Annotated in this window: 55 protein-coding genes and 12 tRNA genes (2 of these 67 cut by a window edge); 30 read left to right on the top strand and 37 right to left on the bottom strand. The window is 34.1% G+C overall.

The window, feature by feature from the left end; all coding sequences use genetic code 11:
- Together KO527_RS00960 and KO527_RS00965 are read right to left on the bottom strand one after the other, a co-directional pair.
- Positions 1-1,507: the 5' portion of an FtsX-like permease family protein gene (locus tag KO527_RS00960; RefSeq protein WP_216038540.1), read on the bottom strand. It extends 1,031 nt beyond the left edge of the window; only the first 1,507 of its 2,538 coding nucleotides appear in the window; its start codon is at positions 1,505-1,507; the stop codon falls past the left edge of the window.
- Positions 1,497-2,210 carry an ATP-binding cassette domain-containing protein gene (locus tag KO527_RS00965; protein WP_216038541.1) on the bottom strand — a complete coding sequence of 238 codons (714 nt, stop codon included), beginning with the start codon at positions 2,208-2,210 and terminating at the stop codon, positions 1,497-1,499. The genes KO527_RS00960 and KO527_RS00965 overlap by 11 nt, the downstream gene beginning before the upstream one ends.
- Here KO527_RS00965 and KO527_RS00970 point away from each other — a divergent pair, their 5' ends adjacent.
- From KO527_RS00970 to KO527_RS00985, 4 genes are all read left to right on the top strand, one after another.
- On the top strand, positions 2,211-2,867 hold the full coding sequence (locus tag KO527_RS00970) for an arylesterase (RefSeq protein ID WP_216038542.1): 657 nt from the start codon (positions 2,211-2,213) through the stop codon (positions 2,865-2,867). It begins immediately after the preceding gene.
- A 210-nt stretch (positions 2,868-3,077) separates the two neighbouring features.
- Positions 3,078-3,154 (top strand) — tRNA-Pro (locus KO527_RS00975).
- Positions 3,155-3,369: 215 nt separating this feature from the next.
- Positions 3,370-3,846 carry an FKBP-type peptidyl-prolyl cis-trans isomerase gene (locus tag KO527_RS00980; protein ID WP_216038543.1) on the top strand — a complete coding sequence of 159 codons (477 nt, stop codon included), beginning with the start codon at positions 3,370-3,372 and terminating at the stop codon, positions 3,844-3,846.
- Positions 3,847-4,003: 157 nt separating this feature from the next.
- Positions 4,004-5,326 carry a Na+/H+ antiporter family protein gene (locus KO527_RS00985; RefSeq protein WP_216038544.1) on the top strand — a complete coding sequence of 441 codons (1,323 nt, stop codon included), beginning with the start codon at positions 4,004-4,006 and terminating at the stop codon, positions 5,324-5,326.
- Positions 5,327-5,372: 46 nt separating this feature from the next.
- Here KO527_RS00985 and KO527_RS00990 read toward each other — a convergent pair whose 3' ends face one another.
- Together KO527_RS00990 and KO527_RS00995 are read right to left on the bottom strand one after the other, a co-directional pair.
- Entirely contained in the window at positions 5,373-6,842 is a 1,470-nt protein-coding gene (locus KO527_RS00990; protein WP_216038545.1) for an LruC domain-containing protein, read from the bottom strand.
- Complete coding sequence (locus KO527_RS00995) at positions 6,839-7,234, bottom strand: hypothetical protein (RefSeq protein WP_216038546.1); 396 nt, start codon at positions 7,232-7,234, stop codon at positions 6,839-6,841. The genes KO527_RS00990 and KO527_RS00995 overlap by 4 nt, the downstream gene beginning before the upstream one ends.
- A 249-nt stretch (positions 7,235-7,483) precedes the next feature.
- On the opposite strand from KO527_RS00995, the gene KO527_RS01000 reads away from it, so the two are divergent.
- Complete coding sequence (locus tag KO527_RS01000; protein ID WP_216038547.1) at positions 7,484-8,260, top strand: transporter substrate-binding domain-containing protein; 777 nt, start codon at positions 7,484-7,486, stop codon at positions 8,258-8,260.
- A gap of 36 nt (positions 8,261-8,296) precedes the next feature.
- Here the strand turns inward: KO527_RS01000 and KO527_RS01005 are convergent, their stop codons facing one another.
- Complete coding sequence (locus KO527_RS01005; RefSeq protein ID WP_216038548.1) at positions 8,297-8,875, bottom strand: GNAT family protein; 579 nt, start codon at positions 8,873-8,875, stop codon at positions 8,297-8,299.
- A 152-nt stretch (positions 8,876-9,027) separates the two neighbouring features.
- On the opposite strand from KO527_RS01005, the gene KO527_RS01010 reads away from it, so the two are divergent.
- From KO527_RS01010 to KO527_RS01020, 3 genes are all read left to right on the top strand, one after another.
- Positions 9,028-9,357, top strand: coding sequence for a hypothetical protein (locus KO527_RS01010; RefSeq protein ID WP_216038549.1), 330 nt, complete (start codon positions 9,028-9,030; stop codon positions 9,355-9,357).
- Between the two features lie 29 nt (positions 9,358-9,386).
- Positions 9,387-10,100, top strand: a complete 714-nt coding sequence (locus KO527_RS26350; protein WP_216038550.1) for a YafY family protein — start codon at positions 9,387-9,389, stop codon at positions 10,098-10,100.
- Between the two features lie 104 nt (positions 10,101-10,204).
- On the top strand, positions 10,205-11,044 hold the full coding sequence (locus tag KO527_RS01020) for a hypothetical protein (protein ID WP_216038551.1): 840 nt from the start codon (positions 10,205-10,207) through the stop codon (positions 11,042-11,044).
- Positions 11,045-11,128: 84 nt separating this feature from the next.
- Here KO527_RS01020 and KO527_RS01025 read toward each other — a convergent pair whose 3' ends face one another.
- The gene (locus KO527_RS01025) at positions 11,129-12,166 is read right to left on the bottom strand and encodes an alkene reductase (RefSeq protein WP_216038552.1); all 1,038 of its coding nucleotides are present in this window, start codon (positions 12,164-12,166) and stop codon (positions 11,129-11,131) included.
- Between the two features lie 121 nt (positions 12,167-12,287).
- Here KO527_RS01025 and KO527_RS01030 point away from each other — a divergent pair, with 121 nt between their 5' ends.
- Positions 12,288-13,196: a LysR family transcriptional regulator gene (locus KO527_RS01030; RefSeq protein ID WP_216038553.1), complete on the top strand. Its 909-nt coding sequence runs from the start codon at positions 12,288-12,290 to the stop codon at positions 13,194-13,196.
- A 46-nt stretch (positions 13,197-13,242) separates the two neighbouring features.
- Here the strand turns inward: KO527_RS01030 and KO527_RS01035 are convergent, their stop codons facing one another.
- The 3 genes from KO527_RS01035 to KO527_RS01045 all read right to left on the bottom strand — a co-directional run bounded on the left by KO527_RS01035 (position 13,243) and on the right by KO527_RS01045 (position 15,436).
- Positions 13,243-14,475 carry an MFS transporter gene (locus tag KO527_RS01035; RefSeq protein ID WP_216038554.1) on the bottom strand — a complete coding sequence of 411 codons (1,233 nt, stop codon included), beginning with the start codon at positions 14,473-14,475 and terminating at the stop codon, positions 13,243-13,245.
- An 87-nt stretch (positions 14,476-14,562) separates the two neighbouring features.
- Complete coding sequence (locus KO527_RS01040; protein ID WP_216038555.1) at positions 14,563-15,177, bottom strand: HAD family hydrolase; 615 nt, start codon at positions 15,175-15,177, stop codon at positions 14,563-14,565.
- Between the two features lies 1 nt (position 15,178).
- On the bottom strand, positions 15,179-15,436 hold the full coding sequence (locus KO527_RS01045) for a DUF3081 family protein (RefSeq protein ID WP_216038556.1): 258 nt from the start codon (positions 15,434-15,436) through the stop codon (positions 15,179-15,181).
- A 122-nt stretch (positions 15,437-15,558) separates the two neighbouring features.
- On the opposite strand from KO527_RS01045, the gene KO527_RS01050 reads away from it, so the two are divergent.
- The 14 genes from KO527_RS01050 (at position 15,559) to KO527_RS01115 (ending at position 27,256) form a co-directional block, all read left to right on the top strand.
- Entirely contained in the window at positions 15,559-16,113 is a 555-nt protein-coding gene (locus KO527_RS01050; protein WP_216038557.1) for an LON peptidase substrate-binding domain-containing protein, read from the top strand.
- Between the two features lie 79 nt (positions 16,114-16,192).
- The gene (locus KO527_RS01055; protein ID WP_216038558.1) at positions 16,193-16,816 is read left to right on the top strand and encodes a sigma-70 family RNA polymerase sigma factor; all 624 of its coding nucleotides are present in this window, start codon (positions 16,193-16,195) and stop codon (positions 16,814-16,816) included.
- On the top strand, positions 16,813-17,472 hold the full coding sequence (locus KO527_RS01060; RefSeq protein ID WP_216038559.1) for a ChrR family anti-sigma-E factor: 660 nt from the start codon (positions 16,813-16,815) through the stop codon (positions 17,470-17,472). Before KO527_RS01055 ends, KO527_RS01060 begins: the two co-directional genes overlap by 4 nt.
- A 17-nt stretch (positions 17,473-17,489) precedes the next feature.
- On the top strand, positions 17,490-18,443 hold the full coding sequence (locus KO527_RS01065) for a DUF523 and DUF1722 domain-containing protein (protein WP_216038560.1): 954 nt from the start codon (positions 17,490-17,492) through the stop codon (positions 18,441-18,443).
- Positions 18,443-19,825 carry a deoxyribodipyrimidine photo-lyase gene (gene phrB, locus KO527_RS01070; protein WP_216038561.1) on the top strand — a complete coding sequence of 461 codons (1,383 nt, stop codon included), beginning with the start codon at positions 18,443-18,445 and terminating at the stop codon, positions 19,823-19,825. Before KO527_RS01065 ends, phrB begins: the two co-directional genes overlap by 1 nt.
- Before the next feature lie 21 nt (positions 19,826-19,846).
- Positions 19,847-20,323, top strand: coding sequence for a nuclear transport factor 2 family protein (locus KO527_RS01075; RefSeq protein WP_216038562.1), 477 nt, complete (start codon positions 19,847-19,849; stop codon positions 20,321-20,323).
- Positions 20,320-21,045 carry an SDR family NAD(P)-dependent oxidoreductase gene (locus KO527_RS01080; RefSeq protein ID WP_216038563.1) on the top strand — a complete coding sequence of 242 codons (726 nt, stop codon included), beginning with the start codon at positions 20,320-20,322 and terminating at the stop codon, positions 21,043-21,045. The genes KO527_RS01075 and KO527_RS01080 overlap by 4 nt, the downstream gene beginning before the upstream one ends.
- Entirely contained in the window at positions 21,042-22,304 is a 1,263-nt protein-coding gene (locus KO527_RS01085) for an FAD-dependent oxidoreductase (protein WP_216038564.1), read from the top strand. Before KO527_RS01080 ends, KO527_RS01085 begins: the two co-directional genes overlap by 4 nt.
- On the top strand, positions 22,301-23,035 hold the full coding sequence (locus tag KO527_RS01090; RefSeq protein WP_216038565.1) for a DUF1365 domain-containing protein: 735 nt from the start codon (positions 22,301-22,303) through the stop codon (positions 23,033-23,035). The genes KO527_RS01085 and KO527_RS01090 overlap by 4 nt, the downstream gene beginning before the upstream one ends.
- A 7-nt stretch (positions 23,036-23,042) precedes the next feature.
- The gene (locus KO527_RS01095) at positions 23,043-24,308 is read left to right on the top strand and encodes a cyclopropane-fatty-acyl-phospholipid synthase family protein (RefSeq protein WP_216038566.1); all 1,266 of its coding nucleotides are present in this window, start codon (positions 23,043-23,045) and stop codon (positions 24,306-24,308) included.
- Between the two features lie 57 nt (positions 24,309-24,365).
- A complete protein-coding gene (locus KO527_RS01100) occupies positions 24,366-24,884 on the top strand; it encodes a DUF2878 domain-containing protein (RefSeq protein WP_216038567.1) in 519 nt (172 codons plus the stop codon).
- Complete coding sequence (locus KO527_RS01105) at positions 24,881-25,393, top strand: chalcone isomerase family protein (protein ID WP_216038568.1); 513 nt, start codon at positions 24,881-24,883, stop codon at positions 25,391-25,393. The genes KO527_RS01100 and KO527_RS01105 overlap by 4 nt, the downstream gene beginning before the upstream one ends.
- 1 nt (position 25,394) lies before the next feature.
- Positions 25,395-25,916 (top strand): DUF3833 domain-containing protein, encoded by a 522-nt coding sequence (locus KO527_RS01110; RefSeq protein WP_216038569.1) that lies wholly within the window; start codon positions 25,395-25,397, stop codon positions 25,914-25,916.
- 98 nt (positions 25,917-26,014) lie between these two features.
- Positions 26,015-27,256: a DEAD/DEAH box helicase gene (locus KO527_RS01115; RefSeq protein ID WP_216038570.1), complete on the top strand. Its 1,242-nt coding sequence runs from the start codon at positions 26,015-26,017 to the stop codon at positions 27,254-27,256.
- Between the two features lie 111 nt (positions 27,257-27,367).
- Here the strand turns inward: KO527_RS01115 and KO527_RS01120 are convergent, their stop codons facing one another.
- The 7 genes from KO527_RS01120 to KO527_RS01150 all read right to left on the bottom strand — a co-directional run bounded on the left by KO527_RS01120 (position 27,368) and on the right by KO527_RS01150 (position 35,934).
- Positions 27,368-28,009 carry a LiaF domain-containing protein gene (locus KO527_RS01120; protein WP_216038571.1) on the bottom strand — a complete coding sequence of 214 codons (642 nt, stop codon included), beginning with the start codon at positions 28,007-28,009 and terminating at the stop codon, positions 27,368-27,370.
- A 164-nt stretch (positions 28,010-28,173) separates the two neighbouring features.
- Positions 28,174-30,063, bottom strand: coding sequence for a methyl-accepting chemotaxis protein (locus tag KO527_RS01125; RefSeq protein WP_216038572.1), 1,890 nt, complete (start codon positions 30,061-30,063; stop codon positions 28,174-28,176).
- A 211-nt stretch (positions 30,064-30,274) separates the two neighbouring features.
- Entirely contained in the window at positions 30,275-31,570 is a 1,296-nt protein-coding gene (locus tag KO527_RS01130; protein WP_216038573.1) for an NAD(P)/FAD-dependent oxidoreductase, read from the bottom strand.
- Positions 31,571-31,849: 279 nt separating this feature from the next.
- The gene (locus tag KO527_RS01135) at positions 31,850-33,064 is read right to left on the bottom strand and encodes an HDOD domain-containing protein (protein WP_216038574.1); all 1,215 of its coding nucleotides are present in this window, start codon (positions 33,062-33,064) and stop codon (positions 31,850-31,852) included.
- A gap of 129 nt (positions 33,065-33,193) precedes the next feature.
- Complete coding sequence (locus tag KO527_RS01140; protein ID WP_216038575.1) at positions 33,194-34,486, bottom strand: Ig-like domain-containing protein; 1,293 nt, start codon at positions 34,484-34,486, stop codon at positions 33,194-33,196.
- A gap of 20 nt (positions 34,487-34,506) precedes the next feature.
- The gene (locus KO527_RS01145; protein WP_216038576.1) at positions 34,507-35,022 is read right to left on the bottom strand and encodes an outer membrane beta-barrel protein; all 516 of its coding nucleotides are present in this window, start codon (positions 35,020-35,022) and stop codon (positions 34,507-34,509) included.
- Positions 35,023-35,100: 78 nt separating this feature from the next.
- Positions 35,101-35,934 carry an arylamine N-acetyltransferase gene (locus tag KO527_RS01150; protein WP_216038577.1) on the bottom strand — a complete coding sequence of 278 codons (834 nt, stop codon included), beginning with the start codon at positions 35,932-35,934 and terminating at the stop codon, positions 35,101-35,103.
- 207 nt (positions 35,935-36,141) lie between these two features.
- Between KO527_RS01150 and KO527_RS01155 the strand changes: the two genes are divergently transcribed.
- Positions 36,142-37,062: a M14 family metallocarboxypeptidase gene (locus KO527_RS01155; RefSeq protein WP_216038578.1), complete on the top strand. Its 921-nt coding sequence runs from the start codon at positions 36,142-36,144 to the stop codon at positions 37,060-37,062.
- 187 nt (positions 37,063-37,249) lie between these two features.
- A complete protein-coding gene (locus KO527_RS01160; RefSeq protein ID WP_216038579.1) occupies positions 37,250-37,699 on the top strand; it encodes a hypothetical protein in 450 nt (149 codons plus the stop codon).
- Here KO527_RS01160 and KO527_RS01165 read toward each other — a convergent pair.
- The 6 genes from KO527_RS01165 to norR form a co-directional block, all read right to left on the bottom strand.
- Entirely contained in the window at positions 37,696-38,007 is a 312-nt protein-coding gene (locus KO527_RS01165; RefSeq protein ID WP_216038580.1) for a hypothetical protein, read from the bottom strand. The two genes, KO527_RS01160 and KO527_RS01165, sit on opposite strands and share 4 nt — an antisense overlap.
- A gap of 19 nt (positions 38,008-38,026) precedes the next feature.
- Positions 38,027-38,746, bottom strand: a complete 720-nt coding sequence (locus KO527_RS01170) for a transporter substrate-binding domain-containing protein (protein WP_216038581.1) — start codon at positions 38,744-38,746, stop codon at positions 38,027-38,029.
- A 333-nt stretch (positions 38,747-39,079) separates the two neighbouring features.
- Positions 39,080-39,250 (bottom strand): hemerythrin family protein, encoded by a 171-nt coding sequence (locus KO527_RS26355; RefSeq protein WP_354668595.1) that lies wholly within the window; start codon positions 39,248-39,250, stop codon positions 39,080-39,082.
- 339 nt (positions 39,251-39,589) lie between these two features.
- A complete protein-coding gene (locus tag KO527_RS01175) occupies positions 39,590-41,365 on the bottom strand; it encodes a M56 family metallopeptidase (protein ID WP_216038582.1) in 1,776 nt (591 codons plus the stop codon).
- Between the two features lie 13 nt (positions 41,366-41,378).
- Positions 41,379-41,762 (bottom strand): BlaI/MecI/CopY family transcriptional regulator, encoded by a 384-nt coding sequence (locus tag KO527_RS01180; RefSeq protein WP_216038583.1) that lies wholly within the window; start codon positions 41,760-41,762, stop codon positions 41,379-41,381.
- 132 nt (positions 41,763-41,894) lie between these two features.
- Positions 41,895-43,475 carry a nitric oxide reductase transcriptional regulator NorR gene (norR, locus tag KO527_RS01185; RefSeq protein ID WP_216038584.1) on the bottom strand — a complete coding sequence of 527 codons (1,581 nt, stop codon included), beginning with the start codon at positions 43,473-43,475 and terminating at the stop codon, positions 41,895-41,897.
- Between the two features lie 246 nt (positions 43,476-43,721).
- Between norR and KO527_RS01190 the strand changes: the two genes are divergently transcribed.
- Complete coding sequence (locus KO527_RS01190) at positions 43,722-44,198, top strand: YcxB family protein (protein ID WP_216038585.1); 477 nt, start codon at positions 43,722-43,724, stop codon at positions 44,196-44,198.
- A gap of 180 nt (positions 44,199-44,378) precedes the next feature.
- On the opposite strand, the gene KO527_RS01195 is transcribed toward KO527_RS01190, so the two are convergent.
- The 14 genes from KO527_RS01195 to uvrY all read right to left on the bottom strand — a co-directional run bounded on the left by KO527_RS01195 (position 44,379) and on the right by uvrY (position 49,313).
- Positions 44,379-44,464, bottom strand: a tRNA-Leu gene (locus KO527_RS01195).
- Between the two features lie 58 nt (positions 44,465-44,522).
- Positions 44,523-44,608, bottom strand: a tRNA-Leu gene (locus KO527_RS01200).
- Positions 44,609-44,669: 61 nt separating this feature from the next.
- Positions 44,670-44,743: transfer RNA gene (locus KO527_RS01205), tRNA-Cys, on the bottom strand.
- 46 nt (positions 44,744-44,789) lie between these two features.
- Positions 44,790-44,865 (bottom strand) — tRNA-Gly (locus KO527_RS01210).
- A gap of 67 nt (positions 44,866-44,932) precedes the next feature.
- Positions 44,933-45,018, bottom strand: a tRNA-Leu gene (locus KO527_RS01215).
- Positions 45,019-45,079: 61 nt separating this feature from the next.
- Positions 45,080-45,153, bottom strand: a tRNA-Cys gene (locus tag KO527_RS01220).
- Between the two features lie 50 nt (positions 45,154-45,203).
- Positions 45,204-45,279 (bottom strand) — tRNA-Gly (locus KO527_RS01225).
- A gap of 66 nt (positions 45,280-45,345) precedes the next feature.
- Positions 45,346-45,431 (bottom strand) — tRNA-Leu (locus KO527_RS01230).
- Between the two features lie 69 nt (positions 45,432-45,500).
- Positions 45,501-45,576 (bottom strand) — tRNA-Gly (locus KO527_RS01235).
- 67 nt (positions 45,577-45,643) lie between these two features.
- A tRNA-Leu gene (locus KO527_RS01240) sits at positions 45,644-45,729 on the bottom strand.
- A gap of 69 nt (positions 45,730-45,798) precedes the next feature.
- Positions 45,799-45,874: transfer RNA gene (locus KO527_RS01245), tRNA-Gly, on the bottom strand.
- A gap of 192 nt (positions 45,875-46,066) precedes the next feature.
- A complete protein-coding gene (pgsA, locus tag KO527_RS01250) occupies positions 46,067-46,618 on the bottom strand; it encodes a CDP-diacylglycerol--glycerol-3-phosphate 3-phosphatidyltransferase (RefSeq protein ID WP_042145029.1) in 552 nt (183 codons plus the stop codon).
- Positions 46,619-46,799: 181 nt separating this feature from the next.
- On the bottom strand, positions 46,800-48,620 hold the full coding sequence (gene uvrC / locus KO527_RS01255; protein WP_216038586.1) for an excinuclease ABC subunit UvrC: 1,821 nt from the start codon (positions 48,618-48,620) through the stop codon (positions 46,800-46,802).
- A 39-nt stretch (positions 48,621-48,659) separates the two neighbouring features.
- Positions 48,660-49,313 (bottom strand): UvrY/SirA/GacA family response regulator transcription factor, encoded by a 654-nt coding sequence (gene uvrY, locus KO527_RS01260; protein ID WP_042145024.1) that lies wholly within the window; start codon positions 49,311-49,313, stop codon positions 48,660-48,662.
- 242 nt (positions 49,314-49,555) lie between these two features.
- On the opposite strand from uvrY, the gene cysK reads away from it, so the two are divergent.
- Together cysK and KO527_RS01270 are read left to right on the top strand one after the other, a co-directional pair.
- Positions 49,556-50,524, top strand: coding sequence for a cysteine synthase A (gene cysK / locus KO527_RS01265; RefSeq protein WP_216038587.1), 969 nt, complete (start codon positions 49,556-49,558; stop codon positions 50,522-50,524).
- 176 nt (positions 50,525-50,700) lie between these two features.
- Positions 50,701-51,144 (top strand): hypothetical protein, encoded by a 444-nt coding sequence (locus tag KO527_RS01270; RefSeq protein WP_216038588.1) that lies wholly within the window; start codon positions 50,701-50,703, stop codon positions 51,142-51,144.
- A gap of 64 nt (positions 51,145-51,208) precedes the next feature.
- Here KO527_RS01270 and KO527_RS01275 read toward each other — a convergent pair whose 3' ends face one another.
- Positions 51,209-53,485 (bottom strand): acyl-CoA dehydrogenase, encoded by a 2,277-nt coding sequence (locus tag KO527_RS01275; protein ID WP_216038589.1) that lies wholly within the window; start codon positions 53,483-53,485, stop codon positions 51,209-51,211.
- Positions 53,486-53,670: 185 nt separating this feature from the next.
- Here KO527_RS01275 and KO527_RS01280 point away from each other — a divergent pair, with 185 nt between their 5' ends.
- Positions 53,671-55,512: a M2 family metallopeptidase gene (locus KO527_RS01280; protein ID WP_216038590.1), complete on the top strand. Its 1,842-nt coding sequence runs from the start codon at positions 53,671-53,673 to the stop codon at positions 55,510-55,512.
- Positions 55,513-56,176: 664 nt separating this feature from the next.
- Positions 56,177-57,671, top strand: the 5' portion of a protein-coding gene (locus KO527_RS01285) for a TonB-dependent receptor (RefSeq protein ID WP_216038591.1). 1,601 nt of this gene lie beyond the right edge of the window; 1,495 of the gene's 3,096 nt are visible here — the first part of the coding sequence; it begins with the start codon at positions 56,177-56,179; its stop codon lies off the right edge, out of view.

Below are 57,671 nucleotides of genomic sequence, written 5' to 3' on the forward strand. Positions count from 1 at the left end.
TAATGTCGTTTTTTAGTACCAGTAAAAACAATAATAATTTAATAGCTAATGCAAAGCTCACAAGCTGTACTGAATTAGCGCTCGCACGTTTTTGCAATGATGCAATTGCCAAAGACCAACTAGAGCCGGGGCTTAAACCTACACCTCTACCCGCTTTAAATAATAAGCGACTTATGCCATACAAAATACCAACCAAAGCAGCAGATGATAAAAACAAAATACTAGATATCATTAACTGACCACTAAATAGCAACATTAAGCCAAAAATAGTTATTGCTGAAACTAACAAGTGAATACGGCTTACTGCAATTGAATCACCTAAATTGCGTCTTAAAACTCTTAAAGGGGGAATATCAAATAAATCTAGTAGCGGCTTTAACGAAAACATAAACGCACAAGTTGCACCTGTTACAATTGAAATCAGCCAAGGTCGCATTGACGCTTCTGGTAAAGCTTGGTCCATATTTTGTGCTAAATAATCTATCGCTATAAGTTGTAAACCAAAGCCAAAAATTAACCCAAGTGCAATTGCAAAAACAGTCACTAAAGATAAATGCAGCATAAATATTTTACGAACACTTGAACGGCTTCCGCCTAAAGTTTTCATCATGGCAACTGGATCATATTGGTTTTCACAATAACGTTTTGCCGAAACCGCAATTGCAACTGCTGCTAGCATAATGCCTAATAGACCCGCTAATAATAAAAACTTTTCAGCACGGTTTACAGAACCAGATAACCAAGATTGCCTATCTTTTACGCCCCACCAGCTTTGGTTTTCAGACAAATTGGGTTTTAACCATTCGTAATAAGAAACAATATCAGCTTCTTCACCGGCAAATAACATTGCATAGTAAACTCGGCTACCAGGTTGCACCACTTGTGTAGCAGGCACATCATTAATATTAATTAGCACACGTTTACTGGCTGAAAAAATATTAAAAGGTGCATCGGGTTCTTCAACCAATACTTTTTCTGCAATTAAATTAATCGCACCAACTTCTACTGACTCACCAATTTCGATATCTAACGCATATAGCACAGATTCACTCAACCAAATATTGCCAGGTGTTGGCCCTGTATTTACGGAGTAATCACTGACTGATTCTGCTAGTGCATCTTTAATAACGATTTCGCCACGTAAAGGGTATTCTTTCGATACCGCCTTCACTGAGCTTAATTGCATTTCATCATTAGCGAACAGCATAGTATCAAAATATAATTGATCCGCTGTTTTTAAAGAATATTTTAAAGATTCTTCTTTGTATTCTTTAGGTAAGGGATGTGCACTGCCAAGTTTTCTGTCAGCAGCAATAAAGGTATTACTTTTTTGTTCTATTGATTGACCAATACGATCAGTCACTGAAGATAAAGTTAAAACCGTTAATACCGCCAATGCAATTGCCGCCGATATTATGGTTAACTCACCTCTTTTAAGCTCTCTAAAAAAAAGCCTAAAAGCAAGCTTTACCCATAAAGCATTATTATTTTCACCTTTATCCTGCATTGGCACGCGCCCCATTACTATCGTTAATTAGGTTGCCGCCATCGATATGTAAAATACGATTACAACGCTCAGCCAAGTGTTCATCATGGGTTACCAATAATAAAGTTGTGCCTTGCTCTTGGTTTAATTCAAATAATAATGATTCTATTAATTGACCGTTTTTAGTATCTAAGTTTGCAGAAGGTTCATCGGCAAATAGTATTTTTGGCGAACCAACAAAAGCTCTGGCAATAGCAACCCTTTGTTGCTCACCACCAGATAACTGCGATGGGTAATGCTCTAATCTATGCGCTAAGCCTACTTTTGTCAGTAAATCCATGGCTTGTTGTTTAGCATCTTTATGCCCAGCTAATTCTGCTGGCAGCATTACATTTTCAATGGCAGTTAAACTTTGTACCAGCATAAAAGACTGGAAAACAAAACCGATAGATTTTGCTCTAAGGGCTGCTCTTTGCTCTTCATCTAAATCGTGTAAAGGTTCAGAGTCTAGGTAGATTTCCCCTTCGTTGGTGGCATCAAGCCCTGCAAGTAAACCAAGCAAGGTTGATTTACCAGAACCAGATGCACCAACAATCGCAACTGATTCACCGGGCTTGACATTGAAGCTAATGTCGCTAAGGATAGGTAACTCGCCAGCAAGGGTATTTACCTTTTTAGATAACGCCCTTACCTGAATAAAATTTAATTGTGAAAGCTCAGTCATATGATTTACTCAAAATTCCATCGTACTTATAGTCGTATTTTAGTTCGTTTTTTATGTTTATTCTGTCTTGGGACGCTTAGCACTCAAGCTACTTCAGCATCAAAAGTACTTATTCTAGGTGATAGCTTAAGTGCAGGCTATGGTCTAAAGCAAGAGCAAGGTTGGGTGCATTTGTTACAATATACGTATGAAAACAAAAAACAGCCCATAAAATTAATCAATGCCAGTATTAGTGGCGAAACCAGTGGCGGCGCATTACGCCGTTTAGACGCTATTTTAAAGGCGCAGCAACCAGATTTCGTATTAATTGAAATTGGCGGCAATGATGGCCTACGTGGTTTCCCAATTAAAGCGCTAGAAAATAATTTATTACAATTAATTGAAAAAACCCGAAACTTTGGTGCTATTCCCGCTGTAATGACCATTCAAATTCCCCCAAATTATGGTCCTAGATACAGTAAAATGTTTATAAATTCATTTAAAAAAGTAACAGATCAAAGTAATACAACTCTACTTCCATTTTTTATGAATGATATCGCCATTGAAAAAAAGTTTATGCAACAAGATGGTATACACCCAAATAAAGAAGCTCAGCCTTTTATTAGAGATAAAATGGAAAAAGAAATTAATAACTGGGTTAATTCATCCAAAAGTTAAACACTTTCGGTATATTAATAAGCTAATCGACAACCAGTTAACCCTTGTTTAGATTAGCTTTATATCAAAAAATGAAAAAAATGCTTATATTATCGGCAAACAAATTGATTAATAAGTTAATGTGTTGATTTTCAGTATAAGGTAAGTAATATAACAGCCAGATGTCAGCATCACCCAATGCTAAGTAGTATAAAACATCTAATCTAAAGTCGGGGTATAGCGCAGTTTGGTAGCGCACTTGTCTGGGGGACAAGGGGTCACAGGTTCAAATCCTGTTACTCCGACCATTTCTAAAATGTTTCATTAATTAAAACCATGCATAATACTCAACCTATAGTATTTCGATAACTCTAAAACATCCTAATCCAACCTTTAGTTTTTATGAGTTTCACCTCTTTTATATTTCTTTTGCTTTATAGCATAATGTTATTAAACTAAATTAGTGGCTTATCAGTTTCTCTTATAATCACAGAAGAATTTAAAAACAATAACAGGGGATTTAATGAATAAATTGAGTGTATGGTTCTTAATGACATTCATGTCATTAGTGCATGCTGATCAAGCTAGTGCTTTCGATTTAGAAGCTAAGAAAAACATAACAAAAGGTCAGAAGTTTTTAAGTAAAAACCGAAAAGACAAAAGCGTTATTGAAAAAATATCAGGACTACAATACCAAATTATAATCAAAGGTGATGGTACCACACACCCTAAGAATAATGACCGAGTGACAGCGCATTATCACGGTTCATTTCTAAATGGTGATATTTTTGATAGCTCAAAGGCGCGAGGTCGACCTATTACTTTTAACTTGAATCAAGTAATTAAAGGCTGGAAAAAAGGCATAAAACTTATGGTTGTTGGTGATAAATTTAGGTTTTTTATCCCCTCTCATTTAGCTTATGGCAATCAAAAAGTAGGTCAAGTTCCACCTGGCTCATTACTCATTTTTGAAATTGAACTTTTAGCCATTAATCCATAGTTTATATGAACATAACTCTAAATCTTATGCCTTATAAAATATCCCTACCTTTCCTTCTTTAAATTTGTATACAATACGCCTTTAAATCTATATGACCTGAGTATTTCAATATTTAACAATTGATTGCGCTTAGTTAATAACAATTAAAGAGAAAATAATGAATGCTGTGATATTTGGCGTATTACTCATGTTAGTACTCACTTTAGTGAGATTAAATGTGATTGTTGCTATGACTGTCAGTGCGATTGTATCTGGATTAGTTGCGGGCTTAGGTTTAACGCAAACATTAGATGCTTTTAACCAAGGTTTATCAGGCGGAGCACAAATTGCTTTAAGTTATGCTATGTTAGGTGCTTTTGCAGTTGCTATTTCAAAGTCTGGTTTAACTTCAATTTTAGCAGATAAATTATTATCTAAAGTACAGAGTTCTCATTCTGAGCAATCTAAAACATTGCTGAGTTTTACATTATTAACTGTGATTTTATTATGCTCTATTGCATCACAAAATCTTATTCCTGTTCATATCGCCTTTATACCTATTTTAGTACCTCCACTATTGTTCATAATAAATAAACTACAACTAGATCGCCGTGCCATTGCGTGTGTTTTAACCTTTGGTTTAGCAACATCTTATATGGTTTTACCTTACGGATTTGGCGGTATTTATTTATACGATATTCTACATAAAAATTTAGCTGAGAATGGACTAGATATTATAAATACCCAAGTACCAATGGCGATGATTATCCCTGCTATTGGCATGGTGATAGGCTTATTTATTGCTATTTTTATCAGTTACAGAAAAAAACGCGTGTATGAAACAAAAACAGAATTCGATTTAGATTCAGTAAAAATACAAAATAAGTCAAAGGTGATGTTTATTGGTTTATTAGCCATCAGTTTATCGCTAGCTGCACAAAATATTAGTGGCTCTATGATTTTAGGAGGATTAACTGGTGTAATAATATTCACGATTTTTGGCACAGTAAGATGGGATGAAAGCTCAGACCTTTTCACGAAAGGCGTAGCCATGATGGCAATGATTGGTTTTATAATGATATCGGCTCAAGGTTTTGCGTCTGTGATGAAAGCCACCGGTGATGTTGCAAGTTTAGTGCAAAGTGCTGCAAGCTTTATGGAAGGTAACAAACCATTGGCGGCAGCAGTTATTTTATTAGTTGGGTTATTAATAACGATGGGCATTGGCAGTTCGTTCTCTACAGTGCCAATTATTGCAACTTTATTTGTGCCTTTATGTTTAGAGTTAGGATTTTCTGTCATGGCGACTACTGCATTAGTGGGCACTGCTGGTGCATTAGGTGATGCGGGCTCTCCGGCTTCTGATTCAACTTTAGGGCCAACATCAGGTTTAAATGTTGATGGTCAACACGACCATATTTGGGACTCAGTAGTACCAACCTTTATCCACTTTAATATACCACTACTTATTTTTGGCTGGATTGCCGCTATGGTGCTGTAAAAATAAATAAAAGGCTACTTATAAAAATAAGCAGTCTTTTTTATTGTTACCATTTCCAAAATGCACTTGTTATGGTTTTTGTTTTTTCTGACTTTGGCGATAGATACCAAGTCTGATTTTGTACGCCTGAACTTGTTGCGTAATCAAGGAATAAATCGTATGCATCACCTAAATCAACATACTCTAGCGGTGGTACCCAATCATCAGGAAAAACTAATGCATAAGGATAACCAGACTCATCTTTATATTGAATATCAGCACTGCCACTATTAGTTGAAAAGTTAAGGCGTGTAGGGTTACCAGGTAAATGTAACTCATAGCCTGTTACTTCCGTATATATATAAGGGTCGTAAGGCGGAGTTGGAACTTGATTAAATGCTACTCTTTCATCTAAATCAAAAGCAACACTAAACTTTTTACCTTGAATTGCAGCTTGTCCTGCTAATGTATTTACAAACTGCTGACCAGGTACATTCATTAGACTTTTAGTATCACTTAATATTTTAATATCAAAGGTATTATTTATACCTTCTAATTTTGGGTAACCACTTATTTGATTAGTTGAACCAGCTTCAAATATATTGATAGTCGCAGTGCCATCCACATCAGATAAAAACGGTAAATGTAAATACCAATCATGTGTATATGATGCACCTCTTGCTATCATATAACCCGTTGCAACTAATGATACGACTTCAGTATCATTCATACCAAAGCCTACTCTATAACCAATTACCAAATCATTAAAATCGTAATCACCCCTTTGAGGGTAATTATCTTCATAGGTCACAATGTAATATGAATCACTACTAGGGTAATATACCCATGAATCAACAGGGTTATTTATTTGGTTTTGCGCTATCACTAATGGTGCTTCATCTTCTCCAGGAGCGAGTGTCGTTAAATATGATGCATCTTCTTGCGTAATAATAGCGATATCTTCAGGACCATTTGAATAATCATAAAATGCCTCAGGATCACCCAAGCTTACATTGGTATCTAAAAACTCTATTGTAAGAATGGCTGATGTTGCTGATGAGAGAGCATCACCAACAATTATAGTTAAAACACCATCAAAATAATCAGCTACTCCATCACTATTTGGTGTGATACGGGATGAACCTGTTTCTCCAATTAATGTGTAGTACCGCTCTCTATTTGTTTCTCCAGACTCTGCAACAAGTGTTGTTGTTGGTGTACTAAAATCACTGTATTGTGTACTTACACCACCACTTGTAATGGTGATATAAGCAGATTTAACCGTTACGCCCTGACTTTGCGCTTTTTCAGTACCATTAGCGGATTCGTTTACATCAATAGCAAATACTAATTTCCCGCTGTTACTTTCTCGGAATGCTTCTAACTTTGCAGCATCAGGATCTTTTTTATTTATCTGTGCTTCAAATAAATCTACATCTGCAAAACCATTTCTAATTTTATCTTTAAGTGCAATTGACTCTAAACTTTTTGCTGGTAAGGCTAGGATTAACAAGCTCAGAAAAATAAATAATCTCATAATATTATCTCCCCAGTAAATTGCTCTTCTGTCGTAACTGGTGAAAATAAATCAAAATATACCCTGTCAACTGATGAAGGTAAGTGTAAACTAAAAGCCTTCATACTGGCGACTTTCCCTAAAAATAAGACTTTTTGATCGAGTGTATAAATCTTTAAATAAACTTCACTTGAGCTAAAACCATAATCTTCTGGCAAAATAGCAATAGAATGTGAGATATATTGACTAAATTGTGCAGATTCTGAAACTGGATTATCGGTAAGTAAATATGATGTTTCAGCGGGAGGAGTGATGCTTACAGGTGGAGGAGTTTTAGACTCAGCTCCATCACCTCCCCCTCCGCAGCCAATCAATGTATTTATTAATATAATATTCCATATATTTTCTCTCATCATAGCGGCCTTAATATTTTTTTAATATTAAAGATAGCTATATTCAATAATCAAACCAAAACTAACCTTTTGATTTAAAATTAAAAATAATGTTGTTGCTTCTCTTTTTTGCAATCTGCAATGCAATATAAAATTTAAACTGTCTTTTTGAATTTATAATATGACGATAATTAACAAAAATATCCCAGTCCATAAATACTTTTTAATAGTCTGCTAATATAAAAAGACTTGCCCCCTAGTTGATTGTTAATGAAAACATTCATTTTTTTGTTATTTTTTAATTCTTGCTCGGTTTATGCAACTATCGTAACTTTTTGCTATGAGGATAGAAATTTCCCTCCCTATATCTTTTCGACTTCAAATAATGATCAACCAAAAGGATTAATGATAGATTTAATTTTATTATCCGCTAAAGATGCAGGGTTCACAGTCAATTTAATATCTAAACCTTGGTTAAGATGCCAGAAACTAGTGAAACAAAACCAAGCTAATGCTCTATTTGCTATGATACAAACAAACGAAAGAAGCCAAATATTCGCCTTCCCTAAAAATAAAAATTTGCAACAACCTTATCTATTTCAAGGGGAATACGCTATTTTCATTCAAAAAAATGGCCCTTTCGATTTAGATAAAACAAAACAGCTATTAATCGATGAAAATGGCTTAAACCTTGATGTTTATTATCCTGTAGCAAAACATGGTTTATCTGCACCTTTAGGTTATGTAGTAAGTAAAATATTAGAAGATAAAAATGTATTAAGTTCGTTAAACCTCACTCCCATACAAGGTCTTAAATTTGTTGCAAATGGCAAGCTAGATGGATTTGTTATCGATAGACAGATAGGCACGTATTTAAGTAAAGAATTAAAGTTAGAACATAAACTTACTGCAACTAAACATAGTCTTTTACAAACTAAATGGCATGCAGCATTTAATAAAAAATTCTACCAAACGAATCAAAAGAAAATAGATGAATTTTGGAATGCATTTGAAAAACATCGAAGTCATTTAGTAAATGACCTTTAGAATAACTCAAGTCTCATATTCTCGATAAACTAATAATTAATTTAACTTATTTATTAAATTACATTTTACAGCAGGCCATTCAGTAGAAATGATGGAATAAACAACAGTATCTCTTAGTGATCCATCTTTCATTATTTGATGATTTCTTAAAATACCATCTTGTTTAGCACCTAATCTTTCAATGGCATTTCTAGATGCTTGATTAAAAAAGTGAGTTCTAAATTCAACAGCATAAGCATGGTGATTTTCAAATAAGTTTTTCAATAATAGATATTTACATTCTGTATTTATGGCTGTTCTTCTCACAGAATTACTATACCAAGTATAACCAAGCAAAGCCCTTTTATGCTGACTTTCAACATTATAGTACCGAGTTGTTCCGACAATATCCCCCGTTGTTTTGCACCTTACAGCATATGCGATATTACCCGTTTCACTTGCTTTTATAGCTTGGTTAACATATTCAGCCATTTCTTCAAAATGAGGTACATTAGCAAACCAAATATTCCACGCCTCACCATCTTTTACCGCCTCAATTAAACCTTTTACATGTGATTCATGTAAAGGTTCTAAAATTATATATTGACCTTCTAGTACTTTGTTTTCCAACCACATAACAATCTTTAAACCTTTTAAATATATTAAATTAAAGATTAACAAAAATCAGAATATATAAAAACAAATCAGATATTATTTCCACACTCCTGACACTTATTGTCAGTAGGCTCAGTTACACTTGTCGCTCACTTAATCGAAGGAGAGAAAAAATGGCACAGGCTGTTGAAATAGTACACTTTAAACTGAATGAAAATGTGACTGATACTGATTTTTTAGAATCAAATGATGCGTTTGAAAAGTTTTTAAATGAACAACCGGGTATGTTGTATCGTTCATTATGTAAAAGTAATTCCACTGCGACTTATACTGATATCGTTTACTGGGAGTCCTTAGAGCAGGCGCAACTTGCGCAACAAGCATTTTTTGATTCAGAGTTTTGTGTTGAGTTTGCAAAATGTATCGAAAAAGATTCTGTTATATTAGATCATTTAGATATACTGGCTCAAAGTCAGTGCGAAAACCAAGCTAAAGCGTCATAGAGCTTATAAAACTCAGATAAGGATATAAAGTGCGTAAAGCTGAACGGTTATTTCAATTAGTAACTTTATTAAAAGGTCGTCGTTTAGCTATTACCGCAAAAACGCTTTCTGAAACATTAGAAGTTTCAGAACGTACTATTTATCGGGATATTCAAGCTTTAATACTGTCTGGCATACCTATTGAGGGTGAAGCCGGGATAGGATATATATTACCTAGCCATTTTGAGATATCGCCGCTGATGTTTTCAGTCGATGAATTAATGGCTTTAATGCTTGGTAGTAAAATGGTGCAAGCATGGAGCGATAAAACTTTAGCTAAAAGTGCCGCCAGCGCATTTGAAAAAATTGAAGCTATTATTCCTGAGCACCTTCAGCAAAATCAGCCAGTGCCTTTTATCGTACCTGATTTCCACATAGATAAAACTTATAGTAATTATTCAGCGATAATACGACAAGCCATTCAACAATTTAATGTACTTAAAATCAGCTATATTGATGCTAAAAAAGATAACAGCATCAGAGAAATAGAGCCTTTAAGTCTCGTTTTTTGGGGCGGAACATGGACCATTATTGCTTTTTGTAAATTACGTGATCACTATAGAGAATTTCGTATAGATCGGATTCAAACATTAAATATTACTCAAGCTAAATTTACTACTTCAGAGTCAAAAAACATCACACATTATTTAGCACAAGTGACAGCGTATGATGACTATAAATGTTCAAATAATAAAACTAACTAAGAAGTGTAATTTTGTAATTTAAAAAATGTGAATTATCAGTTCATATAATTTCTTTAAAAATTTACTATAATCATTCTTATAAGAAAATTAGATGTAGGTTATTGATGAATTCAATGTTATTCAGTTTAGTTATATTTTGTTGTTCTTTGTTTGTAGCTAACCTAAGCCAAGCCGATGTTATATCTATTCATACAGATAACTTAATTGATTTACAGGCATTCGAAACTCATAATATTAAAGATAATTTAAGTGTAGAAAGTAATTTATTTGCTTTAAAAGAACAACTTGCCAATATAAATTTTGAATATATGACAACCAAACGTTCATTAACCCTAATGAATCAAACTAAAAATATCTGCGTTGTTAATAAAGTAAAAAATCAAGCCCGTCTAGAAAAATTCTTATTTAGTCAGCCAATTAACTTATTTCTCAGTAGAAGGCTTTATCAAAGTAGTGATAAAGCGCCCCTGAAAGATCATTTACTTGTAGATAATACGATTAATCTAAATGATATATTCACCAACAGAAAACACGCTAAATTGCTCATATCAAGCCAAATATCATACGGTGATGCATTAGATAAACAAATTTCTTTAATATCTAATAACAACAAGCTGATACGACATAGTGCCGAACAAGATAGCGGCGTATTAGGCATGTTTATAAAAAAACGAGCTGAATTTGCTTTATTATACCCCCATCAACTTTTTGACATGGGCGTTAAAGTAGAGGCGCGCTCTTATGCAATATCTTCAATTTCACCATATATTTTAGGGCATTTAATGTGCACTAAAAATAAAGTAACTAAATCATTTTTAAAAAGCATAGATGAGCATTTATTGACTCAAAGTAGCTTAAATGAGTTACTGAATATTCACCTTAGAAATGTTAACCCCATAGATAAAACAGTCGTAGAATCTTTATTTCAAAAAGCATTATTTTGATGAGCTGTGAATTCAGTATAACTAAATAATCAGCGTTACCTCGTCGGCAACGCTAAATAAATTAGCAAAACGTCTTAAGGTTTACTAAATAAGCTCTGCCAACATGCTGTCATCATATTCAGTTAAAACTTTTGAAGTTTTAACTTTCTCGATGTAATCTGGATTAGCAATTAATGGTCGACCAATTGCAATTAAATCAGCATCGCCACGTAATATAGCTTGCTCACCGGTTTGAGCTGTATAACCCCCACTCGCAATGACTGTTCCGTGATAGTTTCTGCGAATATATTGGGTTACAGTGCCATCTAAATAATCTATATGGCTATCTTCAAACATACCTGTGTGCACGTAAGCTAGTTCAAGTGAATTTAATTTATCTAATACATAATCGAATACAGCAACATCTTTTGAATCATGTGCCATATTAAAATAAGCTGCTGGAGATAAACGTACACCTACATGCCCTATCTCTTTTTTAACTACATCTATTACATCAAACAATAAACGACTCATATTTTCTGGCGTTTGGCCCCACTCATCTTCTCTTTCATTCGCTGCATAATGTAAAAATTGATCTATTAAATAGCCATTTGCGCCATGAATTTCAACGCCATCAAAGCCTGCCTTTTTAGCATTGGCCGCAGCTAGTGTAAAATCAGTTATCACGTGTTTTATATGCTCAGGAGTTATTTCTTGCGGCTCACCATAATGCAAGTCTTCCATACGAGGCACATGACCTTCAATAGCTAACGCCGATGGTGCCATAGGCTTTTCGCCATTTAAAAAGTGAGGGTGAGATACCCTGCCTGTATGCCACAATTGCGCAAAAATTTTACCACCATTTTGATGTACTCTTTGTGTAACTTCTTTCCAAGCATCTACTTGTTGCTGATTATATAAACCTGGTGTATTTGGATAACCCTGTCCAGATTGAGAAATCAACGTTGCTTCAGTTATAATTAAGCCTGTATCAGCACGCCTTGCGTAATATTCTACCATTGCCTGCGTTGGTACTAGTTCATCATCCGCCATGCATCGCGTTAACGGGGCCATTACGACTCTATTGTTTAGTATTAAACCTGCACCGAGATCTACTTGTTTAAATAATGTGTCAGTTGTCATATCCTTTCTCCTAAATATCTATCTCAAATTTCAACAAATTCATTATTACAGTTATTGAAATCTTTACTAGATTGACTATTTATATAACACTGTTCTTATTAAGAGAACAATCAAGATAAATATGGATGAGTTAAAACGCATTGGCGTGTTTACAAAAGTAGTGCAGGCAAAAAGCTTTTCGCAGGCAGCTCGCCAGTTGGGCATTGCTAAATCAGCGGTAAGTAAACAAGTGAGTTTATTAGAGCAAGAAGTAGGTGTACGTCTACTTAATAGATCTACTCGTAAGCTCAGCTTAACCGAAGCTGGTGATATTTATTTTAAACACTGCGAGCAAATCGTTGATCGTGCTGAAATTGCCATTAATGAACTACGCCAATATCAGCATCAACCAACTGGTACATTAAGAATCGCCAGTCCAATCGCCTTTGGTCGAGATCAGCTTATTCCTGTTATTAAAGAATTACGCTGCCTTTATCCCTTGCTTAAAATAGAGTTATTACTAGAAGATCGTGTCGTAAATATGGTGGAAGAAGGCATAGATTTAACAATTCGTATAGGATGGTTACAAGACTCTAATTTAATTGCTAAAAAACTATGTTCCAGCCCTACTTTGGTATTTGCATCAAATGATTATTTAGCACGTTATGGTACGCCAAAAATACCTGAAGATTTAGTGCATCATCAATGGATCAACCTGTCTATATTACCCTCTCCTTTAAAATGGTTATTTACTCATAAAACCACTAGAAATACGACTCAGGTTCAAGTTAATAGCAGTTTAAAAACAAATTCAGTTGATGCTGTAGTATCCGCTGCTCAAAGTGGTTTAGGGATTTCTGCACTTGCTAAGCTAGGAATTTGTGAGCAAATATATACAGGTAAACTAACACCTATTTTAACAGACTATGAACTCGACCCCGTTGGTGTTTATGCTGTTTACCCTCATAAAGAACATTTGCCGCCTAAGGTTAGAATATTTTTAGACTTTTTAGAAAAACGATGTAGAAATGCACCTTGGTGTAAAACATAATTGTATTATATTAGTAACCACACTAAGTGGTTACTAATCTTATGATTTAAACTAATTCCATAGCCTCAAAATCAGGCCGTTTTAACTTATCACTTGTTTGGTATAAAAATATGGTTACCACACTCATTCCAGATGCGATTAAAAATAATGTAGGCCCACCCCACACATCTAAAACAATACCACCAAGCAAAGGTGCAAAAGAAAAACCAAGTGAACATAATCCAGCAGCACCAAAATAACTGCCCTTTAACTTTTTAGGTGCAAGTCGATCTAAGTGCACATTCATATTTGAGAATAAAATGGCTTCGCCAATACTTAATACAAAAGTCCCTAGCAACCAACCAAAATAATAATCAACAGGATTAAACGCAAATACTAATTGTGAAATTGCTAATAATATAATGCCGATATATATCCGGTTTTTTATATCAATGTTTTCCATCAATTTTAATAATGGGAATTGAAATATCACAATTACTAATGAATTCAAAACAATGATAGATGAAATCAGGGTAACTAACTCTGGTATTTCAGCACGAGTTAAATATTGAATTAAGCTTGAATCGCCCTGTGCGTATATAAATAAAATGAGCATATTAGCGAGCATAATCAGCAAAAATACATGGTCTTTAGATAACAAAGCGATAATCTGCTTAAAATTATGAGACGTTTTATGCTGATTTTGTTTGCTCTTCTTTTTATTTTTGAAAGTTACCACTACTGCTCCTAATAAACCAGCATAGGCAAAAGCAGTAAACAAAAAGCTAGATTGCTCTCCGGTTAAGCCTGCCCATAAACCGATTAATGGGCCAATAGCTGCACCGGCATTGACTAAGAAATATAGCATTTGCATGGCCAACTCTCTGTCTTTAGCATCAGGTAACTCATCGCCTAATACCCCTTTACTCGGGGCATCCCACAATGATCGCGGTAAGGTCGCTAAAAACACGGCAGTACAAAATGTAAATAATGTATCTGCTACGGCCAACCAAGCAAAGGCTATGACTCCTAATAATGCAGCTACTAGCATCACAGGTTTACGACCAAACCTATCTGATAAATTACCTGTATAAAAGCCTAATACCACTGAGAAAACCGATGAACCTGTAAGCAATAAGCCAACTTCAGATGCCGATAAATTAAATTTTTGATATAAAATAACAGCCAAAAATGGCCAAACCATGTAATAAGTGCCGCGAATAAAAAAATTACCGATTTGCATTACCCAAATTAAATTTGAAAAACGCTTTAATCTTGCAATAGAGATAACAGTTGACATAAATAATCCTTTAAAAGTGTTGATGAAAAGGACTATAAAACCTCAAGTTAACTTAAGGTCAATAAGATTTAATGAATAAAATATGACTTAAGTAACATCTGAATTGATTTTAATTAATAGTTGTTTAAGCTCAGATAATGTATCAACCACAATATCGGCCTGATCTTGATAAGGTTTTTCTTCAAAATGAGAGATTAAACACGATTGCATTTTTGCATTTTCAGCCGCTTGTATGTCATATAAATAATCACCTACATATAGCACTTCTTTATTTTGAAGCTGCCATTGATTGGCAATGTGGTTTAAAGCAGTCGGATCGGGCTTTGGAGGAAACATTTCTCTGGTTATGACATTTTCGATATTTATACTGTGTTTCTTTATTTTATGCTCACTTGATTGTTTACTATTACGCGTCACTATTGCAGTAGGAATGTCGCATGAGTTTAAGTGAGCAATTAAATCATGCGCGCCTGTTAAAATTTCTGAACTCATTGCATCATCATATTCATGGGCTAAAATTTTTGCATCAGCTTGTTGCCTGTGCTCTTTGGATTCTATTTTATTTACAAACTCTAAAATATCCTCATCACTGCAACAGCCTATGCTTTGCTTCAAGGTTTTAAAATCAAGAGAAGAAGATACTAAAGTATTATCTAAGTCAAAGATAACACCTTTGATCTCATTAATTTGTTTTAAATTCATTCTATGTACCTTTATTTATCTGCAATACTTTTTTAATAAAGCTTTCCAGTAAGCCTTCATTTTTATAATCAAGTAAATATTTGCCATGAAACATTAAAGTCATTTCTACTTTGTTGTATGAAATATAACAGCAATATCCATCATAATCATGCCAAGCTTTAACATCATTCAGATGATAAAAACCTTGTTCTTTCTCACCTTTCTCAATAATCGTATTAAAAGCATTTAAAAACATTTTTTGATCTAAGTTATTTTGCATCGTTTGTATACCTGCTAATAGCTATTTAATATGTATACGATTAAAAACATAAAACGATCAGGTGATCTAAAACCTCCCATAATACGTATTGTGTAACATCATTTGAATTGAAAGAAGCTTTTATGGAATTAGGTATATTTGAGTTACCTGTATTTATACTGCCCGGTGGAAAAGTGAAACTGAGGATCTTTGAGCCTCGCTATATCAGACTCGTAAAAGAATCATTTTCAACAAAGGGTTTCATCATCACTTTGTTCGATAAAGATAATATTGCAGATAATGGCGTATTAGTTGAAATTGTCAATTTTGATGCTTTAAAAGACGGTTTACTGTCTATAGATGTGCAAGCAAAAGAATTTGTCACCTTATCAAATAAATATTGTGAACCTGATGGTTTGTACAAGGCGCAAATACATCATGAACACCATTGGGCTAACGAGACCTTTTGCGATTCCATGATTAAAGAAAACGACATGGTTCAGTTTTTAAATACCGCATTTATGAATTCAAAAAATTTAAGTGAACTTTATTCGGAAAAGAAATTTGAAGATAAGGCCTGGGTTTGCGCACGTATATTAGAACTCTTACCGATAACAACTTCAAATAAAGTAAAAATAAGCGCCCTTAACTTTGAGCAATGTGAAAACTTCTTGCATACTGTAATTAAAGGAAAATAAATTAATTTAAATTTATTTGATCTTTCTTATTTCCCACATCGTATTGGCTACTATGTTCACAAATAATTAAGTAGCTTTTATGCAGCATTCATTAAATAGTAAAAGAAACATTGCTGATATGAGTATAAATAAAACATTGCTTGAGCAAGATGATAAAGAGCAACTAAAAGAGTGGTTGTCTTTAATTTCTCTAGAAAGAGATAAAGATGCTTTTGCACAAATATTTAGTTGGTTTGCACCTAAAATTATACGCTTTGGTATTAAGCAATTAAATAATGAAGCTTCTGCTAATGTACTTTTGCAAGAAACTATGACCAATGTTTGGAAAAAAGCACACATGTACAACGCTGATAAAGGTGCTGTAACTACCTGGGTTTATACCATCATGCGTAACGTTTCTTTCGATATGCTTAGAAAAGTAAAATCTAATCGCGAAGATATGCTCAGTGACGACATTTGGCCGCTAGTTGAGTCTGAAAATTTAGAAACAGCTGAGTTTGAAGATCACCTTCTAAATAAAAGCTTAATGCAGCATGTTGATAAACTTCCACAAGCGCAAAAGCAGATAATTAAAGGCGTATACTTTCAGGAATTATCACAAGAACAAATTGCAGTGCAACTGGGCATACCAGTAGGCACAGTTAAATCTAGATTAAGAACTGCTTTAAGTAAGCTCAAATCACACTTAGGAGACGATTCATGATTACACACCATCCAAAACATGAATTACTAAAACTACATGTAAAAGGCGAATTACCAGCCTCTATCAGTGCTGCAATTTCTATGCATGCGGAGCTATGCCCTAAGTGTCATAAAAAATTGCAAGCGCTTACGTTAAGTGAATCAAATAACGAGTTTGATGATCATAATCAATCAATTCATATTCCGCAATCAATTGATTTTTCGAGTATGATTGATGATATAACGTCAAGTGAGCAAATTTATATCGAAACGCCTAAAAAACTTAAAGTTGTTAAAGTAAGAAATAATGAGTATCAATTGCCTAGAGCGATTGATTCAATAAATCAGTCTCAATGGCAAAACTTAGGCAAGTTATCTCGTGCTCGATTAGATTTAAATGAAGGTGAGCTACATACCAGTTTATTGCACATAGATCCTGAAGGTAATGTACCAGCTCATACACACAAAGGATTTGAATTAACTTTGTTATTAGATGGTAGCTTTGAGGATGAATTAGGCACTTACGTAAAAGGTGACTTTATTTGGTTAGACAAAAGTCATACCCACACACCAGAAACAGAAAATGGTTGTTTGTGTTATACAGTTTCTAGTAATGCACTACAATTTACTAAAGGGCTTGCACGTATTTTAAACCCTATTGGCAATTTCATTTATTAATACATCTGGAGCACATTATGAAAACACCACAATCTAGTATTACATTAGGCATAAGTGCATGTGTAAAAGGTGAACAAGTTCGATTTGATAAAGGGCATAAAAAGTCTCAATTTTGCACTGAAGAACTCGGTAAACATGTTCAGTATAAAGCTTACTGTCCAGAGGTTGCAATTGGCTTGCCCATACCACGAAAAACCATTCGCCAAATAAAAAAAGACGATCTAATAGTTGTCAGCAGACCCGATGGTACTGGTGATGTGACCGAAAAGCTGACTCAATTCGGCAGTAATGTTGCTGATAATATAGATGAATTAAGTGGCTTTATTTTTTGCCAAAAAAGCCCAAGCTGCGGTATGGAAAGAGTAAAAGTTTATTACGATCATGGTAAAGGCAGCGAATCTAACGGTATAGGTTTATTCGCAAAACAAATAATGGAAAAAAATCCATTATTACCATGTGAAGAAAACGGCCGTTTGAATGATATGCCACTGCGTGAAAACTTTATTATAAGAGTATATACATATAAACATTGGCAAGAATTAGTTGCATCTGGATTAACAAAACATAAATTAATCCAGTTTCATACGCAACACAAGTATCTATTAATGAGCCATCATTTAGCGAGTTATAAGTCATTAGGTAAATTATTAGCGCGTGCCGATTTACCATTAGATGAACTATCTCAACACTACATTTCAGGTTTAATGGCAGGTTTAAAACATTTATCCAATAGAAAAAGTCACTCGAATACTTTACAGCATTTACAGGGCTATTTTAAAAAGCAGCTAAGTAAGATACAAAAACAAGAACTAACAGATAAGATTAATGAATTTCGAGAAGGTTTAATTCCGTTACTCGTACCATTGACACTGATAAATCATTACATGAGAGAGCACACTAAATCATATTTGAATGCTCAAGTATATTTTTCACCTTATCCTGATGATTTAAAGCTAAGGTATGGCTATTAATGAATTTAGTATGGTTTCGCAAAGACCTGCGCATTATAGATAACCCAGCGCTTACTGAAGCAAGTAAAAATGGCCCTTTTAAGGCCATTTTTATTTCTACTCCCGAGCAATGGCGTAAACATGATATGGCACCAATACAAATAGATTTTTTAGAAAGACATCTTAATCTATTACAAAATCAATTAGCAGAGCTAGGTATTGAGTTAGTTCACATTGAAAGCCACCACTTTGATGATCAAATTAATGCGCTTCATGAGTATGCTAAAACACATCAAATAAATAACATTTATGCTAATAGTGAATTAGAAGTAAATGAATGTTTAAGAGATAAAAAAATCTTAGAATTGGGATTATCTTTAAAGCTTTTAGAGTCTGATGTTATTGTGCCCAAAGGTGATATTTTAAATGGCAGTGGTGAAATGTACAAAGTATTCACCCCTTTTCGCAATACTTGGCTGAAATATTTAGTGTCGCACAGTGTTTCTATCTGTCAATTCACAAATGATCACAATGAATCACTACCTAAGCAAAACACTATCAGCTTTAATACCCAAAAAATATGCTCAAATAAATGGCCTTTAGTCGATGTGATATTTACATCAGTAATCAATGATTTTATCTCAGATAAACTCATTAACTATAAACATAACCGCGATATACCTGCAATAAAAGGTACTTCTGGTTTATCTCCTTATCTTGCCATTGGTGCTATTAGCCCTAAACATTTACTGCTGAGTGTATTAGCACGTCACCCACATATCTTAGAAAATAGTGCAGCTGATGCGTTTACATGGATCAATGAACTGGCATGGCGTGATTTTTATAAACACCTACTATTCCACTACCCCAAATTATGTAAAAATCAAACATTTATACCTAAATACAATGAATTACCATGGAAAAATAACCCTGAGCATTTTAAATTGTGGTGTGAAGGTAAAACAGGCTACCCGATAGTTGATGCTGCTATGAGGCAACTCAAAAATACAGGTTGGATGCATAATAGATTACGTATGATTGTCGCCAGCTTTTTAACGAAAGACTTACTGATTGACTGGAAATGGGGCGAACGTTTTTTTATGGAAAACCTGATTGATGGTGATTTTTCTGCAAATAATGGCGGTTGGCAATGGGCTGCGAGTACAGGTTGTGATGCACAACCTTACTTTAGGGTTTTTAATCCAATAACTCAAAGCAAAAAATTTGATCCTACAGGCCAGTTCATTCGTATGTATATACCTGAGTTGAAAGATATTCCTGATAAAGAAATACACTTTCCACATGATTATATTTCACGCAATGGTTTATCAGATAAGTATTATGAGCCAATTGTTAATCACAAAGATGCGCGCATAGAAGCCTTGGCATTTTATAAAGTGTGAGATTAAATTTAGGGTATAAAAATGATTAATCGATCTGAAAAAATTCATGACTTTAACGATGTATTTAAGCCTAATGCTCAGTGGGTTAATGAGTTTATAGATGTATACAATAAATTAAATATAGATAACTTAAATACCTTAGAAGATATTTATCATAACGATATACATTTTCAAGACCCATTACATACAGTAAATGGTCGTAAGAACTTAATTCAATATTTCGAGAAGATGTACACAAATGTGAGTTATTGCCAATTTGAGATTACAAACAGTTTCAATTGTGAAAACGAAGCCGCCATCTATTGGGATATGACTTATCAACATCAAAGCCTAAATAAAGGAAAAAGTATCATAGTTCACGGCCATTCAAGGTTAAAGATAGTTGATAGAAAAGTCATCTACCACAGGGATTATTTTGATTTGGGCAATTTAATTTATCAGCACATACCTGTGTTAGGTGGTGTGATAAATTGGATTAATAATAGAGCGTCAAAATGAAACATATCCTTATTACAGGCGCTTCATCAGGCATAGGCAAAGCCCTCGCTTCTCTGTATGCAAATGAAGGTCATACAGTTTATGCTGGCGGAAGAGATTTTAAAAAATTGAATCTACTTTGTCGTTCAAATAATAAAATCAGACCATTTATTTGTGATGTTACAGATATAAATGACATTCAGTTAGCTTCTAAGAATCTACCTAAACTCGATATCATAATTCTTAACGCTGGAGATTGTGAGTATATAGACGATCCAATCAATTTTGATGGACAGTTGTTTGCTCGTGTTATCAATACAAACCTGATATCGGTCGGATATTGCCTGCAAGTACTACTTAAACATTTAAAGCCTAATGGTAACTTGGCTTTCACCAGTTCAAGTGCCGCATTTTTACCTTTAACACGAACACAAGCATATGGCGCCTCTAAAGCAGGCCTTAATTATTTAGCAAAATCTCTTAGCATAGATCTAAAAACACATAATATTAACGTTAGTCTGATCAATCCGGGATTTGTGAGTACACCACTTACTGATAAAAATACATTTAGTATGCCAGGGATCATATCTAGTGACTTAGCAGCTAAATATATTGTTAAAGGGCTTAATAAAAACAAATCAGAAATTAACATTCCTCCACTTTTTACTTTCATAATGAAGCTATTTTCATATCTCCCATTTTTTATTTGGCAAAAAATAGCAGTAAGGATGATTCAAAAATGAAAAACATCGCTATTATAGGTTCAGGTATTTCTGGCCTTACTGCAGCACATCTTATCAACCAAAAGCATCATGTGACTGTATTTGAAAAAAATGATTATATTGGCGGACATACTGCGACTAAACCCATTAAGTATAATAATAAAGAATATAAAATAGATACGGGATTTATAGTCTGTAATGATCGTACCTATCCCAATTTTTTAAAGTTACTAGATAAGTTAGGCGTGCCAAAACAAAAAACGCAAATGAGCTTTAGTGTAAAAAATAATGCCAGTGGATTAGAGTATAATGGTCATGACATCAATACATTATTTGCGCAAAGACGTAACTTTTTAAAACCTTCATTTTGGAAGCTCATTAAGGAAATATTAAAGTTTAATAAACTCGCAATCAATACATATGAAAATACTGTAGATGAGGATAAAACATTAGGTGACTTTCTTTTAGAACATCATTTTTCAGATAACTTTTGTGAAAATTATATCTTGCCTATGGGTGCTGCTATATGGTCTTCTAGTTTGAAAGATATGCTTGTTTTTCCTCTGCAATTCTTTGTTCAGTTTTTTTATAACCATGGTTTATTAAGTATCACAAACAGACCGCAATGGTATGTTATTACAGGTGGTTCATACAAATATATTGATCCTTTGACCCACAATTTTAAAAACAAAATAAAATTAAATTCAAAAATTGATTTTGTAGAAAGAACGTCAAAGGGCATCGAGATACATTTTAAAAATGGTGAAATCAATCATTTTGATGAGGTCATTTTTGCCTGTCATTCAGATGAAGCATTAGCGTTATTAAAATCACCCTCAGAGCAAGAACAAGAAATACTATCTAATATTCCATATACACCTAATGAAGTTGTTTTACATACAGATACCGACATATTACCAAAAAGAAAAGCTGCTTGGGCTAGTTGGAACTATTTATTAGACGAAAATAAAGATGCGCGATTAAATAAACCTTCCTGTGTTACTTACAATATGAATATACTGCAAGGCATTGTATCAAAAGATACTTTCTGCGTTACTTTAAATCAAACAGCACTAATTGATAAAAATAAAATTATCGATAAATATACTTACCATCACCCTGTTTTCAACAATAAAAGCTTTATAGCACAAAAAAGACGCAGTGAAATATGCGGTAAAAAACACACACATTTTGTAGGTGCTTATTGGAGAAATGGATTTCATGAGGATGGTGTACATAGCGCATTAAGTGTTGCCAAGCGTTTTGGGGTCACTTTATGACTCTAAAAAGCGGTATATTCAGTGGCCATGTTTTACATCGCCGATTCAGCCCAGTTTTACATAAGTTTAAATATAAAATGTCGATGTTTGGCATTGATATTGATGAGATAAACCAGATATCTAAAAAATTTAAACTATTTGGCACCTCAAAATTTAGTCCCATTAAATTTAATCAAAAAGATTACATAATAAATGAACCTGGTGACCTCAAAGCACGTATAGCTAATAAAGTGAAATCGCTGGGTGGGCAATGGGATGGCTCAAAAGTGTTTATGTTAATACAATGTAGATGCTTAGGTCTTTATTTCAGTCCAGTTAACTTTTTTTATTGTTATGACAAAACAGGGTCATGTGAGTTGATGTTGGCTGAAGTAAGTAATACACCATGGAACGAAAGACATTATTATTTAATTAATATTCTAAAAAGTGATATGACTAAAAAAACATTCCACGTATCACCTTTTATGCAATTAAATATGAAATATAAATGGCGTGTTACCACCCCAGAAGACAAGCTCATCGTGTCAATTGCAAATCATTTTGAAGGGGAAGATAACCCTACTTTCGATGCTCATTTAGCCCTGATGAAAAAACCTTTAAGCTCTCTGAACCTGATTAAAAGTTGGGTCAGTTTACCTCTCATGGTTTTTAAAATTGTCACCCTGATTTATTGGCAAGCACTTAAATTATTCTTTAAGCGTGTGCCATTTGTACCCTATTCTAAAAGCTGAGGTAAACATGGAAATTACACAATCATTGAGTCGTGAATTAAAAATAAGTTGGTTTAATAAAAAGTGTAGACACATCGTTTTTAAGGCACTTAATAGCATTGATAATGCCCAAATTGAAGTACATGAAGGTACTAATATAACAGTATTAGGTAATAAATCTGCCAAACTTAAAGGTCACATTTGTGTTCATGATTTAACGCTTTATAAAGACTTTATCAGAGGCGGTAGTGTTGATGTCGCACAAGCTTATTTAGATAAAAAGTGGACATCTAATAATTTAACACAACTTGTTAGAGTATTCGCTAGAAGTCAGAAAACGCTTGATTCTGTTGAAAGTAACAAAGGCCTATTGGCTAAAATAAAAAACAAGCTATTACACCTACAAAATGCCAATACACAAAATGGTTCTAAGAAAAATATATTAGCGCACTATGATCTAGGCAATGACCTTTATACACGCTTTCTTGATCCTACTATGATGTATTCGTGCGCAATTTATGATGAGTCGAATCACACAATTGACCAAGCGCAAATTAATAAACTTGATATTATTTGCAAAAAACTCGACCTAAAAATAGATGACCATTTGATTGAAATAGGGACTGGTTGGGGCGGATTGGCAATTTTTGCAGCGCAAAATTACGGTTGTAAAGTAACAACAACCACCATTTCTGATGAGCAATATGATTATGCAACTGAAAAAGTTAAACAATTGGGATTAGAGGACCGCATCACATTATTAAAAAAAGATTACCGTTTATTAGATGGTCAATTTGATAAATTAGTCTCGATTGAAATGATAGAAGCTGTAGGTCATGAGTTTATGACAAGCTTCTTTGATAAATGTAACAGCCTTTTGAAACCCAATGGCAAGATGCTTATTCAAGCAATAACGATTGCAGACCAAAGATATGATGCTTATCGTAAGAATATAGACTTTATACAAAAGTATATATTTCCTGGAGGCTGCCTCCCGTCAGTGTCTGTGATGAGCGAACACATAAAACACTCTACTGATATGATGATTGATAAGGTTGACGATATCGGTTTGCACTACGCCAGAACGCTCAATGATTGGCGAGTTCGCTTTGATAATAATTGGCATGAAATCCAACAGTATGGGTTTGATGAAACTTTCCAAAGATTATGGCATTACTATTTTGCTTATTGTGAAGGTGCTTTTTTAGAAAGGGTGATAAGTACCCATCACATTGTTGCCAGAAAGCCTCTTTATTTGGATGAAAACGATAAACAAATAATGACTTATCTATAAGTGGTTAATTTTACTATATAGCTTGATACTGATAAGTAATTCTGGTTTGAGGTCGTTATGAAGTACTTTAACATTATTAACTTATCTATTTATCAAATTTCATGGTTTATTGCTGCATTATATCCAGGTAAAGGCGCTCTATTTATTGCTGCGCTCATTGTAATTCACTTTATTATGAGCCCATCCAAATTAGATGATTTTAGGTTATTGAATATTGCTGTAATTGGCTGTGTGGTTGATTGCTTGATGATATATTTCAATGTCATAATAACTAGCAACAATGAATTACCAAGTACATTGATGTTACTTTGGTGTGTATTTGCAGTGACATTCAATCACTGTCTTCATTGGCTAAGTGCGATTAATGTAAAATATATATCACTAATCGGGTTAGTTTTAGGACCTGCAAGTTACTATGGCGCCTTAAATTTAAATACATTTGAGACAACACTGACAGATTTTCAATTTATATCCCTGTACGGTTTTATTTGGGCGCTGCTGCTACCCATTTTTGTAAAATATTACATTGCTTTAAAAGTACTGTTTAATCATGATAATGAGGCACAAAAATTATGACAAAGTATTTGTATTTATTAATGATAATTGTATTTATGAGTTTCAATTCTAGTGCTGTAATATTGGCAGACCTTCACAAAATTGGTCATGCCAAGATGTCTGTTCTTTTTTTTGATGTTTACGATATTGAACTACTGAGTAAAGACAAAAATTGGCAACCAGATAGCTATCCTCAGGCCCTAAAAATAACCTATTTAAGGGATATATCAAAAGAAGATCTGTTAAAAGCCACAAAAGAACAATGGCAACATATTCAACTAAAACAGCCTAATGAAAATCTCTGGCTTAAAAAATTAGACGCCATTTGGCCAGATATAAAAGAAGGAAATGGGCTCACTATCTTAGTTGACCCATATAAAACAAGTAAATTTTACTTCACTTCAAAAGAGCACAAAAATCTACTTATAGGTGAGATATCCGACCCAGGCTTTGGCCCTGCATTTCTAGATATTTGGCTTTCAGAAAATACATCTGAGCCAAAACTACGTAAACGTTTAATAGGTAAATAATATGAAAAATGTATTTTTAATTTTAATGAGTTTATTTTTATGGTCATGCTCTAGTCCAAATTTAGATGATTACCAAAATACAACTCCCACCTTTAAATTTGAAGATTTTTTCAATAATAAACTTGTGGCGTATGGCATTGTCTTTGATCGTTCAGGAAAAATGACACGACATTTTTCTGTTGATATCAATGCAAGATGGCAAGGAAACACAGGTATCATATACGAAGAGTTTATATTTAGCGACGGTGAAGAGTCGACTAGAACTTGGACCGTAGTCAAACAAAATAATGGCGTATATGAAGGAACGGCTTCAGACGTGATTGGCATTGCACAAGGAAAGGTGATTGGCAGTGTTTTAACGTGGCAATACGATTTAAAGCTAAAAGTAGAGGGCACTGAATATATAGTCACACTTGATGACTGGATGTATCTGTTAGATAGTAAAAGACTATTTAATAAGACTGATATTATAAAATTTGGTCTAAAAATGGGTGAAGTGATTTTATATATAGAAAAATTATAGATAAAATTGTTTTAAAAATAATGCCTTTAATGAAACATAAGTATTTTTATTAAATTATAGGTATAATGCCCGCCATTATTTGTTACAAGTTGATCAAAATGACGATATTCGCTGAATTAGGCCTAAACAAGACCCTACAAGCAAACATAAAACGCTTGGGTTATAAAACACCTACCACTATACAAAAGAAGTCTATTGGCGCTGTTTTATCTGGCGCTGATACATATGCTATTGCCCCTACTGGTACAGGTAAAACTGCTGCATATTTATTGCCTACATTACAAGAATTAAGTCAGGTTGATCATAGTCAAGATGAAGTACGCCCTGTACGTGCTATTTACTTAGTGCCAACACGCGAACTTGCACAACAACTTGAGTTATCAATTGCTAACTATGGTAAAGATTTAAACTTACGTACTATCAGTATTTTTGGTGGTGTAAGAGTTGAATCTCAAGTTAAGCGTTTTAAACGTGGTGCTGATATTGTTATCGCTACACCTAAGCGTTTAGTTGATCTTTTAAAACTAGGCACTTTTTCGCTTGATAACTTAAAACATTTTGTAATGGATGAAGCTGACAGATTAGTGAGTATGGGCATTCAACAAGAGTTAAGAACAATTCTTACTGCCCTGCCAAAGAAAAGACAAATTGTTTTATTCTCTGCAACTGATAGCAAAACATTGGCTAAATTCAGTAAAGACAATTTATCACACCAAAAAGAAATTAAAACGGAACAACTACAGCCTGCACAGTCAAAAATTGTACATACCATGTATCGTTGTTACAGAAAACATAAAGAGTCACACTTAATCAAGCTATTACAAATGCTGAGATGTGATCAAGCGCTTATTTTCACACGTACAAAACAAGATGTGAAAGACCTAACTGAGTTATTAACTGAAAATGGTTTTTCAAACCAAGGCATTCATAACGAAGTACAACAAAAAAGACGTAAAGAACGCTTAGACAGCTTCAAAAATAAAGAGTTTAAGTTTTTAGTCGCGACTGATATTGCTTCTCGCGGTATTGATTTTGATAACCTTTATTACGTCATTAACTTTGATTTGCCAGTAAACAGCAATGATTACATTCACAGAGCAGGCCGAACAGCACGTAAGACTGTGAAAAAAGTTGAAAACAAAGCGAAAGCGATGAAGCAAGAGTTATCTAAAGATGTATTAACTACAAAACAATTTGAGTTTGCTGATGCGCCAAAAGTAACTGTTGATGATATACAAGGTCATGTATTTTCATTAGTAAGCCCTGAACAAGAACGTTTAGTACCAAAGATTGCAAACTTATTAGGCACAGAAGTAAAACTTGATAAAATTCCTTGGTAAAGTTTTATAACAAATTTTGAATACTAAAAAGGCTGTTTTATAACAGCCTTTTTTGATGTTTGATTTTGAATAACCTTAACCGAGTTAAATAAATTTTTAGTTAAATTGACATTAGTTAAACAATGCCTTTAAGCTATCTGCAAACCTAAGCCATTTCTCTTTTATTGGCTGTTTTATTTTAATATCTAAGCTACCTAATATGACTTTTCCTTCAATCGAAATTGTAGGCGCATCAGCACTAAAAAGGGCTGTAGAGTCATTTTCAATACTCCCAAGAATACAATTTACATTTGAATGAGTATTCACATCTTCTGGTACTAAAATATCAACACTACCAAAAATACTGAGTACTTCTATTTGCGTATTTGGGTGTGTAAATCTGGCTTGGGTAAAATCGAGAGTATCACTTGCTAGAACATTAATTATCGTGATTTTTTTTGGTACATGCCATTGCCCATTGCGCTTACTTGAGCCTAGTACATTAACCAATTTATCTAGCTCTTTAGTCTTACCTTGTTGATAATGCGTCCCTAGCGCGCTTTTTTTCTTATCTTGATATTTTGTATTAACATTTAAGTTTAAATCTTTAGTTAACTCAATAATAGTCAGTGGATCAGTGCCATTCATCGCTTTATCTAAACGCGACTCAAATGCTTCTAACGATATTTCACCATGGCTATAATTCATTATTAGCTGATCGATTACTTCTTGTCGAACACTTTCAATGGGTCTATCTTGTGTGGCTACTGACATTATTTATCCCTATAATTTTTCAATATATTTAAAATGTTTGACTATTAAAAGGCAAGTCACATGCCAAATATAAAAACCTTATATTTCAATAGGTAACAATTAAAGATTTATAAAAAAAACTAAATTATGCTTAATATAACCAATATTAAGCATAACTGGCTAACTTAGACTTTAAATTTTAATAACATTTTTTCTAGTTCATAAAACTCATTTTTAAGTAACGTACACTCTTCTAAAGTGCTATTTAAATTTGATTGACCTGTACTATTTAACTCACTGATATTAGTAATTTCTTTATCTAATGAGCCTATTACTTGATTTTGCTCATGGGTGGCATTTGCGACACTTAAATTAACCTGATCAATTTCTAAAATAGTGCTGGTAACTTTAGCCATTTGCTCACCCGCTAAACGCGCCGATTGCACACTATTTTCTGAATCCTTTTGACTTTGCGTGATCACAGTCACAGCTTTTGAAGAACCTTCTTGCAATTGCGCGATGGTAATTTCAATTTCTTTTGTTGAATCTTGTGTTCTTTGCGCTAACTGCCTTACTTCATCAGCAACAACAGCAAAACCTCTACCCGCTTCTCCTGCACGAGCCGCTTCAATTGCTGCATTAAGAGCAAGCAAGTTAGTCTGTTCACTCACCCCTTTTATCACTTCTAAAATTTGGCCAATGCTTGCGGTATGTTGACTTAAACTTGTAATAGAGTTTTGTGCAGATATCATTTTTTGTGATAAATGGTCTATTTCTTTAATGTTGTCATTTAAGCTATTTTGGCTGTGCTCCGATTCACTATTAGCTGTATTAGCTAAGCTTGCTGCATTTTTCGCATTGTCAGAAATATCAGCTGCGCTTGAAGTGAGCTCAGTAACTGCATTTGCAACACTATTTGTACAGTCTGTTTGATCACTATACATATTGAGTGTTGATTCTGTGCTGTTTACTAAACTTTCCACTGACTTTTCTAACGCAACAGTTGTATCTTTGACTTGAGTAATCGAGCTATGTATTTTTTCAATGAAATCATTGAAATAGCTAGAAAGAACACCAAATTCATCGTTTGATTCGACAACTAACCTTCGTGTTAAATCGCCCTCACCTTGTGCGATATCTTTAATGGCATCTGATACACGGTTCATAGGTTTCATTAAATAACGCAATAAGAACTGCATCATAAGTACGATGGCAAAAACACCTAAAACCATATAAATCGCTGCTACATTTCTAAATGAATCAACTGATGAGAATGCAATATCTTTGTCTATTACAACTGCTAAATACCAAGACACATTTTTAATGCCTTTGATCTCGATAAACGAAACCAGCTTAGCGTCACCATTAATATTTTGTTCAACAAAATCACTATTTAATGCGAGTTTTTGGCCAAAAATATCTGTAATAGATTTATCATTATATTTATTATCTGGATGACTTAAAATTTTAGCTTCTTTATTGACTAAAAAAGCATAGCCATAACCTAAAAAGTCGATGCCATTAACAATTTCTGTAATGGTACCCATATCAATATCGCCACCAGCCACACCCGAGAACTGACCATTGATTAAAATCGGCGCAACGGCTGATATCGTAAATTCATTGGTAGTAACATCTATATAAGGTGCAGTAAAAGCCGTAGTATTTTGCTTTTGAGCTAATTGGTACCACGGACGTTGTCTTGCATCATAATCACTGGGTAGTTCAATGCTTGGATCATTTAAAACAAATGCGCCATCTAGCTTACCAATGTAAGTATTTTTAAAATCACCAGATTTATTCGCCTGTTTAATTTGCATTAAAGTCACTGACTCTGGATCTTGAGTTTGATAAGTATCAGCAATTGATACTACGATGTTAAGTTTGCCATTTAACCAGTTTGCAATATTTTGCGATACTGATTGTGATATTTCTTTTAAAACAAGTTCTAATTGTTGCTCTGTTTGTGAGCGCATGGAAATGAAGTTATTTACGGTGAATAGTCCTAATACAAGTACTAATACTAAAGAGGCGGCGATGGTAATTTTGGTGGTGAATTTAAGCGAATGAAACATAAACATCCTGCGTTACTTTATAGTTATTATTGATGTTACTCAGTTAAACTTCTAACCTTAGTAACATAATTAACACTAGATTAACTGATTTTAGATGCAATTTGAATGTGACTTTCTTAAAATAATAAGGCAGGGTGTAAATATATCTGTGCAAAAAGGCAATCAGGCAAAATACGAAACTGTATTTTGCCTGATTGTTTTTAGCGTTAACTTAATGAAGCTTCATTCTTGGGCGTACTACTTTCATTAACTTTTCAATTAGCCATAAAGCAAATGTTTTCAAGCTGCCATGAATGGCTCTTTGATGCATACGATATAATGACATATACATAAGCCTAGCAATTTTACCTTCAATAAACATAGAGTTATTAGTTAAGTTACCCATTAAGCTCCCAACAGTACTAAAGCGAGACAAATTCACTAATGAGCCATGATCTTTATAAACAAAATTATCTAAAGGTTGATGGTTTATTTCATTGATAATATTTTTAGCAATACATGATGCCATTTGATGCGCAGCTTGCGCTCTCGGTGGTACAAATGAGCCATCGCTTTGTTTAAAAGCACATGCATCACCTAATACAAAAATTGCATCATCTGCTGTAGATTGTAATGTATTGTTAACTAATATTTGATTTGATTTATTTAACTCAAAAATGTTGAGGTCTTTTATAAAGTCAGCGACTTTAACACCTGCGGCCCATAATTGAATATCGGCTTCAATTAAAACGCCTTCACTGGTTAATAAACCTTGTTCATTAGCGCTGGCTACCCGGGTATTTTCTAAAACATCTACGCCTAATTTAATGAGTTCACGTTTTGCCGAATGAGCGATACGATTAGATAAAGCTGGCAAAATACTTGGCCCTGCTTCTACTAAGTATATTTTTAGCTTTTTAGCCGTCATGTTATTTAAACCATAACTTTTGAGCAATTGGGCAACATGGTAAAGCTCTGCTGAGAGTTCAACACCTGTTGCACCTGCACCAACAATCGCAATTTTTAATTCATCTAAATCTGTATTTTGATGAAGTTGCGTAAAGTGATTTAATAATGCGCTTTGAAACCGCTCTGCTTGTTTATGTGAATCTAAGAAGTAACAATGTTCTTTGACCCCAGGCGTATTAAAATCATTGGATATGCTGCCAATAGCAATAACTAAATGATCATATTTCACCACACAGTCATTTAAATTAGAGGTGGTTTCATCATTTAAACGTATTGTTAGTTGCTTGTTATCTTTATCTAAACTGCAAAATTCACCTAACTGAAAATTAAAACCATGTTTAGCTGCATGTGCCGAATAAACAACGCCATCAATACTGGTATCTAAAGACCCTGTTGCCACTTCATGCAGTAAAGGTTTCCAAATATGAGTTCGACTTTTATCAATTAATACAATATTTGCTTTATTGGTTTTCCCTAACTTATGACCTAGCTTTGTGGCTAATTCCAGACCACCAGCTCCACCACCTACAATGACGATACTTGGTTTATTGATTTGCATACTTGCTTCCTTAATATTATTAAAGAGCTAACCACTCAAGAGTATTTAGATCTTTAACAACAACTTGGAATATAACGCTAAGAAAGTCTTAAAATGGTATTTTTATAGATTAAATATATCGTAAATTTCGTATAAATATTTTACCGTTTTTCGATACTTAGGTGAATGATTAGCTTGTTTTTTGGAGGGGTAATTTGTAACAAGAAATGAAGGATTTAAAGATGGTTTATTCAGAAAAATGAAAGACTTTATGCGTATATAAAACATCCATAAAAGTAGCTAATTTAAAGATTTGTAACTATTAGCCCAGGAGATAGCTTCTGTGTAATATTTTACAAGCTCGGCCTCATCTAGATTAACCTTTTCACAAGCTTGTTTCATTGCCCACCAACTTGCTTTTTCATATGATTTTTCAACTTCTAATACATGAAAAAGGATATTGCTTTTTCCGAGCAATGCATCTTTAATTGAATCTGCAATGGGCAGTGTAAGCAATATATCTTCCATAGATTTATCTAAAATGGCATCTATTAATGAAAACAGCCCCATTATAAATGCGTTATTACTCATGCCTGGTGATACTTTTTTTGCAATCAACTCACAAAATCTTGCCCTAATAATTGATAATTGCGTTAGTTCAGAGGGTTTATTTTGTGCTAAATGTGCCGTCATGATTAAGCAAACAAACTTTTTAACGCGATCTTCCCCTAAATAAACCAAAGCTTGTCTTAATGAGCCTATCTCTTCTCTTACTGCAAATAACCCTGAATTAATAAAACGCAAAAGCTTATAAGATAACGCAGTATCATGCTCAAAGTGTTTTGCGATGTTTTCATAATTAAGATTATCCCTTAATACTTCATTATAAATTGCAATTATCGCAGCCTGGCTAGAATCCACATCACTTTGTTCAATTATTTGCGGTTTACAAAAATAATATCCTTGAAAATAGTCAAATCCCATTTCCTTGGCTTGAATGTATTCTTCATTTGTTTCTACTTTCTCTGCAAGTAATTTAAGTGATTTATTCTGCTTTAACTTGTTTATCAAAGGCGCTATTGAATCTAAGGGGGTTGCCATAATATCAAATTTGATTAATCGACAAATCTTTATAAAAGGTGCCCAAGGTTTGCTATAAACAAAGTCATCTAATGCTAACTTATATCCTTTATGAAAAAGCTGTCTGCACGCGTCATAAACTTCAGGAGTAGGCTTTACATCTTCTAATATTTCTATAATGACTTGATCTGCAGGTAATAAACTGGGAATTAAATCTAATATTGCTCTTTCAGGAAAGTTGATCAGCGCTTTTTTACCTGAAGTGATCTCTTTTAAGCCTTGGTTAAATTGGCTATCAAGTAAAAGCTTGGCCGTTGCTTGATTGCTCTCTACGTCAGGAAAAGCGTTATTTAGACCATCCCTAAATAATAATTCATAGGCAACAACTTGTTTTTTGCGATTTAAGATGGCTTGCCTTGCGGTATAAACTTTCACTCAAACTCCATGTAATAATATAAATCAACTACTTGAATCATAGTTATTACATGAAGTTTTTGCTAAAAATCTTTTTAAATAAAAACTGAATACATAAAATTAATTCAGCTTTATTGCTCCTAATAGATTTTATTCAATAATTAACTTAGCTACCGATGATTTACCATCATAAGATACAGTTAAAATGACTTCCCCAGTTGTGCTGGATGTACTTGTTACTTTGTAGTTAGCTGCGTTAGTGCCAATTGATACTAGTTCACTGGTTATTAACTCATTATCACTAAAAGATAACTCACTAAATTCAGTGACATTTATATCAGCAGTTGTTTCTTCAAATTGCGCTTTTACAGTGATTTCAATAGACTCTTTTGCCTTAAATGTGATTGTCTCTTCACCTTGATTTATCATTAAAGTATCTAACGTAGCATCACCTTTAATTTCTAATGTTGCAGTGCCTTGAACACCACCACAAGTAGCATACACTTCAGTAACCCCAGGTTTTAGTGCTAAAAGGCTGCCTTTTGTTGTACCATTTAAAGTAACCCCTGCTAAAGCATCATTTTTTGCCTGCCAACTAATATTATTATCAATATTAATAGGCGTTTCAGATACTGTATTTACAAGGTTAGCTTGCGATTGCACTTTAATTCTATCGCCAACATTAAGTGTGATAATGCTTACTTCTTTGTCCTCTACAATGACATCGATTGTTTCTAAATTTTTGGGATTGGATATGACTTCTATCTGGTTTGAAATATTATTTACTTTACCTGTCACAATTGTATTTTCAATTTCAGCATGTGATGTATGTAATATGCCACCGGTTTCAATCGTTGCGGTAGTATTACTATCAACCGAAAAAGTAATATCTTTAGTGACATTTAACGAAGTATAATCATCAGCATAAGTGACATCAGCCACAATATTTGCGTCAATACAGGTATTGATATCACCTTTAATCGGATCAGATTGCTTTAAAACTAAAGAAGAAATCACCTCATCACTGACTGACAATTCTCCTTGTGCAAAGATATCATTGATCGTTGTGCCAGTGATAATAACTTTCCCTTGCGGCTCTAATGAATTAGCAACGGCTGTCACTAATCCTTTGTTATTTACTGTTGCAATACTAGCATCACTTGATGACCACTCCAGCTCAGCTGTAACATCTCTCTCATCGTTATTTGTATCTATGCCTAACGCACTTAGTTGATGTGTTTCACCTACTTTTAAACGTGTCATCGCACCAATAATGGTAACAGATTCGATGATTGTACCTTTAGCACGTTGAGATTCTAACTCTACAGCTTTAGCTAATGCTTCAGCGTTATTATCTGAATCACACCCTGATAAAACAATACTTGATGCTAAACACACACTATAAGTAAAGTTAGGCAATAAACGTTTTAAATTAGTTTTCATTTTATAAACCTTATTTTCTTTTAGAAGTGATAATTAAAACCAAGTGAAATACCTGTAATACTTAAATCACTGTCATTATACAAAGACTGGTATCCTAATTTTACGCGTGCATTTTTAAATGAAGGTATCTCTTGATATAAAGATACTCCCCAAGCAAAACCGTTATATTCATCTGTACCATTAAAGGTATTTTCTGGCCCACTCACTGTCATTTTGGTGCTTGCATAACCCAAGGAAACATCAAGACTAAAGCCATTCACAGCATAAGATTGTAATAAGATAAAAGCAGCTTTGCTATTTTCTAAATCAAATTCCATATTGTAGATATTGTCGGTTTGATTACCCGATATATATTGTCCTTCAATTGCTATCTGTTTATAAATACTTGTACCTAATCTAAAGGCTGCCATACCCGTATTTGCAGACTCATCTGAAATTTCAATATCAGAGTGAAAATAATCAACACCAATAAAACTAGAGTTTGCAAAACCAGGCAATGTTGTAAATAGGCATAAAAGAGGGAGAGATTTCATCATATGTAACAGCTAAGTTCCTTTTTAAGTGAAATCAAATTTTATATTGATATTTAACTGATTTCTATTGTTTTAATGTAACTATGACGCTTTTTTAGTATTTTTCTCAAGTAAGTTCATTTGATGTTCGTAAATAAAATGAGCTTCCTCATTTGAAATAGATATTTTAAAATTTTCTTGAAGTAACTGTCTTAATACAAAGGAGTTCTCAATAAGCTTTGATAAATGTGTATTTAAACTATCATCATATTTTGTAAATGTGAGGTTTCGTATTAAGTAACGTGTGTCTTTATCTATTCTTGAGACAACAAGGTGATTTACAAATGCCGCTTGCTCATGTTTATGACTATAAAAGTGAGATATGTCACAATCTGTTTCAGTCGCTTCTGATAAATCTAAACGATATAAAGTGACAGGTTTTAACTCATTGGTTTTTATAATGCGATAGGTATTTCTATCATCTAATTCAACTTGATACTGTGCAAAAGGCAAAATGGTATTATCACTTTGAGAAAGCGCAATCAAACCTCTCGGACTCATCACACCAAAACCAACATCAATAATATACTGTTGATTATTTAAAGTAAGCAAAGTCAACCTATGGCTTCTGCCATTTTCAGGATCGTTATTAAGCATCACCCGCGCTATTAAAGGCCTGACTTCAAAACCTAAATGCTCCAATGCAAGGTAGAAAATTTTATTGTGTTCAAAGCAATAACCCCCCGTACTTTGCTGAATAACTCGTTCAAAAAGAGGCTTTGGTTCTAAACTTAAATCTTTGTTTAAAATAACATTCAAGCTACTAAAGCTAAACAATGAAATATGTTTGTTGATCATAGTTTCAATTAAATCATGCTCTTTTAAGTTAAAAGGTAAATCTAGTATTTCAAAGTAATTGTTAAGGTAATTGCGCATAAAACTCTCCAAGAGTGATTAATATGACGCGACTTTAAAACCTTAGGTTAACTTTAGGTAAAGCAATATTTTTAATTAATTTATTTAACGCTGATATTCTCAGTGATCAGACTTGATATAAACATCGCTGGGGTTTATTCTTCCATTTTTTAAAAGGTATAAAATATAATACCTTTTATTATTAGTAGTTAACATTAAGGTATTTTTATGAGCAACCAAACAAACAAGCAAATAGGCACTGCAGGTATAAAATGGGGTGTTGACGAAAAAAAACTTTGGCTTTCTATGCAAAGTATTAAACGCTCATATCAAGATGAAGTTGTAAGTAAAATTAAAGCGCTTAAGTCAGACTTTGATATCACACAGTATGGTGCACTTTCTTATGATGAAGCTCAATACCCTTTGTTTGTTGTTAAAAGTCGTAATTGGGACACAAATAAGCCTACTATTTTAGTGACAGGCGGCGTACACGGTTATGAAACGAGTGGTGTACATGGTGCGTTAGCATTCTTAGAATCTAAAGCTTTAAATTATACAAATCATTTTAATATTGTTGTTACTCCATGTATTAGCCCTTGGGGATACGAAACTATTAATAGATGGAACCCAAATGCTGATGATCCTAATCGTTCTTTTTATAAAAATAGTCCGGCAGAAGAGTCAGCGGCTTTAATGCAATGCATTGCATCTCTTGATACTCAAATTACCGCACATATTGATTTACATGAAACAACAGATACAGATAATACACGTTTTAGACCAGCTTTAGCTGCTCGTGATGCGGTAGAACACACAAACTGGAATATTCCTGATGGTTTCTATCTTGTTGGCGATACAATAAACCCTGCTGTAGACTTTCAAACAGCCATTATAAAATCTGTTGAAAAAGTAACGCATATTGCACCTGCAGATAAGCAAGGCAATATTATTGGCGCACCATTAGAGCAATTCGGTGTAATAAACTACGCTACAACTAAATTAAGTTTATGTATTGGCTTTACTCATGCTCCTTACTCAACTACCACAGAAGTTTACCCTGATAGCCCTAAAGCAACAGATGAAGATTGTATCAATGCACAAGTTGCAGCTATAACAGGTGGTTTAGATTACATTATTGAAAATACATAAGTTAATTTTGCATTCTAAATTTTTTAATTTAAATTTATCTAACAGTTACCTAAATTTAATGCAAGTGTAGTTGTAATTTAATGTAATCTGCAAGATGAAATTAAACAAAATTCATATAGTAACACCTGCGTTCAATATGAATACCATTCTTAAATTAGAATGGTATTCACCTTACAGGATTTACATTATGATTTTTTCTTTTAAAAAAGCACTCCTAACAGCAGCTATATTTAGTGTTTTTTCAGCAACTGCCACGCAAAACACCTATCTAGAAACCCTTAAAAATATGAACTTTGACGAGCTTGCTGCCCAATATGATATTGCATTTGAAGGTGATCAAATATTTTTTAAAGGAAATGTGGTTTCAATACTCAATACCTGCATGGCTGATCCACACACCATACGCACTAAGTCGAAAGTCGTCATTGAAACACTAGATGATGAAGACTTTATTGTTATAGGTCATGACTACCTTTATAAATCAGTCAATGGTTTGAAAGCTATGGTTGATGGTGACAGCGTTAAATATATTAACCACACTATTGCTACAGAAAAAAATATTCATATTGTCACCAATGATGATGATTTGGACTTTGATCATTTATTTAGTAAAAGGTATAAAATCAAAAAGTGTTAATCACAAAAAGCATGGCGTAAAAAATCATTTTTACATTGATTATAATTTTCTTCAGAACAATTAATATAATTTATCGCTAATAAATACTGGGCTTGCAGACATTTTCCTTCTTGTGCTAGCTCATATTCATTCATAACAATATGCATTGCCTCAACAGTGCACTCATCTTCACCTTGACCAATCTCTACCTCATCAGGCTCAAAGTTATCCAGCATCCAAATTTGTAATTTTTCTATTGAAATTTTTTCTTCACCCCAAGATTGTATTATCTCTAATAATTGCAACTTGGTGATCTGTTTTTTATTCATTAACATCTCTTTTATAAATTTATTTTCTTTGATGATTGAGCTTTAATAATTCATTTTTAAAGTTATTAACTAAGCTTTGATCTGTCGTTAAGCTAAAAGCCATACAAATAGCATTATTAGAATAATTTTTTAATTCTAATACCTTAGTTAAGCTATTTTCGGGTTTATTTAATGATCGCAATAATTGGTTAGCAGTAAATTCTGTTTGAACAAGAAAGTCTACTCTATTCAAAAAGAGTTTATTGATACTAACCTCATCACTAGAGGTGACATCTAAATTAATACCAGACTCAAAACCAACTGAGCGTAAATACTCATGTGAGCTATCACCACGATTGATGCTAATTGTATGTTGTTTTACTTGCTCTAAATTATTAACTTTTAAGTCATATCTATTTTTAAGCTTAAATAAATACACTTTAACTGGTGGCAGTAAAGGGCAAATCCATTGAAATTTATCAACTCTTTCAGGTGTTTTAAAAATTGAATAAATTAAAGTATTATCATTTTTCTGAGCTATCATCATGGCTCTAGCCCAAGGGTAGCTTTTTATTGTATAGCTTAACTTTAACTTATCTAATATTGTTTTTACTTTATCAGTAGCACGGCCGATTACTTGCCCTTTTTGATTATGGTAATTATATGGATACCACTGCTCAGTCACAACATTAATATGAATTTGAGCATTGAGGTTAAAAGATAATAAGCCTACCACAAATGCTAAAATAAACTTATACATAACTTATCTTCATAAATACAATAACCCAACTTATAATCGATTCAATATAAGCTTATAGTACCATTTTATTTAAGCTTAATCTTCGCGAATATAGCAAGTATCCTCTTCTTCATATAGCGTTGTTATTTGATTTCGCCCATTTTCTTTTGATATATAAAGTGCTTTATCGCGGCTTCTATCGGTCCATGTATTGAATATTCACTCAAATATCTTCACCCAATGTAATTTCAAAAGTAACAATATGATCCACAAACCATTGCGTTAAGAATTCTATCGTTTCTACAAGTACAAGCTGATTACTTTGCTTCTGCGTTAGCATGTTTTACAGCTCATTTAAACGGGATAAAAAATACGATGCTGCTTTTTATGATTGTTATAATCTGGAAAGGATATTTTTTGCATTAATTGCTCTTCACGAGCAAAGTGATGCTTAGTGTAATCAACTAAGGTGATAAATATCTTATCAATGTCATCATCACTGCTATGATTATGTAGACAGGCAATTGATTGAGGGTATCTATAAGAAACTTGTGATCTTCATCTATTGAGGATAAACCAACACTTAAATCCGATGTCCATTGAAATTTTGAACCAATATTGATTGTATTTTGTTAGATTAATCTCTCATTTTCATAAGACATTTTACCCCCTTTCTGAGTTTTAATTATAAATCAAACGCCTTGTAATGAGCCTTTATATAAAATGCAGAGGGCGTACGAACAACTCAGTAATTGTATAACTTATATACTTTGTTAGATAAGAGAATTCTGTTAATCAAAGTTAAAGTTAAAGTTTATAACGATAACAAGCACGGTTATTTAAAATAACTACCGTTTCTTTATATTAGTGTTTAATAATACGAGATCCCGTTGTTATAGTCATTTTGTCTCTATTGGGTTTAACAAAAGAGAACAATTTTGTTTCTCGCATTACTGCCTCATTGCCATTAACTGTACCAGGTGAAAACTCCCATTTCTTTATTGCTTTTCTAACAGCTCTTTTTAAATGTCTTTTAGTTTCTCCAACAAACTCAATATCTGTTGCTTTACCAGTTAAGTCAACTGTAAACTCAATCACTACGTCCCCTTTATAGCCTCTCCGTTGTGCAGATTCAGTATATATTGGATTGACCATTTTTAATGTCTTTGGTGGGATCACTAATGGCGCATATTCTTCAACGACTTTTTTTGTCGCTAATGTAATATTATCTTTTTCATCTAATTGATCATTAGTGAGCATTGCAATATTTTGGATAACATCTTCTTTGATAGCACTAACATTTAAAGGTAAGTGTCTATAATTGTTGCGACTCTCAGGTTGTTTAATTAATTCATCAATTAGCTTTTTGTTTGTCTTTATTCTTAACTCATTAAGTTTTATTGCTACCTTGTCCTTATCTAAATTAGGCGTATCTGCTTTGTCTACTGATGATTTATTATTCTTAATTGTTTTATCATCATTGATTTGTTTATTATTCTTAATAACAATAGCCGCTGGAAGTTGTTTTTTTATATCATGGCTTTTTTTAGTTTTAGCATTAATGTGTGACGCGACACCTTTTACGACTTGTTTAGGTTGAGATTTTACTAAACTTATATTTTTAAGGGTTGCTAGTTCAGTAATGTCTTTACTCTGCACCATACCTACAACTTTATATGAACTAAAAATTAAGCTCACAACGAATAAACCTAATAAGCCTGCAAGTCCACTTTTGGCATATTTTGGAGTACATGTATGCTCACCTACAACTCTTGATACTCTACTCTTTAAATCCCCCCCTGTTGCAGCCATCGCCATTGAAGGAATTGTATTTGGTCTGAGTTCTTCAGCATTTAGAAGCGCTTTAGCATAATCTATTTTTATATTTTGATTTTTAACAGCTATATCATCACAGCAATATTCTCGATCTATCCTGATCTGTTTAGAAATCCATTTAACTGCTGGATGATAAAACAAAAATACCTCCACCAAGGATTGTATTAAGTTTATAAAATAATCATATCTTTTAACATGTGCTAATTCATGTGCGATTAATAGCTTTAATTGTTCATTGCTAAGCCCTGAAACCATATTTACTGGCACTAAAATAACAGGTTTAAGCCACCCAATTACCATAGGTACATCGACTAATTTAGATACTAACAAACGCACATTTTGAGACACATATAATGACTGTTTTATTGAGATAAATAATTCATTTAGCCATTGTTCAGGTTCACTTACTTGCGTTTTAGGTAATTTATAAATGGACAGTAATGCTTTGCAATAACCCATACTTAAATAGCTAACACCCATCAGCCAAATGATTGATAATAAAGGAAGATAGCTAACAGTGCTTAATTCTAAGTTTGATAATAGATTATTACCTCTGACGAGCACTGGGGTATGAGTTAATTGAGTTTTATAAACAATGAAATATGTAATAATTGGAGTAATTAAACATAGTATTAGAGTCAATATACTTAGGTTATATCTAAGATTAGCGTATTTATTACTTATGAGTTTAAGCGCGGCACTTAAAAATAAGCCTAACACTGTACCTTGCCATAGAAAATGGAGCAAAGTAATTGATAAAGAATTAAAAACAGGGCTGTTGATAAAAGTATTTAGAAAATCCATTTAGCTATCTCTATTATTTATTTTGCTTTTCTAATGTATTTAGTAACTTTCTGATATCATTGATTTCATCTGAACTTGCCTTTTTTCCTAAAGCGCTTACAACAAGATCATACTTTGAACCGCTGAAAACTTTGGCTATCACATCTTTAACAACAGAGTTTTGTGTATTGCCGGCAGATTCTTTTGCTTTATATAAATGCGCTCGGGAAGATTCATCTCGTTCAACTAAGCCTTTTTCATGCATAACCTGTAATGTTTTTAATGTTGTTGTATAACCGGTTGATTGCTCTGCACTGAGTACTTCATGAACTTGGCGTACTGAAGCAGGCTGAACTTTCCACAAAATATTAAGTATATTTAGCTCCGATCTGGTTGGCACCACTTTTTTACAAATCATTATACACTCGAATTTAAATTAGATACTAACGGGACTAATATACGAGTTTCATCGTAAATCGCAACATATATTTAACTTATTAATTGAATTAATTTCACAACACTAAATTTAGAGTATAAAAAAGATTCAAAGCTAAAAAATTGATTTTGTAACTTTAATATTTAATCTTTTAGATAAACGGTTCAAATTAGCGCGATCGGTTTCTAACCTTCTTGCTGTTGCAGCCCAATTACCGTTTTCTTCAGTTAAAATCTGTTTTATTAGCTTTGTCTGAAAATTAGCGGTTTCATTTCGTAAGTTTAAATGTAGTTTTTCAGTGTGCAGATCAGTCTCAGAAATAATGCCGTGTTTGATCTCACTTTTCAAAGTATCCGAAGACAGTTGACCACAATCCTCAACTTCAATTGTAATGATCTCTTTATGTTTTTGTCTAGATCGTGCTTTTAATGCCGCTCGACTGATCACATGCTCTAACTCTCTCACATTACCCGGCCAATTATACTGGTTTAAATATGTTAACGCATTATGGCTCATTTTTATTTGGCCAATACCTAGTTTTCTCCCTACTTGTTCAACAAAATAACCTGCTAATAATTGAATATCTCCCGCCCTTTCTTTTAATGAAGGTACTCTAACGGGATAAACACTTAATCTGTGGTATAGGTCAGCTCTAAATCTATTACCGTCAACTTCTTCTTTAAGATTTCGATTTGTTGCTGCAAAGATACGCACGTTTACTTCTTCAACATTATCTTGACCTACAGGCTGGATCTCGTTATTTTGAATTGCGCGTAAAATTTTACTTTGTGCGGCTAATGGCAGTTCACCAATTTCATCTAAAAATAATGTGCCATTATCTGCAATAGAAAACTTACCAGCTCTACTTTTATCAGCTCCTGTAAATGCGCCCCTAACATGACCAAATAACTCACTTTCTATTAAATTTTCAGGTAAAGCTGCACAGTTTACATAAACTAAAGGACCATTTGAACGAAATGATTTTTGATGCAACGTACGTGCTACAAGTTCCTTACCTACGCCAGTTTCACCATAAATCAAAATATTGAAATCAGAAGCCGCAACAATATCAATTTCTTGTTTTAGCTTATTCATAATTGAACTTTGGCCTATGAGCTCTCCACCATCGCGCATTAAAGCTTCTTCAGTCAATTCGGCAACAACTTTTTGTGAATGTAATGCTTGTGATTCTAATAAGTCAATCATTAAGGCCGTATTTAATGTTGTCGCTGCAATTGCAGCTATTACTTCTAAAGTACGATTAGGAATATCATCAAATGCATGTGGCGTTAAACTGTCTATGGTCAATAAACCAAGTAATTTATCATCAAAAAATAAAGGTAAGCCCATGCATGCATGAACAGGTAAATCTCCTTCTTTATCGATCAATAAACCATCGTATGGGTCAGGTAATTCGCTCTCAGCTGAAAATCTAACGGGTATTTTTGACTTACATAATATATCAAACCTTGGATGTTCATTTATTTTAAACCGTCGCCCTAAAGTATCTCTACTTAAACCTTGCAGTGCGAGCGGTTTTAACAAGTCTTGGTGATAAGATAATAAAGCAACCGCATCACATTGAATTGTCTTTCGAACGGTATCTAATAAGCGATCAAATCGGTCTTTGGAACTAAGGCTATTTGCTAAATCTAGAGCAAGTTCAATTAAGGCTGTAGAGGTTATATTATTCATTTTGAGACACATTTTAGAAGTTAATATAAACATACAGCATAGTCATAATGACTACAATTAAATTTATTTAGAACTGATTGTTTTGGCCTAAGAAGTGAACTTTTTGTATTTTCTTCTAGTTAATTTAGATTATGAAACCTCCAAAAAACTCACTAGCTGAATCGTACTACTAGCATATTTAAAATTTTATCGATTTAATAAATACTTCTAGGTAAAATAGTTAAAATTCATTTTTGATATAGTTAAATGCCAACAGAATTTATTTTTTCTACCAGTTACGTTTTAGATAAAACGCATTTTAGTGAGTGCTATGATGAATCTGTTACAACAGATACCAGCATACGAGCGTATTACAAATCCATTGGTTTATTCACCGCTGGCGTAATTTTAATTTTTAGCCCAATTGATAAATATTTAGCTTGGTTTATTTTGTCTCTTGGTGTGATAGAAGCATTAAATGTTTATTACAACAAAGCTTGGTGGTTAATGCGCCAAAGACTCAGTAAAGCATCAGGCAATACTGTTAATTTGATCATTAATGATGATGGTGTATTTGTAAAATCAGATTTTGTAGATGCTAAAACATTATGGTCTCAAATAAACAAAATAGAACAGACTGAAAAAGGCTTTTTATTAACATTAGATAAAAGCACCAGTTATATTTCAAATAGATGTTTATCTGATGAAGCTAAGTTATTTATAATTGATAAAGTAAATAAATAAAATTATCCAATAGCGCTATTTCTGTACTATCAATTATTGCAGGCAATGGCGCTTTTCTATATTTAAAAATATAGATTGATAATATATTTATCTAAAAGTATAGATTTTTAATTAAATGGGATACTTAAAAGTAATTAAAGTTTATATAAGGAAGTATTTTTTGAATTAACAATATAGAAATGGTGCCCGAGGCCGGACTTGAACCGGCACACTCTAAGAGCGAGGGATTTTAAATCCCTTGTGTCTACCAATTCCACCACTCGGGCATCGAGTTGTATCACTTAAAGTGATCGTGTGGAGCATCTTCAAATACTAAATTAACAATGGTGCCCGAGGCCGGACTTGAACCGGCACACTCTAAGAGCGAGGGATTTTAAATCCCTTGTGTCTACCAATTCCACCACTCGGGCATCGAGTTGCTAATTAAAGCTTTGTGGACTATTTATAGCTTGCATTGGTGAGCAATAAAAATGGAGGCGGAACCCGGAGTCGAACCGAGGTGGACGGATTTGCAATCCGCTGCATGGCCACTCTGCCATTCCGCCATTTTTTGCTATAAATACTAAATTTTAATTCGATAGTAAGAATTTTTGGAGCGGTACACGAGGCTCGAACTCGTGACCTCGACCTTGGCAAGGTCGCGCTCTACCAGCTGAGCTAGTACCGCATCACATTTAGTATATTTACAGTTTAACTATTCTGTTTTCCACTTTTAAATAAGCCATTATTTAAAATGGTGCCCGAGGCCGGACTTGAACCGGCACACTCTAAGAGCGAGGGATTTTAAATCCCTTGTGTCTACCAATTCCACCACTCGGGCATCGAGTTGCAATCAAATAGATGAATGCGTGTGGAAACTACAAATCATTTATAAATATAAATGGAGGCGGAACCCGGAGTCGAACCGAGGTGGACGGATTTGCAATCCGCTGCATGGCCACTCTGCCATTCCGCCATAACGATTAAATCATTGTAGGCTAATTTTTAATTCTTTTAGCAAGAAATTGGAGCGGTACACGAGGCTCGAACTCGTGACCTCGACCTTGGCAAGGTCGCGCTCTACCAGCTGAGCTAGTACCGCATCACATTTAGAAATTTATCGTTTTTCTAAAACGTTTTCCAATTTTAAATAAGCCATTATTTAAAATGGTGCCCGAGGCCGGACTTGAACCGGCACACTCTAAGAGCGAGGGATTTTAAATCCCTTGTGTCTACCAATTCCACCACTCGGGCATCGAGTTGCTATCATTATTAATGAAAGCGTGTGGAATATTAAATGCTCATTGATGAACAATTAATATTTGGAGCGGTACACGAGGCTCGAACTCGTGACCTCGACCTTGGCAAGGTCGCGCTCTACCAGCTGAGCTAGTACCGCATCACATTTAGAAATTTATCGTTTTTCTAAAAACGTTTTCCACTTTTAAATAAACCATTATTTAAAATGGTGCCCGAGGCCGGACTTGAACCGGCACACTCTAAGAGCGAGGGATTTTAAATCCCTTGTGTCTACCAATTCCACCACTCGGGCATCGAGTTGCTATCATTATTAATGAAGGCATGTGGAATATTAATTACTCATTGAGGAACAATTAATATTTGGAGCGGTACACGAGGCTCGAACTCGTGACCTCGACCTTGGCAAGGTCGCGCTCTACCAGCTGAGCTAGTACCGCATCACATAAGAACATATTTTAAGATTTAACTCTTTAGCAGCTGAACTTAAACCGCTTTGCTTTTGATGTTTAGGAGTTGCCCCCCTCTCAACACGAACGCATTCTACAGAGATTATATTACGCGTCAACACTAAAATGACACTTTTAAACTGTTTGCTCATTTTTCAGCTAAAGCGTTGTAAAAATGCACACTTAACCAGCTTTTTTGCTCAAATCAGACCATGCTGCTTGTAAATATTGCACCATAGACCACAAAGTAAGGACCGTTGCTAAGTATAAACAGGCATAACTTAAATAGGTCATCCAAGTATCGAACTGCCAAGTAAGACCCATTATGGATAACATTTGTGCAGCAGTTTTTATTTTACCCAATTGTGATACAGCAACAGAGCCTCTTTTGCCTTGCTCTGCCATCCACTCTCTCAAAGCTGAAATAATAACTTCTCTACTTATTATTAAAACTGCAGGTATGGTGATATAAATACTTTGGTAATGTTCAACTAATACGATTAATGCGACTGAAACCATTACTTTATCAGCAACAGGATCTAAAAAAGCACCAAATGGAGTTGATTGCTTGAGTTTACGAGCGAGATACCCATCTAGCACATCAGTTACGGCAGCTAACCAAAAAACAAATGCAGCGCCAAAAAACGCCCATGAATAAGGTAAATAAAATATCACCAAAAAGATTGGGATAAGGAAAATTCTGAAGGCTGTTATAATATTAGGTATATTCCACATAACTACTTGTGTTTACTTTTTTTTGTATATTCGCATGAAGCATAATCTTTTACCATGCAAATGATTAAAATTAAATTGAACTCTTTGTTTATTGATAACGTAAAGTCAAATCCGTTAATAAGCTTATGGCTCACTTATTCTCTTATTTATTAAAATCTCCTATACCATATTCCTGCTTAATCTATTTATCATGTAGGTGATTATAAATTTTTTCTGCTATTGTAGGGCTGATCCCTGGTACCTTATTTAGCTGTTCGATATTTGCCGCTAATACACCTTGAATTCCGCCCAAATACTTTAATACTGCTTGTCTTCTTTTTAGTCCTACACCTGATATTTCTTCTAATACAGACTGGTTTCGTTGTTTTTGTCTTTTATTCCTATGTCCAGCAATCGCAAATCGATGAGATTCATCTCGAATATGTTGAATTAAATGCAGTGCAGGAGAATGTGAGTCTAAATTTATAGTTTTTCTACCAGCATCCATTAATAAGGTCTCTAAACCCGGCTTTCTGCTTGTTCCTTTTGCTACCCCTATTAATAAAGGTAACTTTTCCAGATGCCAATCTTTAAAAAACGTTTCCGCTTGAGATAACTGCCCTTTACCACCATCTATAAATATTACATCAGGTACTTTAGATTCGTCGATCATTTTGCTATATCGTTTTTTTAATGCAAAGGCCATAGCGGCATAATCATCACCGCCTGTGATCCCTACTACATTAAAACGTCTATATTCTTTTTTATTTGGTCCATTAGAATCAAATACAACACATGAAGCAACCGTATTTTCTCCCATTGTATGGCTAATATCAAAACACTCCATGCGATTAATATTATCTAACTGTAATGTTTCTTTTAATAAATCATATCTTTTAGTTATTGAATCTTGTGCACTTTGTTTTATTACTATGCTATTTAAAGCGTTTTTATTAGCAAGTTGCAGATATTTATATTTCTCCCCTCTGGCGACAGTCTGTAGCTTTATCTTTCTTTCACTCACTTGTGTTAATGCTATTTCTAATTCTGCTTGCTCAGGATAAATAAAAGGTAAAATCACCTCTTTTGGGATCCGTGAGCCATTTGTCACTGATAAGTAATATTGGGAAAGAAAAGACGATAAAACTTCAGTATCCATTGAATCTTTCGGGATCTTAGGATAAAAAGTTTTACTCCCTAAAATTTTATGATCACGAATAATCAAAATATGAATCGCTGTTAAACCATTTTTTGATTCAAAGCCGATAACATCTAATTCTGCATGTGTACCAGAAACTGATTGCTGCTCTTGCATTTTTGTTAATACAAGTATTTGATCTCTAAAAGTTGCTGCTTTTTCAAAGTTAAGCGCAATACTTGCCGCTTCCATTTTATTCACTAGCTCAGAAATAACTTGAGAGGATTTACCGCTTAAAAATAAACGAACAAAGTCTACTTGCTCTTTATAATCACTTGCATTTATTTCGTTCACGCAAGGCGCAGAGCATCTTTTTAGTTGGTATTGTAAACAAGGTCTACTTCGCGCGCGATAATAAGCATCTTCACACTGACGTACGGGGAAAATTTTCTGCATCAAGCGCAAACTTTGAGAAACAGCACCAGAACTTGGATATGGTCCAAAATACTCGCCTTTGATTTTTTGCGCGCCGCGATGAAATGTTAACCTGGGATGGGTATGATCAGTTAATAGTATATAAGGATAAGATTTATCATCTCTTAGTAATATATTGTACCTAGGTTGGTACTGTTTTATTAGATTATTTTCTAATAAAAGCGCTTCAGTTTCTGTATTGGTCAGTGTGACTTCGATTGCACAAATATTTTTAACCAGAGCCCGAGTTTTACTTTCAGGAATATTCTCCCGAAAGTAACTCGTAACACGATTTCTTAAATTTTTTGCTTTACCAACATAGATAACTTGCTGTTCTTTATCTAACATCCTGTAGACACCAGGTTCTTCTGATAAAGACTTTAAAAACGTTTTTAGATCAAATGACTGCATTAATGTACTCAAACTATTTTAACTTCAGGTTAAAGCTAATTAAAAACCTTCAGAATCAATATCAATCATTTTATGGCGAATTGCTAAATGTGTTAATTCAACATCTCCACCTATATTTAATTTTTCAAACATGCGATAGCGATAACTATTAACCGTTTTTGACGTTAAATTTAATTGCTCTGCTATATTTTGTACTTTTTCACCTTTAGTGATCATCAACATGATTTGTAATTCACGATCCGATAAGCTTTTAAAAGGATTTTCATCAGTTCGACCACTAAATTGCGCTAAAGCAATTTGTTGTGCTATTTCAGGTGCGATATACCTTTGACCTGATTTCACTGCTTTTATCGCATGAACCATCTCGTTAGAGCCTGCACTCTTGGTTAAATAACCATGGGCACCCATTTGCATCACTTTGCTTGGGAATGGGTCTTCACAATGTACTGTTAATACAATTACTTTAACATCGGGGCAAAAACGACATATTTTTTTAGTTGCCTCTAATCCACCTATACCTGGCATATTCATATCCATCAATACGATATCGGGATGGTTTTGACGGCAAAATTGAACTGCTTCTTCACCTGTTTTAGCTTCACCAACAACTTTAAAACCGCGAACATCATCAAGAATACGCTTGATCCCCGTTCTAACAAGTTCATGATCATCAACTAACAGCACGTTTATCAAAGGTTTTTCCTTATAGGATAAAATATTAATCATACGATATAACTATGCGAGAATAATCAATACTGGGCCTTGTGTAAACAAAGATATGCCTGCTTTTTTATAATTCTTATGGCATTTATCACAAAAATGCACTTTAATTTATTGTTTTGATATATCTTATAGCCAAACTTTACTTTTGTTTTAGCTAATACCTTGTATCGTTAAAACATTAACTTCCTACTTTTATTGATCAAAGGAATACCATGTCTAACATTTTTGAAGATAACTCACTAAGCATTGGCAATACACCATTAGTGAAATTAAACCGCGTAACAACAGGCAATGTATTTGCTAAAGTAGAAGCTCGTAATCCAAGTTTCAGCGTCAAATGTCGTATTGGCGCATCTATGATTTGGGAAGCTGAAAAGTCAGGTGAATTAACAACTGATAAAGAACTGATTGAACCAACATCTGGCAATACAGGTATCGCTTTAGCATTTGTTGCAGCTTCTCGCGGATATAAGTTAACACTTACTATGCCTAACACTATGAGTTTAGAACGTCGTAAACTATTAAAAGCATTAGGTGCTAATGTTGTTCTAACTGAAGGCGCAAAAGGCATGAAAGGCGCAATTGAAAAAGCCCAAGAAATTCAACAAAGCGCGCCTGATAAATTCATTCTTTTACAACAGTTTGAAAATCCAGCAAATCCTAAAATTCACTTTGAAACTACGGGTCCTGAAATCTTTGATGCAACTGACGGTAAAGTAGACTATTTTGTAGCTGGTGTTGGTACTGGTGGTACTATCACAGGTGTTAGCCGTTACCTTAAAGTAGAGAAAAAGCTAGATATGAAATCTGTTGCAGTAGAGCCAGCTGACTCTCCTGTAATTAAACAAAAACTTGCGGGTGAAGATTTAACACCTGGTCCTCATAAAATTCAAGGGATCGGTGCAGGTTTCATTCCTGGTAACTTAGATTTAGAAATGATTGATGAAGTTGCGCTTGTAACAAACGAAGAAGCAATTGAAATGTCTCATAGACTTATGAAAGAAGAAGGTATCTTAGCAGGCATTTCATCTGGTGCTGCAGTTGTTGCCGCTTCTCGCATTGCAGAAAAACCTGAAAATGAAGATAAAAATATTGTTGTTATCTTACCAAGTTCTGCAGAGCGTTACTTATCAAGCCCATTATTTGCAGATAAATTCAGCGATGATGAATTAGTACAATAATCTAAATTTTTTAGATTTCACATCCATTAAAACCAGCTTAACTATTTTAGCTGGTTTTTTTTATCTCTCCTTATAAATACCTTTTCGATTCACATCATCACTTTACAACTCTTTATTTAGCATTAAACTAAAATACATAAATATAAATAACTGCAAATTTTCGCAAGGTTCTATTCATGTACCCTTTACGTATTGTTTTTACACTTTTCATTCTGACGTTTTTAACTGCCTGTTCAGATGATGGTCCTGAAGTGTCTGGTGATAATGACTCTCCAGAATATGCGGCAACTGTTTTTTTCTATGCGATTTATGAAGAAAAAGATTTGAAAAAAACCATGTCTATGGCAACGCCTAAACTAGCAAGGATCATTAAGTCTTATGGTAGTACCAGACAATTTGCAAGAAACTTGATAAATATGCAATTTGATACTGTAAACATTGAAATAGATAGAACGAGTAAAAGTATCAGAAAACGTTATGGTGACAAAGCAACAATAACGCTTATTTTTTCAGGTACACATCTCGGTAAAAAAGTGGACGATATGCGAAGTGTTAAACTAATCAATAAAAAAGGAAAATGGTTCATTGAAAAGATAGTTGATGACCCATACGCAAGATAATCACCATATAAAAAAGCAGTATGACAAAATCATACTGCTTAAATTATATAAAATTGATATGACTTTATAACTCACCCTTTTTAAAGTTATCAACTGAAATTGCAGCCAACCTTAATTTATTAGCCTTAGCCATGTCATCGGCTTGCTCTTGTGTAAATAGTTTAATTTCAACGCTTTGCTTAATCTCTTCTTCAAAGGATAAGCCTGATGCTAAACTGCCACCCTTTTTAGCAGAATGTAACTTATTGAATAAGGCTTCACAATTATGCATCGCAATAAATGCTGACTCCATTATATACATACCGCCAGCATCACCTTCATGACATAGGTGAGATAAACGATTTCGCATTACACCAGGCTGTAGCATATGAGAGCACACTGATTTAGATACCGCGTCTGGCACTTGCTTATAATGATTGCCTAACGGAAAAACTAATCGTCTTAAAATGAAAGCAAAAGGCCTTGAAGGGAAATTATCAAACAATCCTTCAAAAGCTTGCCCTATTTGATACAAACTATGATCTAAAGAATAACAAACAAAGGGTAAATCTGATTGTTGTCGGCCTTCGTCTTCAAATCTTTTGAGGACCGCTGAGGATATATATAATTGACTTAATACATCTCCGAGTCTAGCTGAAATCATTTCTTTTCGTTTAAGATCTCCACCTAAAGTCAGCATAGCCACATCTGTACAGATAGCTAAAGCGCGGCTCATACGAGTAAGTTGTTTATAATATTTAGCAGTTGTACCACTGACAGGCGCTTTACTAAATATTGCACGTGTTAAACCATGCCCTAATGCGGCGCCAGCATTAGTCATCGCAAATAAAATATGCTTGATCAGTAAATCATCAAAATCTTGTAAACCTTTATCAAAGTCAGGCTCTCCCGCTGCAGCCATTTCTTTTAAAACATATGGATGACAACGTGTCGCACCTTGCCCAAAAATCATTAAGTTACGGGTTAATATATTAGCACCTTCAACCGTAATCGATATTGGCATGCCCATATAAGCGTGACCTAAATAGTTATTTTCCCCTAACTGTATGCCTTTACCGCCATGTATATCTAATGCATCATTAATAACCGTACGGCTCATTTCTGTCATATGATATTTAGCGATTGCGGTAACAACTGATGGACTCACTTTTAAATCTAATGCGCCTGCTGTCATAGTACGCATGGCTTCTAAACTATAAGTAAACCCACCTATACGCGCTAAAGATTGTTGAACACCTTCAAATTGGCCAATTGATAAACCAAACTGTTTACGCACATAAGCATATGCTCCTGTCATCTTTGAACATCCATGACCTGTTGCTGTGGCCAATGCCGGTAACGAGATACCACGACCTGCACTTAAACACTCAACTAACATGCGCCAGCCTTTACCGCCAAAGTCAGACCCTCCTATGATCCAATCTAGCGGAATAAATACATCTTCACCATATGTTGTACCATTCATAAATGCCATTGCCATAGGGTTATGGCGCTCCCCAATTTCAACGCCTTCGTGATCTGTTGGAATTAAAGCACAGGTAATACCAATTTCTTTTTTATCGCCTAGTAAACCATCGGGATCAAACATTTTAAATGCTAAACCTAAAACACTCGCTACAGGTGCTAAAGTTATATATCTTTTTGACCAGTTTAGACGAATACCAATAACAGTTTTACCTTCAAACTCCCCCTCACAAATGATACCTGTATCTGGAATACTGCCCGCATCAGAGCCTGCTTCAGGCCCTGTAAGTGCAAAACAAGGCACTTCAGTGCCATTTGCCAATTTAGGTAACCAAAAGTTTTTTTGCGCTTGTGTGCCATAATGCATTAATAATTCGCCTGGACCTAAGCTATTAGGTACCATAACGGTTACTGCCGCACTCAAACTTCGTGTTGCAATACGAGATACTATTGTAGAGTTAGCGATCGCTGAAAAGTCTCTACCTCCATAAGACTCTGGAATAATTAAAGAGAAAAAACCTTCATCTTTTAAATATTGCCAAACATCTTTAGGCAAATCTTTATCTTCATGTACAATTTTATAATCATCTAACATATTACATAGTATATTTACTTGATTATTCAAAAACGCATTTTCTTTATCAGATAAAGCAGGTTTAGGGTAGGAATGTAATACACTCCAATCTGGTGAACCTTTAAATAACTCACCATCCCACCAAATGTCGCCAGCTTCCATTGCTTCACGTTCAGTTTGAGATAGAGGCGGTAAAACCTTTTTAAACATTTTAAATGCTGGTCGCGTGATCAAGCTTATTCTTATATCTTTGACCAAAAAAATAATAGTGACTGTCACTATTAGTAATAACAAAATAGACATTTATAATTTCCTTTTGAAAACACTGTCTTTAAAAATCATTTTTTAAGTTTAGCAAGAATTTATAACTTTATGATTTATTTATTAGTTCATAACTACCCTTTTATTAAAAACGAAAGGGAATTTACCAAGGCTTTTCTCACTGTTATGATAACCGCGGGTAAAAACACACATATCTAGGGTTAATAATGAAAACAAAAATATTTAAACCAAGCATGACTGCATTAGTTGTCGCTGGGGCATTAATGCTTACGGCATGCAACAGCGCAGAAGACAAAAAGCCAGTAACCAGTATTGTTCAACAAGTGACAGCTGCTGATGCAAAACAATTCCTTGATTCAACTGAAAAAGAGCTTGTTGCTTTATACCTTGAAGCCAGTCGTGCTGAATGGATTTACGCTAATTTCATAACGGAAGATACCTCTCAGCTTTCAGCTGAAGTAAACCGTAAAATGACTGAAACAGTTGTACGTTTAGCTAATGAAGCCACTAAATTCAATAGTATTGAACTTGATGCAGATAGCCGCCGTAAGCTAGATAAATTAAAACTAGCACTCACATTACCTGCGCCACAAGATGCAGATAAAACAGCAAAATTGTCACAACTTGTTGCTAAATTAGGTGGCCTTTACGGTAAAGGTAAATACTGTAAAGAAGGCGCTGAATGTTTAAGTTTAGGTGACATGACAGCTAAAATGGCCACGAGCCGTGATTACGATGAATTATTAGATTTATGGCAAGGATGGCGACAAGTTGCTAAACCTATGCGTCCTTTATATGAGCAACAAGTTGCCCTAACAAACGAAGGCGCAAAAGAGTTTGGTTATGCTGACACTGGCGCAATGTGGCGCAGTAAATATGATATGCCTGCTGATGATTTTGCTAAAGAGTTAGATCGTGTTTGGGGTCAAGTAAAACCATTATATGACTCATTGCATTGTCATGTTCGTGCTAAATTAGGTGATAAATACGGCACAGATAAAGTACCACAAGACCAACCAATTCCTGCACATTTATTAGGTAATATGTGGGCGCAAACTTGGGGCAACGTATATGAATTAGTGGCACCTGAAAACGCAGATCCTGGTTATGATGTAACTGAATTATTAGCAAAACATAACTACGATGAAATTCAAATGGTTCGTGGTGCAGAGAAGTTCTTTACGTCTATGGGTTTTGATCCATTACCAGAAACTTTCTACGAGCGCTCTTTATTCACTAAACCTAAAGACAGAGACGTACAATGTCACGCATCGGCTTGGAATATCGATTCAAAAGACGATTTACGTATTAAAATGTGTATTCAACGCACTGGTGAAGAGTTTTCGGTGATCCATCACGAGCTAGGCCATAACTTCTACCAACGCGCTTATAATACACAACCTCTTTATTATCAAGAAAGTGCCAATGATGGCTTTCACGAAGCGATTGGCGATACAATTGCATTATCTGTAACGCCTGGTTACTTAAAAGAGATTGGTTTATTAGATAAAGTACCTGATGAATCTAAAGATCTTGGTTTATTAATGAAAATGGCAATGGATAAAATTGCATTTATTCCATTTGGTTTAATGGTTGATCAATGGCGCTGGCAAGTATTCTCTGGAGAAGTAACACCAGAGAATTACAATAAAGCATGGTGGGATTTACGTCAAAAATACCAAGGTGTGATGGCACCAATTGAACGTACTGAAAACGACTTTGATCCAGGCGCTAAATACCATGTACCAGGTAATACACCTTACACGCGTTACTTTTTAGCTCATATATTACAATTTCAATTCCATAAATCTTTATGTGAAATTGCGGGTAATAAAGAAGCGATACATAGATGTTCTGTATATAACTCTAAAGAAGCTGGTGAACGTTTAAATACCATGTTAGAAATGGGCTCAAGCAAAACGTGGCAAGAAGCGTTAGAAGTTGTGACAGGCAAACCTGAAATGGATGCAACTGCAATTTTAGAGTATTTTGCACCGCTTAAAAAATACTTAGATGAGCAAAATAAAGGCCGTCAATGTGGTTGGTAATTAAACCTGCTATGAAGCTTTATTAAAGGTGACAAGTAAATACAATTTAACCGCATTTATTTTTAAATAAATGCGGTTTTTTAATTTTACTAAAGAAACATAGTGATAGTTGAAGTTTTAGCACTGTGTATATAAACTAATGTAATCTTTTTTTGAATTCCTAATTTCACATCATTAAAATTTTATTAAATATAAAACTTAAATACCTGAAATAAAAAATATAAATTATTGATATGATTATTTAAAGTTGTAATTGTCAGTTCCTGCCAAAGAAAAGTGTCATTATTCTATAAGCAATTTCATTCTTCTGATAAAAGTAGATTGTTACCCCTGACCCATTAATTTTACGATAATAGCTACTCAATAGAACAAATATTCTATAAAATGCACAGTCAACCGATTACACCTAATTACAAAGAGCCACAACAACAAATAAAAACCTCAGACAAAAACTTATAAGCTACTGATTAAAAAGTACTTAACGAGCAGTAACTTTAAAACAATAAAAAACGACCAAAACATTAAATTACAAAAATGCAGTTAAATTTAAACAAGTTACACACTTTAGGTCTATCATTCATAAAACTGCCATAAAAGTTTGTCAGGCTGAATTTTTAAATACTACAAAATCAACAACATTTAGTTATTACGGGAAACTAACAAAATGAAAATGCAATTGCGTAAAAAATTTCTACCTTTGGCTATCGCAGCAAGTTTAGGCTCAGTGAATGCCTTTGCTAACGATACTGCTTCAGCATTAAAGGGCTCAATCTTAGGTCCTAATGGAAATCCTGCAACGGGTACTAAAATTACCATTATCCATATTCCATCAGGATCTACTAAAACAACGCTTATTGGTGAATCTGGCGGTTTTAGTACTAAAGGCCTTCGTGTTGGTGGTCCATATAAAATTGAAGTTGAATCAGAGCAATTTGAAGATACTGTAGTAGACAATATCTTTTTAACTTTAGGTAAAACATATCCGATTTCTGTAAAACTTAATTCAAAAAAAAATATGGAACAGATTGAAGTAACTGGACGTCCATTGTCAATGCAATCTGGCGGCACTGGACCTGCTACACACTTTACTTTAAGTGACATAGAAAACCGCCCTGCCATTAATCGTGACATCAAAGATATTGTAAGAACAGATCCGCGTATCTACATTGACGAGTCAAGTAGCGGTGCTATTCAATGTGCCGGTGGTAACCCAAGATTTAATAGTCTAACGCTAGATGGCGTTCGAATGAACGATAATTTTGGTCTAAATAGTAATGGTTACCCTACTGAACGTATGCCTTTTTCTTTTGATTCAATTGAGCAAGTTGCTGTAGAGTTGGCTCCATTTGATGTGCAATATGGGGGTTTTACTTCATGTAATATCAATGCAGTGTCAAAATCTGGTACTAATGACATTCGTGGCGGCGTATTTATTGATTATACTAGCGATTCATTATCTGGCGATAAAGCTGATGGTGTATCTAAAGATATTGGCAGTTATGATGAAAAACGCTACGGTTTTAACGTAGGTTTACCACTGATAAAAGATACTTTGTTTTTATTCACCTCGTATGAAAAATTAGATGGTGCGCAGGTATTTGAATATAACGCTTTTGGTACTGGTGATAATGATATTGATCAGGCCACTGTTGACCGTATTATTGATATAGCAAAAACTAATTACGATTATGATCCCGGTTCATTAGTGCCTAGTTTACCTGTTGATGATGAAAAATTATTAATTAAACTCGATTGGAATATCAATGATGATCATCGTGCTAGCTTCGTTTATAACTACAATGATGGTTTCACTTTAAGCCAATCTGATGCTAGCTCAAGCCGCCTATCTTTATCTAATCATTTCTATGAACGAGGTGCTGAACTACAGTCTTATGTGACATCTATCTACTCAAACTGGACAGATGATTTTTCTACTGAAGTCAGAGTAGGTTATTCAAAATTAGATAATCGTCAGATTTCCCTTGATGGCAATTCTGGTTTTGGCGAATTTAGAGTAAAGACAGGAAATGGAGATGTGTATTTAGGACCTGATGACTCTCGCCAAGCAAACAAACTAAAATACGATAATTTATCATTAAAACTCTCTGGTAATTACTACATGGGAGATCATGAACTTTCATTTGGCTATGAGATGGAAG

The sequence above is a fragment of the Pseudoalteromonas sp. C2R02 genome (assembly GCF_018860845.1).
Lineage (GTDB): Bacteria > Pseudomonadota > Gammaproteobacteria > Enterobacterales > Alteromonadaceae > Pseudoalteromonas.

What these genes read in the sequence shown, in the direction of transcription:
- KO527_RS01020 (WP_216038551.1), top strand. Translation starts at nt 10,205, where the DNA reads ATGAATTCAATGTTATTCAGTTTAGTTATATTTTGTTGTTCTTTGTTT.
- cysK (WP_216038587.1), top strand. Translation starts at nt 49,556, where the DNA reads ATGTCTAACATTTTTGAAGATAACTCACTAAGCATTGGCAATACACCA.
- KO527_RS01275 (WP_216038589.1), bottom strand. Translation starts at nt 53,485, where the DNA reads ATGTCTATTTTGTTATTACTAATAGTGACAGTCACTATTATTTTTTTG.
- KO527_RS00980 (WP_216038543.1), top strand. Translation starts at nt 3,370, where the DNA reads ATGAATAAATTGAGTGTATGGTTCTTAATGACATTCATGTCATTAGTG.
- KO527_RS01120 (WP_216038571.1), bottom strand. Translation starts at nt 28,009, where the DNA reads ATGTCAGTAGCCACACAAGATAGACCCATTGAAAGTGTTCGACAAGAA.
- KO527_RS01040 (WP_216038555.1), bottom strand. Translation starts at nt 15,177, where the DNA reads ATGAATTTAAAACAAATTAATGAGATCAAAGGTGTTATCTTTGACTTA.
- KO527_RS01085 (WP_216038564.1), top strand. Translation starts at nt 21,042, where the DNA reads ATGAAAAACATCGCTATTATAGGTTCAGGTATTTCTGGCCTTACTGCA.
- KO527_RS01190 (WP_216038585.1), top strand. Translation starts at nt 43,722, where the DNA reads ATGCCAACAGAATTTATTTTTTCTACCAGTTACGTTTTAGATAAAACG.
- KO527_RS00995 (WP_216038546.1), bottom strand. Translation starts at nt 7,234, where the DNA reads ATGAGAGAAAATATATGGAATATTATATTAATAAATACATTGATTGGC.
- KO527_RS01095 (WP_216038566.1), top strand. Translation starts at nt 23,043, where the DNA reads ATGGAAATTACACAATCATTGAGTCGTGAATTAAAAATAAGTTGGTTT.
- KO527_RS01130 (WP_216038573.1), bottom strand. Translation starts at nt 31,570, where the DNA reads ATGCAAATCAATAAACCAAGTATCGTCATTGTAGGTGGTGGAGCTGGT.
- KO527_RS01140 (WP_216038575.1), bottom strand. Translation starts at nt 34,486, where the DNA reads ATGAAAACTAATTTAAAACGTTTATTGCCTAACTTTACTTATAGTGTG.
- KO527_RS01110 (WP_216038569.1), top strand. Translation starts at nt 25,395, where the DNA reads ATGAAAAATGTATTTTTAATTTTAATGAGTTTATTTTTATGGTCATGC.
- KO527_RS01150 (WP_216038577.1), bottom strand. Translation starts at nt 35,934, where the DNA reads ATGCGCAATTACCTTAACAATTACTTTGAAATACTAGATTTACCTTTT.
- KO527_RS01000 (WP_216038547.1), top strand. Translation starts at nt 7,484, where the DNA reads ATGAAAACATTCATTTTTTTGTTATTTTTTAATTCTTGCTCGGTTTAT.
- KO527_RS01075 (WP_216038562.1), top strand. Translation starts at nt 19,847, where the DNA reads ATGATTAATCGATCTGAAAAAATTCATGACTTTAACGATGTATTTAAG.
- KO527_RS00990 (WP_216038545.1), bottom strand. Translation starts at nt 6,842, where the DNA reads ATGAGATTATTTATTTTTCTGAGCTTGTTAATCCTAGCCTTACCAGCA.
- KO527_RS01105 (WP_216038568.1), top strand. Translation starts at nt 24,881, where the DNA reads ATGACAAAGTATTTGTATTTATTAATGATAATTGTATTTATGAGTTTC.
- KO527_RS01060 (WP_216038559.1), top strand. Translation starts at nt 16,813, where the DNA reads ATGATTACACACCATCCAAAACATGAATTACTAAAACTACATGTAAAA.
- KO527_RS00965 (WP_216038541.1), bottom strand. Translation starts at nt 2,210, where the DNA reads ATGACTGAGCTTTCACAATTAAATTTTATTCAGGTAAGGGCGTTATCT.
- uvrC (WP_216038586.1), bottom strand. Translation starts at nt 48,620, where the DNA reads ATGCAGTCATTTGATCTAAAAACGTTTTTAAAGTCTTTATCAGAAGAA.
- KO527_RS01080 (WP_216038563.1), top strand. Translation starts at nt 20,320, where the DNA reads ATGAAACATATCCTTATTACAGGCGCTTCATCAGGCATAGGCAAAGCC.
- KO527_RS00985 (WP_216038544.1), top strand. Translation starts at nt 4,004, where the DNA reads ATGAATGCTGTGATATTTGGCGTATTACTCATGTTAGTACTCACTTTA.
- KO527_RS01160 (WP_216038579.1), top strand. Translation starts at nt 37,250, where the DNA reads ATGATTTTTTCTTTTAAAAAAGCACTCCTAACAGCAGCTATATTTAGT.
- KO527_RS01050 (WP_216038557.1), top strand. Translation starts at nt 15,559, where the DNA reads ATGGAATTAGGTATATTTGAGTTACCTGTATTTATACTGCCCGGTGGA.
- norR (WP_216038584.1), bottom strand. Translation starts at nt 43,475, where the DNA reads ATGAATAATATAACCTCTACAGCCTTAATTGAACTTGCTCTAGATTTA.
- KO527_RS01010 (WP_216038549.1), top strand. Translation starts at nt 9,028, where the DNA reads ATGGCACAGGCTGTTGAAATAGTACACTTTAAACTGAATGAAAATGTG.
- KO527_RS01280 (WP_216038590.1), top strand. Translation starts at nt 53,671, where the DNA reads ATGAAAACAAAAATATTTAAACCAAGCATGACTGCATTAGTTGTCGCT.
- KO527_RS01090 (WP_216038565.1), top strand. Translation starts at nt 22,301, where the DNA reads ATGACTCTAAAAAGCGGTATATTCAGTGGCCATGTTTTACATCGCCGA.
- KO527_RS00970 (WP_216038542.1), top strand. Translation starts at nt 2,211, where the DNA reads ATGATTTACTCAAAATTCCATCGTACTTATAGTCGTATTTTAGTTCGT.
- phrB (WP_216038561.1), top strand. Translation starts at nt 18,443, where the DNA reads ATGAATTTAGTATGGTTTCGCAAAGACCTGCGCATTATAGATAACCCA.
- KO527_RS01180 (WP_216038583.1), bottom strand. Translation starts at nt 41,762, where the DNA reads ATGATTTGTAAAAAAGTGGTGCCAACCAGATCGGAGCTAAATATACTT.
- KO527_RS01100 (WP_216038567.1), top strand. Translation starts at nt 24,366, where the DNA reads ATGAAGTACTTTAACATTATTAACTTATCTATTTATCAAATTTCATGG.
- KO527_RS01170 (WP_216038581.1), bottom strand. Translation starts at nt 38,746, where the DNA reads ATGTATAAGTTTATTTTAGCATTTGTGGTAGGCTTATTATCTTTTAAC.
- KO527_RS01030 (WP_216038553.1), top strand. Translation starts at nt 12,288, where the DNA reads ATGGATGAGTTAAAACGCATTGGCGTGTTTACAAAAGTAGTGCAGGCA.
- pgsA (WP_042145029.1), bottom strand. Translation starts at nt 46,618, where the DNA reads ATGTGGAATATACCTAATATTATAACAGCCTTCAGAATTTTCCTTATC.
- KO527_RS01115 (WP_216038570.1), top strand. Translation starts at nt 26,015, where the DNA reads ATGACGATATTCGCTGAATTAGGCCTAAACAAGACCCTACAAGCAAAC.
- KO527_RS01155 (WP_216038578.1), top strand. Translation starts at nt 36,142, where the DNA reads ATGAGCAACCAAACAAACAAGCAAATAGGCACTGCAGGTATAAAATGG.
- KO527_RS01165 (WP_216038580.1), bottom strand. Translation starts at nt 38,007, where the DNA reads ATGAATAAAAAACAGATCACCAAGTTGCAATTATTAGAGATAATACAA.
- KO527_RS01025 (WP_216038552.1), bottom strand. Translation starts at nt 12,166, where the DNA reads ATGACAACTGACACATTATTTAAACAAGTAGATCTCGGTGCAGGTTTA.
- KO527_RS01145 (WP_216038576.1), bottom strand. Translation starts at nt 35,022, where the DNA reads ATGATGAAATCTCTCCCTCTTTTATGCCTATTTACAACATTGCCTGGT.
- KO527_RS01065 (WP_216038560.1), top strand. Translation starts at nt 17,490, where the DNA reads ATGAAAACACCACAATCTAGTATTACATTAGGCATAAGTGCATGTGTA.
- KO527_RS01270 (WP_216038588.1), top strand. Translation starts at nt 50,701, where the DNA reads ATGTACCCTTTACGTATTGTTTTTACACTTTTCATTCTGACGTTTTTA.
- KO527_RS01035 (WP_216038554.1), bottom strand. Translation starts at nt 14,475, where the DNA reads ATGTCAACTGTTATCTCTATTGCAAGATTAAAGCGTTTTTCAAATTTA.
- KO527_RS01005 (WP_216038548.1), bottom strand. Translation starts at nt 8,875, where the DNA reads ATGTGGTTGGAAAACAAAGTACTAGAAGGTCAATATATAATTTTAGAA.
- KO527_RS01055 (WP_216038558.1), top strand. Translation starts at nt 16,193, where the DNA reads ATGCAGCATTCATTAAATAGTAAAAGAAACATTGCTGATATGAGTATA.
- KO527_RS01175 (WP_216038582.1), bottom strand. Translation starts at nt 41,365, where the DNA reads ATGGATTTTCTAAATACTTTTATCAACAGCCCTGTTTTTAATTCTTTA.
- KO527_RS01045 (WP_216038556.1), bottom strand. Translation starts at nt 15,436, where the DNA reads ATGCAAAATAACTTAGATCAAAAAATGTTTTTAAATGCTTTTAATACG.
- KO527_RS01125 (WP_216038572.1), bottom strand. Translation starts at nt 30,063, where the DNA reads ATGTTTCATTCGCTTAAATTCACCACCAAAATTACCATCGCCGCCTCT.